This window comes from Azospirillum aestuarii (assembly GCF_016632405.1).
In the GTDB taxonomy this organism is placed as follows: Bacteria; Pseudomonadota; Alphaproteobacteria; order Azospirillales; family Azospirillaceae; genus Azospirillum; species Azospirillum aestuarii.
Genome location: NZ_JAEPIV010000002.1, coordinates 224,723 through 279,849 on the forward strand (window position 1 = coordinate 224,723; position 55,127 = coordinate 279,849).

53 protein-coding genes and 1 tRNA gene (2 of these 54 running past the window's edge) are annotated in these 55,127 nt (G+C 69.3%); 32 read left to right on the forward strand and 22 right to left on the reverse strand.

The window, feature by feature from the left end; translation table 11 throughout:
• On the forward strand, positions 1-1,734 hold the 3' portion of the coding sequence (locus JJL56_RS05705; RefSeq protein WP_200484502.1) for a response regulator. Its footprint begins 159 nt before the window's first position; 1,734 of the gene's 1,893 nt are visible here — the last part of the coding sequence; its start codon lies off the left edge, out of view; the stop codon is at positions 1,732-1,734.
• On the opposite strand, the gene JJL56_RS05710 is transcribed toward JJL56_RS05705, so the two are convergent.
• Positions 1,731-2,294: a GNAT family N-acetyltransferase gene (locus JJL56_RS05710; RefSeq protein ID WP_145622645.1), complete on the reverse strand. Its 564-nt coding sequence runs from the start codon at positions 2,292-2,294 to the stop codon at positions 1,731-1,733. The two genes, JJL56_RS05705 and JJL56_RS05710, sit on opposite strands and share 4 nt — an antisense overlap.
• Before the next feature lie 172 nt (positions 2,295-2,466).
• Between JJL56_RS05710 and JJL56_RS05715 the strand changes: the two genes are divergently transcribed.
• The 3 genes from JJL56_RS05715 to JJL56_RS05725 all read left to right on the forward strand — a co-directional run bounded on the left by JJL56_RS05715 (position 2,467) and on the right by JJL56_RS05725 (position 6,772).
• Positions 2,467-4,551, forward strand: coding sequence for a 4Fe-4S binding protein (locus JJL56_RS05715; RefSeq protein ID WP_200484504.1), 2,085 nt, complete (start codon positions 2,467-2,469; stop codon positions 4,549-4,551).
• A 196-nt stretch (positions 4,552-4,747) separates the two neighbouring features.
• A complete protein-coding gene (gene moaA, locus JJL56_RS05720) occupies positions 4,748-5,773 on the forward strand; it encodes a GTP 3',8-cyclase MoaA (RefSeq protein WP_145622648.1) in 1,026 nt (341 codons plus the stop codon).
• 144 nt (positions 5,774-5,917) lie between these two features.
• Entirely contained in the window at positions 5,918-6,772 is an 855-nt protein-coding gene (locus JJL56_RS05725) for an NAD kinase (protein ID WP_145622651.1), read from the forward strand.
• Between the two features lie 21 nt (positions 6,773-6,793).
• Here JJL56_RS05725 and JJL56_RS05730 read toward each other — a convergent pair whose 3' ends face one another.
• The gene (locus JJL56_RS05730; RefSeq protein WP_200484506.1) at positions 6,794-7,660 is read right to left on the reverse strand and encodes an N-formylglutamate amidohydrolase; all 867 of its coding nucleotides are present in this window, start codon (positions 7,658-7,660) and stop codon (positions 6,794-6,796) included.
• A gap of 268 nt (positions 7,661-7,928) precedes the next feature.
• Between JJL56_RS05730 and JJL56_RS05735 the strand changes: the two genes are divergently transcribed.
• Positions 7,929-8,879 carry a M14 family metallopeptidase gene (locus JJL56_RS05735; RefSeq protein WP_247890959.1) on the forward strand — a complete coding sequence of 317 codons (951 nt, stop codon included), beginning with the start codon at positions 7,929-7,931 and terminating at the stop codon, positions 8,877-8,879.
• A 19-nt stretch (positions 8,880-8,898) separates the two neighbouring features.
• Positions 8,899-9,960 (forward strand): AbrB family transcriptional regulator, encoded by a 1,062-nt coding sequence (locus tag JJL56_RS05740; RefSeq protein WP_200484508.1) that lies wholly within the window; start codon positions 8,899-8,901, stop codon positions 9,958-9,960.
• Positions 9,961-10,267: 307 nt separating this feature from the next.
• On the opposite strand, the gene JJL56_RS05745 is transcribed toward JJL56_RS05740, so the two are convergent.
• On the reverse strand, positions 10,268-10,801 hold the full coding sequence (locus tag JJL56_RS05745) for a CreA family protein (RefSeq protein ID WP_145622660.1): 534 nt from the start codon (positions 10,799-10,801) through the stop codon (positions 10,268-10,270).
• A gap of 127 nt (positions 10,802-10,928) precedes the next feature.
• Between JJL56_RS05745 and JJL56_RS05750 the strand changes: the two genes are divergently transcribed.
• The 3 genes from JJL56_RS05750 (at position 10,929) to JJL56_RS05760 (ending at position 13,635) form a co-directional block, all read left to right on the forward strand.
• Positions 10,929-12,041, forward strand: coding sequence for an AI-2E family transporter (locus JJL56_RS05750; RefSeq protein ID WP_200484510.1), 1,113 nt, complete (start codon positions 10,929-10,931; stop codon positions 12,039-12,041).
• 84 nt (positions 12,042-12,125) lie between these two features.
• Positions 12,126-13,175 (forward strand): SPFH domain-containing protein, encoded by a 1,050-nt coding sequence (locus JJL56_RS05755; protein ID WP_247890960.1) that lies wholly within the window; start codon positions 12,126-12,128, stop codon positions 13,173-13,175.
• Between the two features lie 31 nt (positions 13,176-13,206).
• Positions 13,207-13,635: an NfeD family protein gene (locus JJL56_RS05760; RefSeq protein ID WP_145622666.1), complete on the forward strand. Its 429-nt coding sequence runs from the start codon at positions 13,207-13,209 to the stop codon at positions 13,633-13,635.
• 365 nt (positions 13,636-14,000) lie between these two features.
• On the opposite strand, the gene JJL56_RS05765 is transcribed toward JJL56_RS05760, so the two are convergent.
• Complete coding sequence (locus JJL56_RS05765) at positions 14,001-14,417, reverse strand: HRDC domain-containing protein (RefSeq protein WP_145622668.1); 417 nt, start codon at positions 14,415-14,417, stop codon at positions 14,001-14,003.
• Positions 14,418-14,632: 215 nt separating this feature from the next.
• Between JJL56_RS05765 and JJL56_RS05770 the strand changes: the two genes are divergently transcribed.
• From JJL56_RS05770 to JJL56_RS05785, 4 genes are all read left to right on the forward strand, one after another.
• Positions 14,633-15,619 carry a hypothetical protein gene (locus tag JJL56_RS05770; RefSeq protein ID WP_200484513.1) on the forward strand — a complete coding sequence of 329 codons (987 nt, stop codon included), beginning with the start codon at positions 14,633-14,635 and terminating at the stop codon, positions 15,617-15,619.
• 146 nt (positions 15,620-15,765) lie between these two features.
• Positions 15,766-16,083, forward strand: coding sequence for an STAS domain-containing protein (locus JJL56_RS05775; RefSeq protein ID WP_236778167.1), 318 nt, complete (start codon positions 15,766-15,768; stop codon positions 16,081-16,083).
• Between the two features lie 19 nt (positions 16,084-16,102).
• Positions 16,103-17,365, forward strand: coding sequence for a PP2C family protein-serine/threonine phosphatase (locus JJL56_RS05780; RefSeq protein ID WP_145622672.1), 1,263 nt, complete (start codon positions 16,103-16,105; stop codon positions 17,363-17,365).
• A 93-nt stretch (positions 17,366-17,458) separates the two neighbouring features.
• The gene (locus JJL56_RS05785) at positions 17,459-17,671 is read left to right on the forward strand and encodes a hypothetical protein (RefSeq protein WP_145622675.1); all 213 of its coding nucleotides are present in this window, start codon (positions 17,459-17,461) and stop codon (positions 17,669-17,671) included.
• Positions 17,672-17,729: 58 nt separating this feature from the next.
• On the opposite strand, the gene JJL56_RS05790 is transcribed toward JJL56_RS05785, so the two are convergent.
• Positions 17,730-18,200 (reverse strand): ferritin-like domain-containing protein, encoded by a 471-nt coding sequence (locus JJL56_RS05790; RefSeq protein ID WP_145622676.1) that lies wholly within the window; start codon positions 18,198-18,200, stop codon positions 17,730-17,732.
• A 603-nt stretch (positions 18,201-18,803) separates the two neighbouring features.
• Here JJL56_RS05790 and JJL56_RS05795 point away from each other — a divergent pair.
• The 5 genes from JJL56_RS05795 to JJL56_RS05815 all read left to right on the forward strand — a co-directional run bounded on the left by JJL56_RS05795 (position 18,804) and on the right by JJL56_RS05815 (position 26,338).
• Positions 18,804-20,570, forward strand: a complete 1,767-nt coding sequence (locus tag JJL56_RS05795; protein WP_200484515.1) for an ABC transporter permease — start codon at positions 18,804-18,806, stop codon at positions 20,568-20,570.
• 13 nt (positions 20,571-20,583) lie between these two features.
• Complete coding sequence (locus JJL56_RS05800) at positions 20,584-21,888, forward strand: ABC transporter ATP-binding protein (protein WP_345772549.1); 1,305 nt, start codon at positions 20,584-20,586, stop codon at positions 21,886-21,888.
• 88 nt (positions 21,889-21,976) lie between these two features.
• Positions 21,977-24,517: an ATP-dependent helicase HrpB gene (gene hrpB, locus JJL56_RS05805; RefSeq protein WP_200484517.1), complete on the forward strand. Its 2,541-nt coding sequence runs from the start codon at positions 21,977-21,979 to the stop codon at positions 24,515-24,517.
• Between the two features lie 17 nt (positions 24,518-24,534).
• Complete coding sequence (locus JJL56_RS05810) at positions 24,535-25,062, forward strand: SLOG cluster 4 domain-containing protein (RefSeq protein WP_200484519.1); 528 nt, start codon at positions 24,535-24,537, stop codon at positions 25,060-25,062.
• Between the two features lie 43 nt (positions 25,063-25,105).
• Positions 25,106-26,338, forward strand: coding sequence for an adenylate/guanylate cyclase domain-containing protein (locus JJL56_RS05815; RefSeq protein ID WP_200484521.1), 1,233 nt, complete (start codon positions 25,106-25,108; stop codon positions 26,336-26,338).
• 65 nt (positions 26,339-26,403) lie between these two features.
• On the opposite strand, the gene JJL56_RS05820 is transcribed toward JJL56_RS05815, so the two are convergent.
• From JJL56_RS05820 to JJL56_RS05835, 4 genes are all read right to left on the reverse strand, one after another.
• Entirely contained in the window at positions 26,404-27,960 is a 1,557-nt protein-coding gene (locus tag JJL56_RS05820; RefSeq protein WP_145622686.1) for a SpoVR family protein, read from the reverse strand.
• 120 nt (positions 27,961-28,080) lie between these two features.
• Positions 28,081-29,373 (reverse strand): YeaH/YhbH family protein, encoded by a 1,293-nt coding sequence (locus JJL56_RS05825; protein WP_200484969.1) that lies wholly within the window; start codon positions 29,371-29,373, stop codon positions 28,081-28,083.
• A 50-nt stretch (positions 29,374-29,423) separates the two neighbouring features.
• The gene (locus JJL56_RS05830; protein WP_145622688.1) at positions 29,424-31,370 is read right to left on the reverse strand and encodes a PrkA family serine protein kinase; all 1,947 of its coding nucleotides are present in this window, start codon (positions 31,368-31,370) and stop codon (positions 29,424-29,426) included.
• 815 nt (positions 31,371-32,185) lie between these two features.
• Positions 32,186-32,575 (reverse strand): response regulator, encoded by a 390-nt coding sequence (locus tag JJL56_RS05835; protein ID WP_145622690.1) that lies wholly within the window; start codon positions 32,573-32,575, stop codon positions 32,186-32,188.
• 147 nt (positions 32,576-32,722) lie between these two features.
• On the opposite strand from JJL56_RS05835, the gene JJL56_RS05840 reads away from it, so the two are divergent.
• On the forward strand, positions 32,723-33,571 hold the full coding sequence (locus tag JJL56_RS05840; protein ID WP_145622692.1) for a DUF4743 domain-containing protein: 849 nt from the start codon (positions 32,723-32,725) through the stop codon (positions 33,569-33,571).
• 34 nt (positions 33,572-33,605) lie between these two features.
• Here JJL56_RS05840 and JJL56_RS05845 read toward each other — a convergent pair whose 3' ends face one another.
• The 3 genes from JJL56_RS05845 to JJL56_RS05855 form a co-directional block, all read right to left on the reverse strand.
• Positions 33,606-35,168 (reverse strand): hybrid sensor histidine kinase/response regulator, encoded by a 1,563-nt coding sequence (locus JJL56_RS05845; protein WP_200484523.1) that lies wholly within the window; start codon positions 35,166-35,168, stop codon positions 33,606-33,608.
• A gap of 168 nt (positions 35,169-35,336) precedes the next feature.
• The gene (gluQRS, locus tag JJL56_RS05850) at positions 35,337-36,188 is read right to left on the reverse strand and encodes a tRNA glutamyl-Q(34) synthetase GluQRS (RefSeq protein ID WP_200484525.1); all 852 of its coding nucleotides are present in this window, start codon (positions 36,186-36,188) and stop codon (positions 35,337-35,339) included.
• Between the two features lie 70 nt (positions 36,189-36,258).
• Entirely contained in the window at positions 36,259-36,426 is a 168-nt protein-coding gene (locus JJL56_RS05855) for a hypothetical protein (protein WP_014241314.1), read from the reverse strand.
• Positions 36,427-36,759: 333 nt separating this feature from the next.
• Between JJL56_RS05855 and JJL56_RS05860 the strand changes: the two genes are divergently transcribed.
• Together JJL56_RS05860 and JJL56_RS05865 are read left to right on the forward strand one after the other, a co-directional pair.
• Positions 36,760-37,323, forward strand: a complete 564-nt coding sequence (locus JJL56_RS05860) for an HNH endonuclease (protein ID WP_145622699.1) — start codon at positions 36,760-36,762, stop codon at positions 37,321-37,323.
• Between the two features lie 42 nt (positions 37,324-37,365).
• Positions 37,366-37,530, forward strand: coding sequence for a DUF1289 domain-containing protein (locus tag JJL56_RS05865; protein WP_145622701.1), 165 nt, complete (start codon positions 37,366-37,368; stop codon positions 37,528-37,530).
• 51 nt (positions 37,531-37,581) lie between these two features.
• On the opposite strand, the gene JJL56_RS05870 is transcribed toward JJL56_RS05865, so the two are convergent.
• Both JJL56_RS05870 and JJL56_RS05875 read right to left on the reverse strand, forming a co-directional pair.
• Positions 37,582-38,196 (reverse strand): demethoxyubiquinone hydroxylase family protein, encoded by a 615-nt coding sequence (locus JJL56_RS05870; RefSeq protein ID WP_145622704.1) that lies wholly within the window; start codon positions 38,194-38,196, stop codon positions 37,582-37,584.
• Positions 38,193-38,720, reverse strand: coding sequence for a disulfide bond formation protein B (locus JJL56_RS05875; RefSeq protein ID WP_145622706.1), 528 nt, complete (start codon positions 38,718-38,720; stop codon positions 38,193-38,195). Before JJL56_RS05875 ends, JJL56_RS05870 begins: the two co-directional genes overlap by 4 nt.
• 137 nt (positions 38,721-38,857) lie before the next feature.
• On the opposite strand from JJL56_RS05875, the gene JJL56_RS05880 reads away from it, so the two are divergent.
• From JJL56_RS05880 to JJL56_RS05890, 3 genes are all read left to right on the forward strand, one after another.
• A tRNA-Leu gene (locus JJL56_RS05880) sits at positions 38,858-38,944 on the forward strand.
• Positions 38,945-39,053: 109 nt separating this feature from the next.
• On the forward strand, positions 39,054-39,449 hold the full coding sequence (locus JJL56_RS05885) for a (R)-mandelonitrile lyase (RefSeq protein WP_145622708.1): 396 nt from the start codon (positions 39,054-39,056) through the stop codon (positions 39,447-39,449).
• Between the two features lie 152 nt (positions 39,450-39,601).
• Entirely contained in the window at positions 39,602-39,994 is a 393-nt protein-coding gene (locus JJL56_RS05890; protein WP_145622710.1) for a c-type cytochrome, read from the forward strand.
• 15 nt (positions 39,995-40,009) lie between these two features.
• Here the strand turns inward: JJL56_RS05890 and JJL56_RS05895 are convergent, their stop codons facing one another.
• Positions 40,010-40,597: a rhodanese-like domain-containing protein gene (locus tag JJL56_RS05895; protein ID WP_145622712.1), complete on the reverse strand. Its 588-nt coding sequence runs from the start codon at positions 40,595-40,597 to the stop codon at positions 40,010-40,012.
• A gap of 412 nt (positions 40,598-41,009) precedes the next feature.
• Here JJL56_RS05895 and JJL56_RS05900 point away from each other — a divergent pair, with 412 nt between their 5' ends.
• The 4 genes from JJL56_RS05900 (at position 41,010) to JJL56_RS05915 (ending at position 43,979) form a co-directional block, all read left to right on the forward strand.
• Complete coding sequence (locus JJL56_RS05900) at positions 41,010-41,996, forward strand: ABC transporter substrate-binding protein (RefSeq protein ID WP_200484527.1); 987 nt, start codon at positions 41,010-41,012, stop codon at positions 41,994-41,996.
• Positions 41,996-42,754 (forward strand): ABC transporter permease, encoded by a 759-nt coding sequence (locus tag JJL56_RS05905; RefSeq protein WP_200484528.1) that lies wholly within the window; start codon positions 41,996-41,998, stop codon positions 42,752-42,754. Before JJL56_RS05900 ends, JJL56_RS05905 begins: the two co-directional genes overlap by 1 nt.
• Positions 42,645-43,454 carry an ABC transporter ATP-binding protein gene (locus JJL56_RS05910; RefSeq protein WP_145622716.1) on the forward strand — a complete coding sequence of 270 codons (810 nt, stop codon included), beginning with the start codon at positions 42,645-42,647 and terminating at the stop codon, positions 43,452-43,454. Before JJL56_RS05905 ends, JJL56_RS05910 begins: the two co-directional genes overlap by 110 nt.
• Positions 43,455-43,544: 90 nt before the next feature.
• A complete protein-coding gene (locus JJL56_RS05915) occupies positions 43,545-43,979 on the forward strand; it encodes a hypothetical protein (RefSeq protein ID WP_145622719.1) in 435 nt (144 codons plus the stop codon).
• 20 nt (positions 43,980-43,999) lie between these two features.
• Here JJL56_RS05915 and JJL56_RS05920 read toward each other — a convergent pair whose 3' ends face one another.
• From JJL56_RS05920 to pedF, 6 genes are all read right to left on the reverse strand, one after another.
• Positions 44,000-44,665, reverse strand: a complete 666-nt coding sequence (locus JJL56_RS05920; protein WP_145622721.1) for a response regulator — start codon at positions 44,663-44,665, stop codon at positions 44,000-44,002.
• A 225-nt stretch (positions 44,666-44,890) separates the two neighbouring features.
• Positions 44,891-46,642, reverse strand: coding sequence for a methanol/ethanol family PQQ-dependent dehydrogenase (locus tag JJL56_RS05925; protein WP_145622723.1), 1,752 nt, complete (start codon positions 46,640-46,642; stop codon positions 44,891-44,893).
• A 290-nt stretch (positions 46,643-46,932) separates the two neighbouring features.
• Positions 46,933-47,862, reverse strand: a complete 930-nt coding sequence (locus tag JJL56_RS05930; protein ID WP_200484530.1) for a quinoprotein relay system zinc metallohydrolase 1 — start codon at positions 47,860-47,862, stop codon at positions 46,933-46,935.
• A complete protein-coding gene (locus JJL56_RS05935; protein ID WP_145622727.1) occupies positions 47,859-48,659 on the reverse strand; it encodes a quinoprotein dehydrogenase-associated SoxYZ-like carrier in 801 nt (266 codons plus the stop codon). The genes JJL56_RS05930 and JJL56_RS05935 overlap by 4 nt, the downstream gene beginning before the upstream one ends.
• A gap of 138 nt (positions 48,660-48,797) precedes the next feature.
• A complete protein-coding gene (locus JJL56_RS05940) occupies positions 48,798-49,658 on the reverse strand; it encodes a transporter substrate-binding domain-containing protein (protein WP_200484532.1) in 861 nt (286 codons plus the stop codon).
• Positions 49,655-50,098: a cytochrome c-550 PedF gene (pedF, locus tag JJL56_RS05945; RefSeq protein WP_145622731.1), complete on the reverse strand. Its 444-nt coding sequence runs from the start codon at positions 50,096-50,098 to the stop codon at positions 49,655-49,657. The genes JJL56_RS05940 and pedF overlap by 4 nt, the downstream gene beginning before the upstream one ends.
• 264 nt (positions 50,099-50,362) lie before the next feature.
• Here pedF and JJL56_RS05950 point away from each other — a divergent pair, with 264 nt between their 5' ends.
• From JJL56_RS05950 to JJL56_RS05965, 4 genes are read left to right on the forward strand one after another with little or no spacing between them, the layout of a single operon-like run.
• Positions 50,363-51,535: an ABC transporter substrate-binding protein gene (locus tag JJL56_RS05950; protein ID WP_200484534.1), complete on the forward strand. Its 1,173-nt coding sequence runs from the start codon at positions 50,363-50,365 to the stop codon at positions 51,533-51,535.
• A gap of 52 nt (positions 51,536-51,587) precedes the next feature.
• On the forward strand, positions 51,588-52,556 hold the full coding sequence (locus JJL56_RS05955) for a YVTN family beta-propeller repeat protein (RefSeq protein ID WP_200484536.1): 969 nt from the start codon (positions 51,588-51,590) through the stop codon (positions 52,554-52,556).
• Positions 52,557-52,576: 20 nt separating this feature from the next.
• Entirely contained in the window at positions 52,577-53,317 is a 741-nt protein-coding gene (locus tag JJL56_RS05960; RefSeq protein ID WP_200484538.1) for an ABC transporter ATP-binding protein, read from the forward strand.
• Positions 53,314-54,138 (forward strand): ABC transporter permease, encoded by an 825-nt coding sequence (locus tag JJL56_RS05965; RefSeq protein WP_200484540.1) that lies wholly within the window; start codon positions 53,314-53,316, stop codon positions 54,136-54,138. Before JJL56_RS05960 ends, JJL56_RS05965 begins: the two co-directional genes overlap by 4 nt.
• Before the next feature lie 34 nt (positions 54,139-54,172).
• Here JJL56_RS05965 and JJL56_RS32930 read toward each other — a convergent pair whose 3' ends face one another.
• Positions 54,173-55,127: the final stretch of a NahK/ErcS family hybrid sensor histidine kinase/response regulator gene (locus JJL56_RS32930; protein ID WP_247890961.1), read on the reverse strand. Its footprint extends 1,775 nt past the window's final position; only the last 955 of its 2,730 coding nucleotides appear in the window; its start codon lies off the right edge, out of view; its stop codon occupies positions 54,173-54,175.

Consider the following 55,127-nt stretch of genomic DNA (forward strand, 5'->3'; position numbering starts at 1 on the left):
GGCTCCACATGGCTCGCCCTCGCCGAGATGGACGCCCGCGCCCGCGCCCAGACCGTCCGCAGCCTGGATGAGGCGCTAGACCTCATGCGCGTCGCGGAGCTGGCCGCCGGGTTGGCCGCCGACTCGGCGGAGCTGGAATGGGCGGGCACCGCACAGCGCCGGCTGACCACCCACAACGCATTGCGTCAGAAGACGCACCAGCTCTCCGACATGCTGGAGGCTCTGCCACGGGATTGGCGCGCGGAACTGCGGTTCGCCGCCTTGGCCATCCGCGCGGCGGCGGACGAGCTGAACGCCACCGTGGAGCGCCGTCTGGCAGCCCAGCGCGGCCTTCAGGACATCACCGAACAGGTGGCGGGCCGCAGCGAGGCGCTGGCGGAGGCGCTGGCCGCCGCGCGCATGCCGTCACCGGGCGACGAAACGATGCGCCGGATCGATGGCTCACGGCAGGCGGTGGCTCTCCGGCTGCTCGCCGCCGGGACGGCGCCGGCCTCGGCCACCTCGACGCGGGCCGAGTTCCGCAAGGCGGCGAGGACGCTGCTCGACGCTCTGTACGATCTGCCGATCGACGCCGCCAGCCCCCGCCGCGCCGACGCCGCGCGCCGGCTCGTCGCGCTGGGATTGGACGAGCAGAACGTCTTCGACCTGCGGCAGGAGCAGGAGGCGCTGACCGCCAAGGCGGCGGGGATCGCCACGCTGCTGCGCGGCACCGCCACCGACCTCGCCCACCGGGCCGGCCGCGGCGCGCTGGTCCTGCGGGACGGTCTGCGGGAAGGGCGGGATGCTCCGAACACCCCGCGGGCGGGGGCGGAATTGTCCGCCGTCGCCACCGCCGGGGTCGGGCTGCTCACCGGTCTGGCGGTCTTCGCGGTCGGGCTGGGCATCGCTCGGACGTGCGCCCAGCGCACCGCGCAGCCCGATCCCGACGAGACGGAGCGGACCGGCGCGACGCATGAACGGCCTTCGCTGCGCATCCTGCTGGCGGAGGACGAGCCGGTCAGCCAGCAGGCCGCGGCCGCGCTGCTGCGCCGCGCCGGTCACGAGGTGACGGCGGTGGGCGACGGCCGGGCCGCCCTGGCGGCGGTGGCGCGGGAGCGCTACGACCTCGTCCTGATGGACATGCAGATGCCGGATATGGACGGGGTCGAGGCGACCCGCCGCATCCGCGCCCTGCCCCGTGGCGCCGGAAGCGCGGCGGCGGGGCTGCGCATCGTGGCGCTGACCGCCTCCGCCGTGCCCGGCGCGGCGGAGCGCTGCCGGGCGGCGGGGGCCGACGCCGTCCTGGAAAAGCCGCTGCGCCTGTCCGCGCTGGACGCCCTGCTGGACCGCCTGCCGTCCGGCGCCGCCTCCGCCGTGGCGGGCATGCCCCCTCCACTGGACGGCGAGCCCGCCCTTCCCGTGTTCGAGGAGGACGCCATCCGCCAGATGCGCGAGCATCTGCCGGCGGAGCGTGTGGCCGTCCTGGTGACCAACACCCTCGTCACGCTGCGCGGCTACCACGCCGCGCTGGAGCAGGCCTGGAACGCCGGGGACCGGGCAACCACCGGAGCCATGGCGCACAAGATCGCCGGGGTGGCGGGCATCTACGGCTGCATGGCGCTGCGGGGCGCGGCGCAGGCTCTGGAACGCGCCCTGGACACCGGCGAGGGCGATCCCGACGCCCTGTGCCGTGCGCTGGACGCCGCCGTTCCGCCCGCGCTCGCCGCCCTGGACCGGTGGAGCGACGGCGCCTAACGCACCGCCACCGGCTGGCTCGGCCCCGCACCTTGCGGAATGTCCGACCGCCCCGCCCCCAGGTCCTTCTGCATCATGACCACGTCCAGCCAGCGCCCGAACTTCAGCCCGACGGCCTCGACCACGCCGCAGGTGCGGAAGCCGAGCGCGCTGTGCAGCCCGATGGAGCCGGCGTTCTCCGACCCGCCGACCAGCGCCACCATCTGGCGGTAGCCCTGCTCCACGCAGCGGTCGATCAGCGCCTGGAGCAGCAGGCGCCCGAGGCCCCGGCCGCGCGCCTCCTCGGCGATGTAGACGGAGTCCTGGATGGTGAAGCGGTAGGCGGAGCGGACGTGGTAGGCGCTGCCGTAGGCGTAACCCAGGACCACGCCGTCGCGCTCGGCGACCAGCCAGGGCAGCCCGGCGCCGGTGATGGCGCGGAAGCGCCCCTCCAGCTCCGCCACGTCGGGCGGTTCCTCCTCGAAGGTGCCGACGCCGTGCCGGACATGGTGCTCGTAGATCCGCTGGAAGGCGGGGACATCCTCGATGCGGGCGTCGCGGACGGTGGGGGTGCTGGTCATGGCCGGTCGAATCCGAAGGATGGGCGGGTCCACCATCCTGCCGCACGCATTTTGCTGTCGCAACCGTGCCACCCAGCCGATATGTACAGAACTGGAACGCGCTGTGCCCAACTGGGCTTCTCAAGGCAGGGCTTTTCAGGGCAGGGCTTTTCAGGGCAAGGGGTTGGAAGCGATGAAGATCAACGGCCGGACGGTGCTCGTCTGCGATTGCGCCCACAGCATGGCGCTCGACGGCAAGGCGTTGGCCAGGGCCTGCGGCGCCGCGGCTGGGGCCGAGGGCGACCTGTCCGTCGCAACCCAGCTCTGCCGCACCCAACTCGACCGGTTCGAGGCGCGCGTGGCGGATGGCGCTCCCCTGCTCGTCGCCTGCACCCAGGAGGCCCCGCTGTTCGCGGAGATCGCGGCCCAGGATAATCCTGACGCCGACAATCCGGACATCTCCCTCGCCTTCACCAACATCCGCGAGCGCGCCGGCTGGTCGGACGAGGGCGCGCTGGCCGGGCCGAAGATCGCCGCGCTGCTGGCCGAGGCGGCGATGGACATCCCGCCGACCGGCACCATCACCCTGGCGTCGGAAGGCACCGCGCTGGTCTACGGCACCGACGAGCGCGCCATCGAGGTGGCCCGGCAGCTGTCCGGCAGCCTGAACGTCACCGTGCTGCTGAAGTCCCCGAAGGACGTCGCCCCGCCGCGCGTCATGGACGTGCCGGTGTTCAAGGGCACCATCCGCGCCGCCAAGGGCTGGCTCGGCAATTTCGAGATCGTGGTCGACGACTACGCCCCGGCCATCCCGGCCTCGCGCGCCGTCCTCGGCTTCGAGCCGCCGCGGCAGGGCGCCGCCTCGCGCTGCGACGTCATCGTGGACCTGACCGGCGGGGCGCCGCTGTTCCCGGCGCACGGGAAGCGCGACGGCTACCTGCGCCCGGACCCGGACAGCCCGGCCGCCGTCGCCAAGGCGGTGTTCGAGGCCGCCGATCTGGTCGGCGAGTTCGAGAAGCCGCGCTACATCGATTTCAAGCCCGACCTCTGCGCCCATTCGCGCAGCCGCAAGACCGGCTGCACCCGCTGCCTGGACGTCTGCCCGACCGGCGCCATCACGCCGAACGGCGACCATGTGGCGATCGACCCGCACATCTGCGCCGGCTGCGGTTCCTGCGCCTCGGTCTGCCCGACGGGGGCCAGCACCTACGCCCTGCCGCCGCTCCAGACCGTCTACGAGCGGCTGCGTACGCTTCTGTCCTCCTACGCCAAGGCCGGCGGGACGGAGCCAGTGCTGCTCGTCCACGACCCGCGGCACGGCGACGAGATGATCTCGCTGATCGCGCGGTACGGGCGCGGCCTGCCGGCCCGCGTGCTGCCCTTTGCGGTGAACGAGGTGACGCAGCTCGGCTTCGACGTGTTCGCGGCGGCGCTCGCCTATGGCGCGGCGCGGGTGCGCGTTCTGGTCGGGCCGGGCAACGTGGGCGAGACGGCGGGGCTGGCCAGCCAGATCGGTCTGGCCGAGACGGCGATGGCCGGCCTGGGCTACGGCTCCGGCCGGGTGTCGATCATCGACGCCCAGGACCCCGACGCGGTCGCCGCCGAGCTGTGGAGCCTGCCCCGCGGGGATGCCCCCGCCCCCGGCTCGTTCCTGCCGATGGGCGGCAAGCGCACCGTCACCATGCTGGCGCTGCGCCACCTGCACAAGGTCGCGCCGGAGCCGGTGGAGGTCCTGCCGCTGCCGCCGGGCGCGCCCTTCGGCCGGGTGCAGGTGACGGTGGAAGGCTGCACGCTCTGCCTGTCCTGCGTTGGCGCCTGCCCGACCGGGGCGTTGCTCGACAACGCCGACAAGCCGATGCTGTCCTTCTCGCAGGACGCCTGCGTGCAGTGCGGCCTGTGCAAGACCACCTGTCCGGAGAAGGTCATCGCTTTGGTCCCGGAGATCGATTTCCGCGACAGCGCCCGCGGCGCCAGGGTGCTGAAGGAGGAGGAGCCCTTCTGCTGCGTCAAGTGCGGCAAGCCCTTCGCCACCAAGTCCTCCATCGACAAGATCGTCGCGGTGCTGGCCGGGCGGCACGCCATGTTCGCCACGCCGGAAGCCGCCGACCGCATGCGCATGTGCGGCGATTGTCGCGTCGTGGACCAGTTCGAGCGGGGCGACTCGCCCTTCGCGCTCGGCGCCCCGCGTACGCCGCGCACGACCGAAGACTATCTGCGCGAGCGGGAACTGGCCCAAAACGGCAAGGACGGTGGCCCGGACGGCGGCAGCATCCACTGAGCGCCGCCGCCGGAACGCGCACGGTGTCGGGATTTGATCCCCGTCAAGTCCCGGCGCCGCGCTCCGTGGTCTGCTGCGCCTGAAATTCCAGGTGGCGAAAAATCCGCAACTCGGACCTATATATCAGGATCGGGTTCGGGGTCATAATCGCCGCCCGGACTGCACGATACGGACCCCCTTGGGGAGAAGCCTGACGATGACGACCGTTCCGCCGACCGCCGCCGCCCCGCTCGTCGATCCTTTCGGGCGGACCGTCAGCTATCTGCGCGTGTCCGTCACCGACCGCTGCGACCTCCGCTGCGTCTACTGCATGGCGGAGGACATGAGCTTCCTGCCCAAGGCGGAGGTGCTGACTCTGGAGGAGATCGACCGTGTCTGCTCCGCCTTCGTCAAGCTGGGCACCCGCAAGCTGCGCCTGACCGGCGGCGAGCCGCTGGTCCGCAAGGGCATCCACGAGCTGATCCACAGCTTGGGCCGCCATGTGAAGGCCGGCGACCTCGACGAGCTGACGCTGACCACCAACGGCACGATGCTGTTCAAGTATGCCGGCGATCTGGTGGAGGCCGGGGTGCGCCGGATCAACGTGTCGCTGGACACGCTCGACCCCCACAAGTTCCAGGCGATCACCCGCTGGGGCCGGCTGGACAAGGTGCTCGGCGGGCTCCAGGCCGCCAAGGAGGCGGGGCTCCAGGTCAAGATCAACACGGTCGCGCTGAAGGGCGTGAACGACGACGAGTTCCACCGGCTGGTCGGCTGGTGCGGCGAGCAGGGCTTCGACCTGACCTTCATCGAGGTCATGCCGATGGGCGAGATCGGCGACGAGGCGCGGCTCGACCAGTATCTGCCGCTCAGCCTCGTGCGGGCGGAGCTGGCCAAGCGCTGGACGCTGGACGAGATCGACTACCGCACCGGCGGCCCGGCCCGTTATGTGCGGGTGGCGGAGACCGGCGGGCGCATCGGCTTCATCACGCCGCTGACCCACAATTTCTGCGAAAGCTGCAACCGCGTGCGGCTGACCTGCACCGGCACCCTCTTCATGTGCCTAGGCCAGGAGGACGCCGCCGACCTGCGAACCCCGCTGCGCCTCAGCGACGACGACGGGCTGCTGGTCCAGGCGGTGCGCGACGCCATCGCCCGCAAGCCCAAGGGCCACGACTTCATCATCGACCGCCGCCACAAGGGGCCGGCGGTGCCCCGGCACATGAGCGTGACCGGCGGATGATCCGCCCGCAACCGAGCGCCCTCGCGCCTCAGGCGCGGGGAGGGTGAGCGGGTTGCGTGTGGCCGTGCGTCCGAAAACGGCGCGCCCCTCCTCGACCGCAGCGGCCTTCTGCAACCGGGCATCCTGCGCTATGGTCCTCCGGACATGACCGAAACCGCCGCCAAGCTGCCCGCCGATCCGACCCTGGACCCGCTGGCACCCGATTCCTCGGCCCGCAAGCCCGCCGACCTCCGCATCGCCTTCTGCGGGGCGAACACGGAAGAGGCGATGCGCGCGCGCACCCGGCTGGTCCACCGCTACGGCAACGCGCCGATGGAGGATGCCGACGTCATCGTCGCGCTGGGCGGCGACGGTTTCCTGCTGGAAACGCTGCACCGCGCGCTGAAGCGCGACGGGCAGAACCCGCCGCCGGTCTACGGCATGAACCGGGGATCGGTCGGCTTCCTGCTGAACGTCTTCCGCGAGGACGAGCTGGCCGAGCGGCTGGCCAGCGCCCAGAGCGTCAAGCTGCACCCCCTGCGCATGAGGGCCACCCGCTGCAACGGCGAGCAGATTGAGGCGCTGGGCATCAACGAGGTGTCGATGCTGCGCGAGACGCGGCAGGCCTCGAAGCTGCGCATCACCGTGGACGGGGTGGTCCGCCTGCCGGAGCTGATCTGCGACGGCGTGCTGGTCGCCACCCCCGCCGGCAGCACCGCCTACAACCTGTCGGCCCACGGCCCGATCATCCCGCTGGGCGCCGGGGTGCTGGCGCTGACGCCGATCAGCTCCTTCCGGCCGCGGCGGTGGCGCGGCGCGCTGCTGCCCCACAGCTCCAAGATCACTGTGGATATCCTTGAGGAGGTCAAGCGCCCGGTCAGCGCCGTGGCCGACTCGACCGAGGTGCGCGAGGTCATCCGCGTCGACGTGGAGGAGGCCCGCGACGTCACGCTGACCCTGCTGTTCGACCCGGAGCTGAACTTCGAGGAGCGGATTCTGAAGGAGCAGTTCTCGCCGTAATGCCCTTCTCCGGCTTGGCCCTTACTCGGCGGCGCGGCGCGCGGTGCTGGCCTGCGCATGGGCGCAGATGCGGCGGGTCAAAGTGGTCAGGTCGGCCTGGAGCCGGGCGAAACCCTCGTTCCGCTCCAGCGTTTCCTCGTTCATGTAGAGCCGGCGGTTGATCTCGAGCTGGAGGGAATGGCGGCCCCGCGCCGGGTTGGAATGGCGGGACACCAGCTCGACCCCCTTGAAGGGATGGTTCCGCGTGACCTTGTAGCCGAGCCCGGTCAGCACCTGCTCGACCAGGGCGGTAAAGCCCGGTTCGCAGCTGGTGCCGTCGCGGTCGCCCAGCACGAAATCCATGCCCAGCCTGTGCGCCGCCCCCGGCCCGACCGCGGAGGGCATCGAATGGCAGTCGACGTGCCAGACGGCGCCGAACCGCGCGGCCAGATCGTCCATCACGCTGGCGACCTGGAAATGATAGGGCCGGTAGTAACGGTTGATGCGCTCCGCCACCTCGGCCACCGACAGCCGCCCGTCGTAGAGCGGCATCCCCGGACGGCACAGCGTGCGGATCAGCCCCATGCCGGCGGCGCTCTTCTCCGTCGGGCGCAGCGGTTCCGGCCAGCGCCCGTCGAGAAGCGCCGGGTCGATGTCGTCGATGGCCCGGTTCGCGTCGATGTAGGTGCGCGGGAACAGGGCGCAGAGCAGCGTCGCGCCATGCTCCGGTGCGTGGGCGAACAGCTCGTCCACATGGGTGTCCTCGGCCTGCCGCAAGGTCGACAGCGGGCAGACGAAGGCGAAGTCGCGCGGGTAGACGGTGCCGCTGTGCGGTGAATCGAAGAACACCGGCAGGCGCGGGACGATCGGATCGTTGCGGACGAGCACGTCCTCGATCACGAAACTCATGGCTGACCCCGGTGTACCAACTGCGCCGACGCACCACGGCACCTGCCCGGAGGGCATAGCATGGCGCTGCGGCGGATGGATTCGGGTATAGACGATGGCCGGGTGTCCGTCGACCAAAAACCGTCATACACCGGTAGGGCACCGGCAAGGCTAAGGACAGGATGGTCGAGCGGACATGGCGGGGCTGGCGCACCGCCGGACTCTCCGCCATACTGACCATTCGGCGAAAGCGCCCGGCATCGGCCAGACCCGCAGAGGCGAGATCCGCTTGACCGAATCCCTGCCACCGATCGAATTGACGCCGCCGGACATCGGCCCCTACCGTCGTGGAAACACCGGCATCGACCATGTCACGACGCTGGAGTCCGGGCGACCCGGCCCGCAAGCGGTCATTGTCTCGCTGATTCACGGCAACGAGATCGGCGGCGCGGTGGCGATGGACCGGCTGTTCCGTATGGGCGTCAAGCCAACACGCGGACGGCTGACGCTGGTCTTCGCCAACACCGCCGCCTATCGCGGTTTCGACGCCGAGCGGCCCTACGCCTCACGCTTCGTCGACGAGGACATGAACCGCGTCTGGTCGCCGGAGGTCCTGGACGGCCCGCGCGACAGTGTGGAACTGCGCCGCGCCCGGCAGCTCCGCCCCGTGTTCGACGCGGCGGACGTCATACTCGATCTGCATTCCATGACGGCGGACACACCGCCCCTGACGCTGTGCGGACGGACGGAGCGTGCCCGCGCACTGGCCCGCCGGCTCGGTTACCCGGCCTGGGTCGTCGCGGACGAGGGGCACGCGGCGGGGCGGCGGGTGATCGACTACGCGGATTTCGCCGCGGCGGACGGGCGGCGCACCGCCATCCTGGTCGAATGCGGGCAGCACTGGCGGGTTGAGACGGCGCTGGTCGCCCTGGAAAGCGCCATGCGTTTCCTGCTCGCCCAGGAGATGATCGACCCGTCGCTGGCCGACCGCCACATCCGCCGCCACCCCGATCCGCAACGAACCGTCGAGGTGACCGAGGCGGTGACCGCGGAAACCGACGAGTTCTTCTTCGACCAGCCCTATGTGGGGATGGAGGTCATTCCCCGCGCCGGGACGGTTCTGGGCCATGACGGCAACCGCCCGATCGTGACGCCCTACGACGACTGCGTGCTCATCATGCCGGCGCGGCGTCCCAAATCCGGGCAGACCGCCGTCCGGCTGGGGCGGATCGTCCCGTGACGGCGGGATCACGGACGGCATGACCATCGGACCGGGGCTTCGGCCCTTCGCGCTCGCCCTCGCTCTGGGGACGGCGGGGGGCGCGCTGTTCAGCTTTTTCCATCTGCCGCTGGCCTGGATGATCGGCGCCATGACCGCCACCACCGTCGCCGCCATGGCCGGTGTCGCGCTGCATGTGCCGAAGCCGCTGCGCAACGCCATGATCATGATCCTCGGCGTGATGCTGGGCAGCGGCTTCACCCCGGACATCCTGGGGCGGCTCGGCGAATGGAGCCTGTCTCTGGGGGCGCTGGCCGTCTATCTCGTGCTGGCGACCACGCTCGGGGTGCAGTATCTGCGCCGCGCCGCCCGGCTGGACCCGCCGACCGCCTTCTTCACCGCCACGCCCGGCGGGCTGAACGAGATGGTGATGGTCGGCACCCAGATGGGCGGCGACAGCCGGACCATGGCGCTGTCCCACGCGCTGCGGGTGATGCTGGTGGTGCTGGTCATCCCCTTCGCCTTCCAGGCGCTGGGGCTGTACGACCCGGCGCGGCGCGGCGCGCTCGGCCCGCCCCTGCTGTCGCTCGCCCCGCTGGACGTGGCGCTGCTGTCCGCCTGCGCGCTGGGCTATCCCCTGGCGAAGCTGCTGCGCATCCCCGCCGCCCAGATCGTCGGGCCGATGCTGCTGTCCGCCGCGATCCACCTCGCCGGGCTGACCGAGGGCAAGCCGCCGGGCGTGCTGGTCGCCGCCGCCCAGGTGGTGATCGGCGCATCGCTGGGCTGCCGCTTCACCGGGCTGAACATTCGCCGCATCGGGCGCGACGGGCTGACCGCGCTGGGGCTCACCGGGCTGATGCTGCTGGTCACCATGGCGGCGGCCTGGATGGTGGACGAGGCGACGGGGCTGGGGCTGGCCGCGCTGATTCTCGCCTTCGCGCCGGGCGGGCTGGCGGAGATGACGCTGGTCGCGCTGGCGCTGAACATCGACGTGGCGCTGGTCGCCACCCACCACATGGTGCGCATCATCCTGATCGTGACGCTGGCGCCCGGCTTTTACCTGCTGTGGCGCAAGTGGCGGTCCCGCCGCGGCAAGACCTGACGAATCGCCAGGGGCTCGGCCGGCCAATCCGCCGCACACGCATCTGTGGAGTTTCCGTTGCGCCCGTCCCGCACACCGTGCGAGGTGGAGGCGCGGACGGGTGATGGGTGGCCATCACCCCGCCGCTCAACAAGGAGGCTCGGAGGATGAAGGAAATCCTCGGTCTCCTGATCCTGCTGCTTCAGATCGTCAAGGCAATCCTTGATCTTCTGAACCGGCAGTGATCGGGCCGGGAGGCGGGGGATTCCGGCCCCGGCCTCCCAAGCCTGATGATGGCGCCGCGTCCGCCCGATTGCAAGCCATCCGATCATTTCACGGCAGGCTTACCCTTTTCCCATTGAGGGTTCGTATCGATCAGCGGCACGCTAGAGATGGACATCTTCGCCGAGGCGTCCTTCACCTGCCGGCTGTAGACCACATAAATCAGCGTGTCGTTCACCCGGTCGTAGATGCGGCGGATGGCGATGGACTTGAAGATCAGGCTCTTTCGCTCGGAGAAGACCTCCTCGCCTTTCTGCGACAGTTCGATGTCGCCGATCACCAGCGGCCCGGTGCGCCGGCAGGCGATGGAGGCGTTGGACGGGTCCTCGAACCAGTTCCCCTTGGTCAGCCGGTCGAGCACGCTGCGGTCGAAATCCACCAGATGGCAGGTGATGCCCTTCACCTTCGGGTCCTCGACCGCCTGCACCTGAAGCCCGTTGCCGGTCCAGTCGTTGGAGAAGCGCCCAACGACGAGGTCCTCGGCCAAAGCAGCGGTGGAGGCGGCCATCGGTGGCAGCACGGATAGCGCCAGGACCATCAGGCCGCGGCGGATGTTTATCGAAGGGAACGGGCTGCGCATCTCGTGGAACTCCGGTCATCGCGAAGCGGGGCCGCGTGGGCGCGGTCCTGGAATACCCCTAAATCGGGCGGGGGTCCGGCGCCGTCAAGCGCCCCCCGGCCCGCTACTCCCGGAGTGCCTGCCCCCGATGAGCGACCGCACGATCGATCCGCCCCTGACCCCGCCGCCGGAGCCGGTGACCGAGCCCCTGCCGCCGGCCCGGAATCCCCGCGACCCCGCGCGGGTGGCGGTGGTGGGGCTGTTCGTCATCGCGCTGCTGTTCACGCTGTATTTCGGGCGTGACGTGCTTCTGCCGATCATGCTGGCGCTGATCATGAGCCTTCTGCTGCGGCCCTGCGTGCGCGGCCTCTACCGGCTTGGCCTGCCGGAGGCGCTGGGCGCGGCGGTGGTGGTGATCACGGTGTTCGGCGCCGGGCTCGGGGCCATCTACACGCTGGCGACCCCGGCCACCGAATGGGTCAACCGGATGCCCCGCGTGGTCCATGAGCTGGAGTTCAAGCTGGGCGACATCCGCGAGGGCATCGAGCGCGCCCGCGAAGCCTCCCGCCAGATCGAGCAGATGGCCTCCGACCGCAACGGCACGGCGCGGGAGGTGGTGGTGCGCGGCCCGTCGCTGGCCGAACAGGTGCTGCACCAGGCCGAGGCGGTGATCGCCAACGTGGTGATCCTTCAGGTGCTGCTCTATTTCTTCCTGGCCCGCGGGCGGCAGAGCCTGGAGGCGCTGATCGGCACGATGAGCGACGTCGACGACCGCGTGCATTACGCCATGGTCGCCGCCACGGTGCAGCAGAACATCGCCGCCTATCTGGCGACCATCACGGTCATCAACATCGGCCTCGGCCTTGCGACGACGCTGGCGATGTGGCTGTGGGGGGTGCCCAACGCGGCGCTGTGGGGAACGCTCGCCGGGCTCATCAACTACGTCCCCTTCATCGGGCCGGCGGTGATGACGGCGGTTCTGTTCCTGGTGTCGGCGCTCACCTTCGACGGGGGCGCGCACATCCTCGGGCCGCCGCTGACCTTCGTGGCGCTGACGATGATGGAGGGCAACTTCATGACCCCGATGATCGTCGGGCGGCGGCTGGCGCTGAATCCCATCGCGGTGTTCGTGTCCATCCTGTTCTGGGGCTGGATGTGGGGCATCCCCGGCGCCCTGCTTGCGGTGCCGATCCTGGCGATCCTGAAGATCCTGTTCGACGCGCACGAGCCGCTGAAGCCGATCGGCGCCCTGCTGGGCTGATGCTGTAGCCGCTGTAGCTCTGGCCGGGGCGGCCCCGCCGTGGCATGGTCCGAGGGAGGAAACGACCGGATGGGAGGTGGGGTGATGGTGGTCAGCGGCTTGACGCTCTTCGTCATCGCGCTCCTGATCTTCGCACTCGCGCTGGTTCTGCTGGGCGTGCGGACGGTGGCGCAGGGTCAGGAATGGACGGTGGAGCGGTTCGGGCGCTACACCCGCACGCTTCAGCCGGGCCTGCATCTGATACTGCCGCTGGTCGACCGGATCGGGCGCAAGCAGAGCATGATGGAGACGGTGCTCGACGTGCCCTCGCAGGAGGTCATCACCCGCGACAACGCCATGGTCACGGCGGACGGCGTGGTCTTCTTCCAGGTGATCGACGCCGCCAAGGCCTCGTACGAGGTCAACAACCTGGAGTTGGCGATCCTGAACCTGACCATGACCAACACCCGCACGGTCATGGGCTCGATGGACCTGGACGAACTGCTGTCGCAACGCGACCAGATCAACGCCCGTCTGCTGGGCGTGGTGGACGAGGCGACCAGCCCCTGGGGCGTCAAGGTGACGCGCATCGAGATCCGCGACATCCAGCCGCCGCGCGACCTCGTGGACAGCATGGCCCGCCAGATGAAGGCGGAGCGCGACCGCCGCGCCTCCATCCTGGAGGCGGAGGGTCAGCGCCAAGCGGCCATCCTGCGGGCGGAGGGCGCCAAGCAGGCGGCCATCCTCCAGGCCGAGGGCCGGCGCGAGGCGGCCTTCCGCGACGCCGAGGCGCGCGAGCGCTCCGCCCAGGCGGAGGCCGAGGCCACCCGGCTGGTGTCCGACGCCATCGCCGGGGGCAGCGTCCAGGCCATCAATTACTTCGTCGCCCAGCGCTATATGGACGCCCTGACCGCGGTGGCCGCGGCGCCGAACCAGAAGGTGCTGTTCATGCCGCTGGAGGCCGCCAACGTGATCGGCGCCATCGGCGGCATCGCGGAGATCGCCCGCGAAGCCTTCCCGAACCGGCCGCCGAGTTCCGGAACACCCTCCGTTCCGCCGCAGGTGCCGCGCCCACCGGCGACCGACGCGCCGCGCGGACCCTGGAATCGCGAGGAACCGAACAGGAGCGATGCACCAACGCCGCCGGGGTCGTAAGATCAGGCGAAACTCCGAAGGCGGACCCGCGATGATCGAATTCTGGCACTGGTGGGTTCTGGCCGTGCTGCTGGGCGCGCTGGAGACGGTGGCGCCGGGAGCCGCCTTTCTCTGGCTGGGCGGCGCCGCGGCACTGGTCGGGCTGGTGCTCCTGGTCTGGCCGTCCTTGCCGTGGGAGCATCAGGGGCTGTTGTTCGCCCTGCTCGCCATCGCCGCGCTGGCCGGAACGCGGTTCCTGTCCCGCGGATCAGCGCATACGACGCACACGCCGCATCTGAACCGCCGGACGGCGCAATACATCGGGACGCTGCACACGCTGGACGGGCCCATCGTCAACGGCCGGGGCCGGGCGCAGATCGGCGACGGGCTTTGGACCGTCGAAGGACCCGACCTCCCCGCCGGCACCCGCGTCCGCATCGTCGGCGCCGAGGGCACTCTGCTGAAGGTGGAGAAGGCCTAGGCGCCAGCCGAACCGGCGCGTCGGGGCTTCGGCCAGATCGTGCCGGATCTGTTCGGCGTGGCGTCCGAGCCGCTGCGCCAGGTCGTCCATGCTGCCGTCGCCGGTGGCCGCCGCGCGCTCCGCCGCCTGACGGCTGAACGCCTCCAGTTCCCGCGCCATGGCGCGGTAGTCAGGAGCGCCGCTTCTCGATCCGGATGTTCCGTCCATGGCCCCCGCCATGCTGCATTGCCGCAAATTACGAGGGTATGCTGGCACAGCGTGGACGTGTCTGGAATCGGGCTTACGGCGGGTCCGGCTTCTCTTTTCGGCACAGTGGACATGGCCGCTTGGCCCTTCAGCCTATGCCATTCCGGAAAGCGGCCGGATCAGTCGATCAGTTCGTCCAGGGTCGCGCGGACGACCTGCACGATCTCCCCCCCGAAGTGACCGACGCCGAGGTCGCGGGCGCCGACGATGATGGACAACTCGCGCTCCGTCGTGGGGGCGAATCGAGCGATTTCCGGCACCAGCTCGTCCGGCAGCACGGCGTCGCGCGACAGCCCTTCGCGAGCCGCCGCGCGGTCCCGCCAACCGTTGAGGGCGGCGTTGATCGCGGCCTCGATCTGGAGGGATTCCTCCTTGCGCTTCAGGTCCTTGTAGAGCACGAGAATGCGCCAAGCGCCGTCGGCGTAGGCGGTCTCGATGCGTTGCACCTCGACCGCGCGCAGGAAGGAGGAGAGTTGCCCTTGGGCCTCGTCCGCGCTCGCGTCGGGGATCATGAAGGTGCGGATTTCGGTGCTCATCCTGTTCCTCGATGCGTGCCTCGCCTTTCGTGCAAGACTACACGAAAGCGCCCGCACCCGGCTACTCCGGCACGATCCGAACGGATGCCCCCTTCGTCATAGGAAAACATGGCGGCGCACGGGACCCTGCTCCCTCCCGGAGTGTTTGAGTCATCGGACACCGCGCATCGCTTGGGCGCGTCGCCGGGCGCACCGCTGGGAGGAGCAGAGGGACCATGACCGGGCCTGTTGAACCGCGAAAGCACCGGAAGGACCGGACCGGGCCGCAAGCGAAGCCGCGGCGTTTGTGGATCATCCTGCTGGCGGTGATCCCCGCCCTGTTCGCGGCCGGGACGGCGGGGGCCTTCTGGACCGGCTACAGCCTCCACGACCGGCCCTTCGCCTGGTACAACAGCAACCGCATCGCCGCCACGGCGGAGCGGGCGGCGCGGGACCTGTCCCCCGTCGTGGTGGTGGCGCTGGGCGACTCGGCGCTGCGCCACGCCACCCTGGACGAGCCGGGCATGGCCGCGCTGGCGACCGAGCACGGGGTTGAGAGCCTGCATTTCCTGCGCATCGTCCACGATCACGCCCGGATCGAGGACTTCGAGCCGCTGCTGAGCGAGGTGCTGAAGCTGAAGCCGGCGCTGGTCCTCCTGGACGTGGATCTGCTGTTCGCGGAGCGCAGCGATCTCGACGGCTTGCGCCGCTACGGCTCGCACCTGACCGACGTGGCGATGCTGGGCCGCCCCTACCTGCCCGACCAGAGCGCCCTGCAATACGCCAAGCCGTGCCGCGCCGTCGGTCCGCAGGGCTGGACCGACGACGCCGCCAAACGCCGGGCCGACCGCTGGGTGGAGACCCGCAACGCCGCGGTCCGGATGAACGACGACGCGCCGGCCTTCGAGCGGGTGCGCCGCTTCGCCGATCAGGCGCGCGCCGCCGGGGCCGGGATCGCCCTGCTGCTTCCGCCCCGCCCAGCGGCGGTGGAGGAGCGGCTGTACGGCGCGGGGAACGGCTACCGGCCGGCGGCGCTCGACCGCTTGAGCAGGCAGGCGGACCTCCCGTTGTGGCGTTTTCCCGACTCGGCGCGCAAAACGACGACCTTCTGCCGCAGCGGCATGCTGGGACCGGAGGGCCGCGATGCCTATTCGGCATGGCTGGCCGGCGGAATCGCCGAACGCCTGTCGCGTCCAAGGGTGGAAGAGGCCGCGCTGCAATAAAGTCCGCCAATCCCCACCGGATAACGCGGTGCCGACACGGCAACGTCATCAAAGTGCAATTCCCGGCGCCCTAGAATGCGCCGGCGTCCCCACCGGGTCCGGCCGGTGGAAGGATGCGCCTCTCTTCGGCCACGGGTGAACCACAGATGAGCGCCGCCATGGATTTCTCCGTCCGCGAGGCCCCGGCCAGCACCGAGATCGTGCTGAGCGGGCGCATGACCTTTGCCGACCACGACACCTTCCGCGACGTCATCGCCACCTTCGAGCGGCCGGCGGGGCACCGGGTGGTGTTCGACCTGTCCCGGCTCGACTTCGTCGACTCCTCCGGCCTCGGCATGTTCATCATCGCCCGCGACACCGCGCAGCGGCGCAACCTTGACTTCGCGATCCGCGGCGCCCGCGACGAGGTGCGGCGCCTGATCACGATCGCCAAGTTCCACACCATGTTCAACATCGCCGACTGAGGCGGCGGGTACGGACGCGATGGGCCACCTACGCGCCATGGCGGTGCCGCCCGGAACGGAGGGCGACGACGCCCCGCCCCGCCCCGCCCGTCCCGGTGCCGGCGCGTCGGTCTACGGGATGGAACTGGGCATCCCGCTCGGCGGCTGCCGGGTGCTGATCGCCGACGACAGCGCCTTCAACCGCAGGACGCTGACCCGCTTCCTGCAATGGGCCGGCATCACCCAGGTCGCCTTCGCCTCCTCCGCGGAGGAGGTGATGGAGCGGCTGGAGAGCTTCGCCCCCGACCTGCTGCTGCTCGACGCGGCGATGCCGCGGATGGACGGCATCGGCGTGTGCCGCAGCCTGCGCGGCGACCCGCGCTGGCGCGACCTGCCGATCCTCATGCAAAGCGCGCTGCATTCCGACCAGATGAGAACGGTCTGCTTCAGCGCCGGGGCGACCGATCTGATCGCCAAGCCGATCAACCCCGGCGAATGCATCGCCCGCGTGCGCTACCACCTGGAACGCCGGTCGATGGTGCAGGAGCTGCGCGCCTTCCACGAGCGGGTGGAGCGCGACCTGCGGCAGGCCCGCGCCATGCAGCTCGCCCTGGTCCCGGAAGCGGCGGAGCTGGCCGCCCTCGCCGAGCGGAACGGGCTGACGGTGGATTCGGTCTTCCGCGCGTCGGACGAGATCGGCGGCGACTTCTGGACGGCCTTCGCGATCGACGGGACCCGCGTCGGGGTCTTCGCCGCCGACCTGTCGGGCCACGGCATCGCCGCGGCGATCAACGCCTTCCGCCTGCACACGCTGCTCACCCGCACCCCGCCGGAGGAGGTGCGCGACCCCGCCCGCCTGTTGCGCCAGCTGAACCTGCGGCTGTGCGAGATCCTGCCGCTGGGCCAGTTCGCCACCGCCTTCTATGGGGTGATCGACCGCGCCGCCGACACGCTGCTCTACGCCGCCGCCGCCGCGCCCAGCCCTCTCCTGGCGACCAACTTCGGCTTCCAGCCGCTGGACGCCTCCGGCCCGCTTCTCGGCGCCTTCCCGGACTCGGCCTACACGAATCACCGCGTTCCGCTGCGGCGCGGCGACAGCCTGTTCCTCTATTCCGACGGGCTGAGCGAGGCCAGGGACGCCAAGGGCGCCATGCTGGGCGAGGACGGTCTGCTCCGTCTGGCCGAGCGCGCGGCGGCGGACGCCCCCGACCGCCCCCTGCCCACCCTGATGGCCCGCCACGCCGCGATCCATGGCGAACACTTGAACGACGACGTGACCGCGCTCTGGATCACCCGCCGCTGACGCGCCGCAGCAATTTATCCATTGGCCCCATACCCTTATTCGAGTTATGGATATTGCTGCGTCGGGCGACGTGTAACAGGAGACGGAACGGATATGGCTTCGATCATGATCAAGAAGGCCGGCGAGGGCCTGATTTCCCAGGCTCACCGCAACGCCGACGTTGGCCCGACCAGCGGCAGCTCGGTCGTGTACGAAATTCTCAACGTGCCGGCGGGCGTGTCGGTGGACGACGTCATCGCCTCCTTCAAGACCTTCAAGCCGGCGGACACGAAGTACGAGTACGACTACGCCGAACTGACCAAGTAAGGCGCGCGCCCGTCCTTCCCGCGGTTCCCGCAAGGGCGGAAACCGCGGGAAACGGCCCTTACACTTTCTTGGGGAAGCGCTCGATCCAGCGCTCCAGTTCCGCCACATGCTCCGCCTCTTCGGAGGCGAATTCCTCGGCCATCATGCGGACCTCCGGGTCCGTGGTGGAGGCCGCCACGTCGGCGTAGAAGGCGTGCCCGCGCTTCTCGCTGTCGAGCGCCAGATCCAGCGCGTAATCCACCGTCATCAGATAGTGCGAGCCTTCCATGGAGGCCGCTTCCGGGCTTTCGTCGTCCGGCCATTGGAAATCGTCCGGGGCGAGCGCCGGCACGTCGCGGAAGGCGGAGCGCTTGCGGGCGTCCGCCAGATGCAGGCGCGAGAACTCGGCCATCTTGGCGAAGAAGGCCGCGACGTCCGCGTTGCCGTAGGTCTTCATGGCCTCCGACAGGTCGGCGAAACGGTTGGCGGCGTCCTCCTCCAGCGCGCAGGCGTGGGCGAGGAACAGGGCGGGGTCGTGAATGTTGGCCATGGGGTCCCGAGATCGTTAAGTCACAAATGGATTGTGGTTATTTGAACCATAACGCCTTGTTGCGAAAGGATCTCGGCATCGCTGGCCGGTTGCGGGCTTCTGCGACACTTTGACACGCCCTCGGGGGCCTGCGCCGGGCGGCGCGCCCCTGCTCCAACGGCGATGGCGGGAAACATGAAACCTCTGCCATGATCGCCGGGAAACGCCGCCGTGCGCTTGACCGGTTCCAGCCGCAGGAGTAGATGAGCGACAACGTCACCGCATGATTGGCGGGCGTCCGGATGCGTGGTCCGGCCCCACGCCGAGAAAGCAAGAGATGGACAGCTCCAGTCGTCGACCCCGAACAACCTTCGGTTCTCCGCCGATCCTGGGCTGACCCTTTCGCAGGTTCGCCATGGCCGGCCGCGATGCCGACAGCCGCACAGGTGAACCATGGTGAATCCTTTCATCACCATTCCGATGCCGTTCCGCGCGCCCGCATCGGGCTGACCGCCATCCACCTTTGACGCCCTCTCGCCGCCGCATGGCGCAGGGTGCCTGCACACGCCGATTGCGCATGCCGAACGCGGCCGGACGCCAGCCCGGCCGCAGGATGGAGGGGCCATGGTCTGGACCCAGACAAGCGTTTCCGTGAAGGCGACGACCGCCACGCCCAACCGCTGGGATCTCGTGGCCCTGCCGCTGGTCGTCGGCCTTCTCGCGCTGGCCGCCGCCGGCGGTCACCAGATGACCGCCCCACTGACCAGCCTCGACACGCCGGCCGTCTCGCTCGACCCCTGGAACCTTCCGGACTACGCGCTGCGCTCGACGATGCGCATGCTGGCGGCGATGGCGGCCTCGCTGCTGTTCACCTTCACCTACGCCACCCTGGCGGCCAAGAGCCGCCGGGCCGGCATGGTGCTGATCCCCGTGCTGGACGTGCTCCAGTCGGTGCCGGTGCTCGGCTACATCTCCTTCACGGTGGTCTTCTTCCTGTCGCTGTTTCCCGGCAGCGTGCTGGGCGCCGAATGCGCGGCGATCTTCGCCATCTTCACCAGCCAAGCCTGGAACATGACCTTCAGCCTCTACCAGTCGCTGCGGTCGGTGCCGCGCGATCTGGACGAGGCGGCCACCAGCTTCCGCTTCTCCGGCTGGCAGCGCTTCTGGCGGCTGGAGGCGCCCTTCGCCATGCCGGGGCTGGTCTGGAACATGATGATGTCGATGTCCGGCGGCTGGTTCTTCGTCGTCGCGTCGGAGGCGATTACGGTCGGCGACCGGACCGTCACGCTGCCCGGCATCGGCTCCTATCTGGCCGAGGCCATCGCGCAGAAGAATCTCGGCGCCGTCGGCTGGGCGGTGCTGGCGATGCTGGCGGTCATCCTGCTCTACGACCAGTTCCTGTTCCGCCCGCTGGTCGCCTGGGCCGACAAGTTCCGCTTCGAGCAGACTGGCGCGCAGGAGGCGCCCGAGTCCTGGGTGCTGCGGCTGTTCCAGCGCACCCGCTTCTGCCGGGCGATGCTGGCGCCGGTCGAGTCCCTGCTCGACCGGGTGGCGTGGCTGCGCCTGTCGCCCCTCTCCTCTCTCGCCGCCGCCCTGCCCCCGGCCCTGAAGCGCCGGGTCGCCGCCCCACTCTCCCCCGCGTTCGACCGGGCGCTTGATCGGGGGTGGTACGCGGTCGTCGCAGCGGCGGCGCTCGCCCTGGGCTCGACCCTGGTGACCTTCATCGCCGGCGGGGCCGGCTGGGGCGACGTCGGCACCGTGCTGCTGCTCGGGGCGGCGACGCTGCTGCGCGTCGTGGTGCTGATCGCCATCGCCTCGCTCGTCTGGGTGCCGCTCGGCGTGCTGATCGGGCTGCGCCCGCGCCTCGCCGAGACGGTCCAGCCGATGGCGCAGTTCCTGGCGGCCTTCCCGGCCAACCTTCTGTTCCCGGTCGCCGTCGTCACCATCCTGCGCTTCGACCTGAACCCGGACGTCTGGCTCAGCCCGCTGATGATCCTGGGCACGCAGTGGTACATCCTGTTCAACGTCATCGCCGGAACCTCCGCCTTCCCCAGCGACCTCAAGGAGGCGGCCTCCAGCTTCCGCATTCGCGGCTGGCAGTGGTGGCGCGACGTCATGCTGCCCGGCGTCTTCCCCTATTACCTGACCGGTGCGGTGACCGCGGCGGGCGGCTCGTGGAACGCCAGCATCGTCGCCGAGGCGGTGCGCTGGGGCGACGCCGAGGTCACCGCGCACGGGCTGGGCAGCTACATCGCCCAGGCGACCGCCACGGGCGACTACCCGCGCATCGTGCTCGGCATCGCCGTGATGTCCCTGTTCGTCACCCTGCTCAACCGGCTGCTCTGGCGTCCGCTGTACGGCTACGCCGAACGCCGCCTGCGCCTTGCCTGACGGAGGCCGTATCGTGACGCAGAATCCGACTCTCTTCGAACTCCGCGGCGTCCGGCAGGCCTACCGCAAGCCGTCCGGCCAGCAGTATGTCGTGCTCGACGGCGTGGACCTGACGCTGCGCGACGGCGAGATCGTCGGGCTGCTCGGCCGCTCCGGCTCGGGCAAGTCCACGCTGCTGCGCATCGTCGCCGGGCTGGCGCGGCCGACCTCCGGCGAGGTTCTGCATCACGGCGCGGCGGTGGCCGGGCCGACCGACGGGGTGGCGATGGTGTTCCAGTCCTTTGCGCTGTTCCCCTGGCTGACCGTCGAGGAGAATGTGCTGGCCGGGCTGAAGGCGCTGCGCGTTCCCGGAAAGGAAGCGGCGGCGCGCGCCGGGGAGGCCATCGACCTGATCGGGCTGTCGGGCTTCGAGAACGCCTACCCCAAGGAGCTGTCCGGCGGGATGCGCCAGCGCGTCGGCTTCGCCCGCGCGCTGGTGGTCCAGCCGGAGATCCTGCTGATGGACGAGCCCTTCTCGGCGCTCGACGTGCTGACGGCGGAGACGCTGCGCACCGACCTGCTCGACCTGTGGATGGAGCGCAAGCTGCCGACCCGGTCGATCCTGATGGTCACCCACAACATCGAGGAGGCGGTGCTGATGTGCGACCGCATCCTGGTCTTCGCCTCCAATCCGGGCCGCGTGGCGGCGGAGATCCGGGTGGACATCCCGCACCCGCGCAACCGGCTGGCCCAGGACTTCCGCGATCTGGTCGACGACATCTACGGCCGGATGACCGCGCGCAAGCCGCCGGCCGCCGCGGCGGCGGCAACCGGGCGCCCGCGGCCGGTTTACGCCGAGGCGCTCCAGCCCGTCTCGACCAACCGGCTGTCCGGCCTACTGGAGACGCTGGCCGCCCCGCCCTACCACGGCAAGGCGGACCTGCCGCACCTCGCGGCGGCGCTGCGGCACGAGATCGACGACCTCTTCCCCATCGCCGAGACGCTCCAGATGCTCGGCTTCGCCGAGGTGGCGGAGGGCGACATCCGGCTGACCGAGCCGGGCCGCCTGTTCGCCGAGGCCGGGATGGGCGACCGCAAGGCCCTGTTCGCCGAGCATCTGGTCCATTTCGTGCCGCTCGCCGCGCACATCCACGCCGCCCTGTCGGAACGCCCCGACCACCGCGTTCCCTACGCCCCGTTCGCCCGCGAACTGGAGGCCTTCATGAGCGAGGATTATGCGGAGGCGACGCTGAACGCCGTGACCGGCTGGGCCCGCTACGCCGAGCTGTTCACCTACGACGGCGAGGCCGGAGTCTTCTGCAAGGAGGAGGCCGAATAGCCGGGGCGTCCCGGCGGAAGGCTTGACCGGGGCGCCCGCCGCTGCCAGGAACACGGGCAGCGCCCTTCGCCACCGGTTCACAGAATTCATGAGCATCCCGCCCCTTCCCATCGACCCCGTGCTTCCCGAGCTGCTGGCCGCGCTGGACGGGCGCGGCGTGGCGGTGCTCCAGGCGCCACCGGGGGCCGGCAAGACGACCCGCGTGCCGCTGGCCCTGCTCGACCGCCCTTGGCTGGCCGGGCGCAAGGTGATCGTGCTGGAGCCGCGGCGGCTGGCCGCCCGCGCCGCCGCCCGCCGCATGGCCGCGATGCTGGGGGAAGGCGTCGGCGAGACGGTCGGCTACCGCGTGCGGCTGGACACGAAGGTCGGTCCGAAGACCCGGATCGAGGTGGTGACCGACGGCCTGTTCCTGCGCCAGCTTCAGGAGGACCCCGAGCTGCCGACGGTGGGCGCCGTGCTGTTCGACGAGTTCCACGAGCGCGGCATCGACAGCGATCTGGCCCTGGCGCTGGTGCAGGAGGCGCGCGGCGCGCTGCGCGACGACCTGCGGCTGGTGGTGATGTCAGCGACGCTGGACGGCGCCCCCGTCGCCGCCCTGCTGGGCGACGCCCCGATGGTGACCAGCGAGGGCCGCGCCTTCCCGGTTGAGACCCGCTACCTCGAGTCTCCGGCTACCGGCACCCGCGTCGAGGACGCCGTGGCCGCCGCCGTCCGCCGCGCGGTGCGGGAGGAAAGCGGCAACGCGCTGGTCTTCCTGCCCGGCGCCGGGGAGATCCGGCGGGTGCAGAGCCTTCTGGAGTCGGCGGACCTCGGCCCCGGCACGGTGATCGCCCCGCTCTACGGCGACCTGACGGCGGACGCCCAGGACCGCGCCATCGCCCCCAGCCCGCCGGGCACGCGCAAGATCGTGCTCGCCACCCCCATCGCCGAGACCAGCCTGACCATCGAGGGCATCCGCATCGTGGTGGACGGCGGGCTGATGCGCGTCCCCCGCTTCGACCCGCGCAGCGGCATGACGCGGCTGGTCACCGCCAAGGTCTCCCAGGCCTCGGCGGAGCAGCGGCGGGGCCGCGCCGGCCGCCTGGAGCCCGGCGTCTGCTACCGCCTGTGGCCGGAGCCGTCGCACAAGGCGCTGGCCGCCTTCACCCCGCCGGAGATCATGGACGCCGACCTCGCCCCGCTGGCGCTGGAGCTGGCGGTGTGGGGCGTGTCCGACCCGTCGTCGCTCGCCTGGCTCGACCCGCCGCCCGCCGCCGCCATGGCCCAGGCGCGGGAACTGCTGCGCGAGCTGGGGGCGTTGGACGCCGATGGCGGCATCACCGCCCACGGCCGCCGCATGGCCGGCTTCGGCGTGCATCCCCGGCTGGCCCACATGATGCTGAAGGGCAAGGCGATGGGGCTGGGTGCGCTGGCCTGCGAGGTTGCCGCCCTGCTCGGCGAGCGTGACATCGTCCGCGCCCAGCCCGGCTTCCGCGACGCCGACCTGCGGCTGCGCGTGGAACTGCTGCGCGGGCTGGACGATGAAGGCCGGGTGCGCGGCGCCGGGCGCGGCCTGACGGTGGAGCGCGGCGGCGCCCAGCAGGCGTTGAAGCAGGCCCGCAACTGGAAGCGCCAGCTGGGCGTGAAGGGGAATGGCGGCGATCTCGGCGCCACTGGCCTGCTGGTCGCCCTGGCCTACCCCGACCGCATCGGCCAACGCCGCCCCGGAGGAAGCGCGGGCGGGGCCGCCGCGCAATACCGGCTGTCCAACGGGCGGGGCGCCTATTTCCAAGACGCCGAGCCGCTGAGCGCCGAGGACTGGCTGGCCGTCGCCGACCTGGACGGGGCGGCCCGCGAGTCGCGCATCTTCCTCGCCGCCCCGCTCTCCCTGGCGGAACTGGAGGAGGCCTTCGCCGAGCACATCCGCGGCGAGACGCTGGTCGCCTGGGACGGGCGGGAGCAGACGGTGCTGGCCCGCCGCCGCCGCATGCTGTTCGCCCTGGCGCTGGAGGACAAGCGCCTGCCCAACCCGCCCGCCGAGGCCATCGCCGCCGCCATGCTGGAGGGAATCCGGGAAATGGGGCTGACCGCCCTGCCCTGGTCCGACGAGCTGCGCAAGTGGCAGACGCGCGTGCTGTTCCTGCGCCGCCGCGAGGGGGAGGAATGGCCGGACGTCTCCGACGCCGCCCTGCTGGAGACGATGGAGGAGTGGCTGGCGCCCTTCCTGAACGGCGCGTCGCGCCGCGCCCATCTGGACCGGGTGGAGCTGGGCAACGCGCTGCGCGGGCTGCTGCCCTGGGCGATGCAGCAGCGGCTGGACAAGGAGGCGCCGACCCATGTGGAGGTGCCCAGCGGTTCCCGCATCCCCATCGACTACAGCGGGGACGAGCCGGTGCTGGCCGTGCGGCTGCAGGAAATGTTCGGGCTGGCCGAGACGCCGCGCATCGCCGGCGGGCGGGTGCCGCTGCTGCTCCATCTGCTGTCCCCGGCCCGCCGCCCGGTGCAGGTGACGCGCGACCTCGCCAGCTTCTGGGCCAACGCCTACAAGGCGGTGAAAGCCGACCTCAAGGGGCAGTATCCCAAGCATTATTGGCCCGACAACCCGCTGGAGGCCGAACCCACGGCGCGGGCGAAACCACGCGGACGGTAACGGAAAGGCGGACGGTCATGGCGATCATCGGGGTTATGGGGTCGGGACAGGAGGAATGGGCGGACTACGCGGAGCCGCTCGGCGCGTGGATCGCCGGGGCCGGGCACGACCTGCTGACCGGCGGCGGCGGCGGGGTGATGCGGTCCGCCGCGCGGGCCTTCCACGGCACGCCGGGGCGCCGCGGCCGCTCCATCGGCATCCTGCCGTCCGAGCCCGACCCGATCCGCGGCCATGCGCCCCTGCCCGGCTACCCCAACCCCTACATCGACCTGCCCATCCTGACGCCCTTCGCGCGCAAGCCCGCTGGCGCGCCGCCGACGGAGCTGAGCCGCAACCACGTCAACATCCTGACCAGCGACGTGATCGTCGTCCTGCCGGGCCGCCACGGGACCTTGGACGAGGTTCGGCTCGCCCTGCGCTTCGGAAAGCCTATGATCGGTTTCGGACCGGAGCTTGACTTTCAGGCCATGCCCGCCGAATTGCGGACAACCGGCGACTTCGGAACGGTCACGGCCTTCATCGCGGACGCTGTGTCGCACCGCTGACCCTCCGTTCCCGGACAACGCGACCTGTGGCAGGATGGCGGGCATGGATGCGCAAGGGATTCTCGACCTCAGCCGCTGGATCGCGGAGGCCGGGCTGCAGGGGGTGCCGGAGACGGACCTCATCGGCGGCTTCTGCGAACGGTTGGTCGCGGCGGGTGTGCCGCTGACCCGAACCGTGGTCGGGGCGGACACGCTGCACCCGACCATCGCCGGCCATGTCGTCACCTGGGACAGCACCGGGCGCAACGCCGCCGAGGTGCGCCAGACCGAATATGGCGGCGACGGCAGCGACCCCGACATTGACGAGAAATGGCTGCGCAGCCCCTTCCACCAGCTCTACACCTCCGGCGAGACGATGCTGCGCCTGCGGCTAACCAACGGCATGGAGAACAGCGCGTTCCCGATCGTGGACGAGCTGCGGGCGCAGGGTGCCACCGACTACATGGCCATCGTCAACCGGCTCGGCCCCCGCGCCGCCATCGGGGAGCTGGACTGCATCTTCTCCTCCTGGGTGTCGCACCATCCCGACGGCTTCAGCGACGCCCAGCGCGACGCCCTGCTCACCCTCACCGGCAGCTTGGCGCTGGCGCTGCGCGGCCACGCCATGGCGCACATCGCCAACACGCTGGCGGAGACCTATCTGGGGCGGGACGCCGGCCACCGGGTGCTGCGCGGCCACATCCGCCGCGGCGTCGCGGAGGAGCTGGATGCCGTGCTGTGGTTCAGCGACCTCCAGGGCTTCACCCGCATCACCGACACGGCGGCCCCGGAAACCATCCTACCGCTGCTGAACGACTATGCGGAGCTGGTGGTGACGGCGATCCATCGGCACCGCGGGCAGGTGCTGAAATTCATCGGCGACGGCATCCTGGCCGTCTTCGACCGCTCCAGCGCCGGAGACGCCTGCCGCGCCGCGCTCGACGCCGCGGAGGAGGCCCGGGAGCGCTGCAAGGAACTGAACGCCCGCCGCTCCGCCGCCGGGCTGCCGGTGACGCGCTTCTATCTCGGGCTGCACCAGGGGAAGGTGTTCTACGGCAACATCGGCGGGGTGGACCGGCTGGACTTCACCGTGGTCGGCCCGGCGGTGAACGAGGCCAGCCGGATCGCCGCGATGTGCCGGTCGCTCGACCAGGACATCCTGCTGTCCTCCGCCTTCACGGAGTCCGCTCCGGACTGCCGGGAGCGGCTGATCTCGGTCGGGCGCTACCTGCTGCGTGGGGTGGGCCGCCCGCAGGAGCTGTACACGCTGGACCCGGAGGCGTCGCCCCCACCCTAACCCTCCCCCGCCCAGCGGGGGAGGGCCGGGGTGGGGGCAAACACGAAGCCCCACCCTGCCCCCCATCACCCTCCGATGCCGCTCGGCGCGGTGACCGCGTGCTCCTTCAGGATGGCGTCGGACAGGGCCGACACCTCGACGAGCTGGACCTCGTAGCCCCACAGGTTGGCGATGTGGCGCAGCACCGCCTTGGCGTCGCTCTCGTCCAGCAGCACGCCGTTGGTCACCCGGTGGTGCAGGATCAGCTTGCGGTCGCCCGCCAGATCGACGTCAACGATCTGGATGTCCGGTTCCAGGAAGCCCAGGTCGTACTGCCGTGCCAGCAGCTTGCGGATGCCGCGGTAGCCGCGCTCGTTGTGGATGTTCTCGACCAGCAGATAGGGGTCTTCCGCGTCGTCGCGCACGCTGAACATCTTGAACTTACGCATCAGGTGCGGGCTGAGATACTGGAGCACGAAGCTCTCGTCGCGGAAGTTGGCCCAGGCGTCGCGCAGCGCGCCCATGCCGTCGCCCCGCCCGGCGAGGTCGGGGAACCAGTAGCGGTCCTCGTCCGTCGGGGTCTCGGCGATGCGCTGGATGTCCTGCATCATCGCGAAGCCCAGCGCGTAGGGGTTGATGCCCGAGAAGCGCTGGTCGTCGAACTCCGGCTGGAACACCACCGAGGTGTGCGAATGCAGGAATTCCAGCATCGCGCCTTCGCTGATCATCCCCCGTTGGTGCATCTCATTCAGGATGGTGTAGTGGGTGTAGGTCGCACACCCCTCGTTCATCAGCTTGGTCTGCTTCTGCGGGTAGAAATACTGCGCCATATGGCGGACGATGCGCAGGATCTCGCGCTGCCAATGCTCCAGCCGCGGCGCCTTCTTCTCCAGGAAATAGAGCAGGTTCTCTTCCGGCAGGCCGAGCAGCTTCTTGCGCTCCGACACCGACTTGGACGGGCGGTTGCCGCCGACGGCGGCCTTCGGCACGGTGCGCCACAGGTCGTTGAAGGTCTGTTCCTGGTACTCCTGCCGCTCCCGCTCGCGCTTCTGCTCCAGCCGCAGGTCGAGGCTGCGCTTCTTCGGGTATTTGTGCACGCCCTGGTTCATCAGCGCGTGGGCGGCGTCGAGCACCCGTTCCACCGCGTGGTGGCCGTAGCGGTCCTCGCACTGGGCGATGTAGGACTTGGCGAACTCCAGATAGTCGAGAATGCCCTCGGCGTCGGTCCACTGCTGGAACAGCTGGTTGTTCTTGAAGAAGTGGTTGTGGCCGAAGGCGGCATGGGCGATCACCAGCGTCTGCATCGTCATGGTGTTCTCTTCCATGATGTAGCTGATGCAGGGGCTGGAATTGATGACGATCTCATAGGCGAGGCCGCGGTAGCCCTTGCGGTAGAGCATCTCGTCGCGGGCGAAATGCTTGCCGAAGGACCAGTGCTTGTACATCAGCGGCATGCCGATGGACGAATAGGCGTCGAGCATCTGCTCGGCGGTGATGACCTCGATCTGGTTGGGATAGACGTTGAGGCCCATGTCCTTCAGGGCGATGTTCTCGATGGCGTCGTAGACGCGCTTGATCTGGTCGTAATCCCAGTCCGCCCCGTCGTAGAGCAGGCTGTCGGGCTTGTCGATCACAGCGGTCATGCCTCACATCCTCTCAAAACTCTGCGGGGTGTTGGCCCCGATTCTTGATGCGGCCTCGCGGTGGCGGGCATTGCCCCCACCCCAACCCTCCCCCGCCTGCAGGGGAGGGGGCAAGGACGCCTATGCCCCCGCCTTTTCGCGGGCGAACAGGTCGCGGAAGACCGGGAAGATCTCCCGGCGGGAGCGGACGCGGCGCATGGCGATCGGCAGATCCGGCCCCTGGACCGTCTTGTAGGTCCGCCACAGCTCCGTCTCGCGGCCCAGCGCCGACAGGCCCATGTTGTGCTCCGCCGCCACCTCGATGTAGGCGAAGTACTGGCACAGCGGCAGGATGCCGTCCCGCAGCAGGCCCGCCGAGCGCGCGTTGTCCGACGACATGTTGTCGCCGTCCGACGCCTGGGCGGCGTAGATGTTCCACTCGTTCTCCGGGTAGCGCTCCTTGACGATGCGCTGCATCTCCTCCAGCGCCGTGGAGACCACGGTGCCGCCGGTTTCGGTAGAGTAGAAGAACGTGTCCTCGTCCACCTCCTTGGCCTCGTGGGTGTGGCGGATGAAGACGATGTCCACCGAGCGGTAGCGCCGCTTCAGGAACAGGAACAGCAGCATGAAGAAGCGCTTGGCGAGGTCCTTCATGTGCTCGGTCATCGAGCCGGACACGTCCATCAGGCAGAACATGACCGCCTGCGCGATGGGCTTCGGCACCGTCTCGAACCGGTTGTAGCGGACGTCGATCGGGTCGATGAAGGGGATGCGCTTGGAACGGAGATAGTGCCGCTCCAGCTGGTCGCGCATCTCCCGCAGCGTCTCCGGGTCGTCGCCGCGGTCCTCCGCCTCGCGCAGGAGCGCCTCCAGTTCCAGCATGTCCGCCGGCTTGGGGCGCTTCAGCGCGATGCGCCGGCTGAGGCTGTTCCGCATGGTGCGGACGAGATTCAGGTTGGCCGGAGAGCCGGTCACCGAATAGCCTGCCCGCGTCAGCGAATGGGACTCCGTCTGCTTGACCTTCTGCTTGACGAGATCGGGAAGTTCCAGGTCCTCCAGGAAGATGTCCAGGAACTCCTCGCGGGACAGGACGAAGCGGAAATCGTCGTCGCCCTCCCCGTCCGGACTGCCTTCGTTGCCGCCGCGACCGCCACCGCCCTCCGGCCGCGCGATGGTGTCTCCCTCCACATACTCCTTGTTGCCCGGCACGACGTAGTCGCGCACGCCGCCGGCGCCGGAGCGGTGGAAGGAGGGCTCCCGCACGCCGCCGGTCGAGATGGTCACCTTCTCGCCGTTTTCGATGTCCTGGATGCCGCGTTTGCCGGAGGCATCCCGCACCGCCTTCACCACCTGCTCCTTGGCACGGCGCAGGAAACGCTGGCGGTTGGCCAGGCTCTTGCCTTGCGGATTCAGGCGACGGTCGATGATGTTCATCAAGGGGGAGCCCCTCCTACCCGTTCACGCTCGTGTGGCGAAGCGGGCCGTCAGCCGGCCTGCTTCACGCGCATGTACCACTCGACCAACCGGCGGACCTGCCGCTCGGTGTAGCCGCGCGACATCATGCGCGACACGAACTCGTTGTGCTTCTTCTCGGTCTCGCCGTCCTTCTTGGACCCGAAGCTGATGACCGGAAGCAGATCCTCCACCTGGGAGAACATGCGTTTCTCGATCACCTCACGGATTTTCTCGTAGGACGTCCAGGAGGGGTTGCGCCCGGAGTTCGCCGCCCGTGCGCGCAGCGCGAACTTGACGACCTCGTTGCGGAAGTCCTTCGGGTTGGCGATCCCGGCGGGCTTCTCGATCTTGGTCAGCTCCTGGTTCAGAAGCTCGCGGTTCATCAGCTGGCCGGTGTCCGGGTCCTTGAAGTCCTGGTCCTCGATCCAGGCGTCGGCGTAATCCACATAGCGGTCGAACAGGTTCTGCCCATAGTCGCTGTAGGATTCCAGATACGCCTTCTGGATCTCGTTGCCGATGAACTCCGCGTAGCGCGGCGCCATCTCGGCCTTGATGAACTCGATGTACTTCTTCTCGGTGTCGTCGGGGAACTGCTCCCGCTTGATCGACTGCTCCAGGATGTACATCAGGTGGACGGGATCGGCCGAGATCTCGTTGGAGTCGTAGTTGAAGGTCGCGGCCAGAACCTTGAAGGCGAAGCGGGTGGAGATGCCGTCCATGCCCTCGTCCACGCCCGCCTGGTCGCGGTATTCCTGCATGGACTTGGCCTTGGGATCGGTCTCCTTCATGCTCTCGCCGTCATAGACGCGCATCTTGGAGTAGAGGCTGGAGTTCGGATGGTCGCGCATGCGCGACAGCACCGAGAACTTCGCCAGCATCTCCAGCGTCGACGGCGCGCAGGGCGCGGTCGCGAGGTCGGAGCCCTTGACCAGCTTGTCGTAGATCCGCTGCTCTTCCTGCACGCGCAGGCAGTAGGGGACCTTGATGACGCAGATGCGGTCGATGAAGGCTTCGTTGTTCTTGTTGTTCTTGAAGGACTGCCACTCCGCCTCGTTCGAGTGGGCGAGGATGATGCCCTGGAACGGGATGGCGCCGATGTTCTCCGAGCCGACGTAATTGCCCTCCTGGGTCGCCGTCAACAGCGGGTGGAGCATCTTGATGGGGGCCTTGAACATCTCGACGAATTCGAGCAGGCCCTGGCTGGCCCGGTTCAGGCCGCCGGAGAAGCTGTAGGCATCGGGATCGTTCTGGCTGTAGACCTCCAGCTTGCGGATGTCGACCTTGCCGACCAGCGAGGAGATGTCCTGGTTGTTCTCGTCGCCCGGCTCCGTCTTGGTGACGCAGATCTGGCGCAGCTTGCTGGGATGCAGCTTGACGACGCGGAAGCGGGAGATGTCGCCGCCGAACTCGTCCAGCCGCTTCACCGCCCACGGGCTCATCAGGCCGGTCAGGCGGCGGCGCGGGATGCCGTAGCGGTCCTCCAGCAGGTCGCCCATCTCGTCCGGGTTGAACAGGCCGAGCGGGCTTTCGAAGACCGGGCTGATCTCCTTGCCGGCCTTCAACACATAGACCGGGCATTTCTCCATCAGCGACTTCAGCCGCTCCGCCAGCGACGACTTGCCGCCGCCCACGGGGCCCAGCAGGTAGAGGATCTGCTTGCGCTCCTCCAACCCTTGCGCGGCGTGGCGGAAGAAGCCGACGATCCGCTCGATCGTCTCCTCCATGCCGTAGAAGTCGGCGAAGGCCGGATAGATCTTGATCGTCCGGTTCATGAAGATGCGGCCAAGGCGCGGGTCCTTGGCGGTGTCGACGATTTCCGGTTCGCCGATGGCGGCGAGGATGCGCTCCGGTGCGGAGGCATACATCATCGGGTCGTCGCGGCATTCCTGGAGGTATTCCGTGAGGCTCATCTCGATCTCACGGCGCCCCTCGTAGGACTGTGTGTAGCGCGTGAACAGTTCGTCGGCCGGGAACATTCCGCTCTCCGTGTCTCTTAGTCCGATGCGTCGGGGCTGCCGCCGGGGGACCCGGGCGGCGGGGGCGGCACCTGCCGCAGGTGCGAACTCTGGGGTGTCACGGACACAACGGTCCCGCAGCACCCCCGCTCACCGTCGAAAGCCAGACCTTTTATCCAGTTGCGGTTCAAATGAAGCGCCCCCTTTGGAGTGCTAAACTCGAATGCTTCAAAACTGAATGTAATGCTCGACCTAGAGCTTTCCAGGAGGAAAGCCTTGATAGTCTGAAAAGAGAGGCGGCCGGACACACCGGTCATTTGTAATAGACCACGCGGCCGGGTTGTCCGGAATGGCCGAGGTGCAAGCACCGGCGGAACGGGCGGCAAGAAAAACGAAGGTCGGCAGGGCTGAGACTTGCAAGCGGCTTCCGGAGCGCGGCCCGGATGCCGTTCGTCGGGGACTCGCTGGACCTTGCCGATCACCCATCGACCTCCAGTGCATCCACGCGCCTTAACCAACTAAGGCGCTACGGTTAACAGCAAGCGTGACGGATATTCCTTAACAACCCGCTTCCGCGCCCATCGCCGCCGCCTTGCCTCAGGATATTAACGCATGGGCGACGGGCGTGGTCCACACCTTCCAAAGAAGGATGGTGAGCCTCATCACAGCAGATCAACAAGGCAGAATTTGGGTGAGCCGCCTTTGCCATTGCGGCGCACAATCGTCAGGGATTCCGGAAGGCGGCTGAAATCAAGCACTTGGCCGCGTTTTTGCAGTCCTGCCACAGGTTGGGGAAAAAGTGTGACCGGCGGGGCCGCCCTTGCCGTCCCGCGTCCTCAGCCGAGCTTGGCGCCCAGCGTCCCCTTCAGCGACTCCGGCGTGGCCGGCTTGACGATGAAGGTGTCGGCGCCGAAGGCCGCAGCCTCGTCCATGCGGCTCTGGTCGGCGCGGTTCGTCATGAAGACCACCGGCAGCGCGCGGTGGCGGGCGTCGGGGCTGGCCCGCAGCGCCTTCAGGAACCCCAGCCCGTCCATCGGCTGCATCTCCACGTCGCAAACGACCAGATCGGGGTCGTGCGCCTGCACGGCGGCCAGCCCGGCCTCACCGTCGGCGGCCTGATGGACGGAGCGGAAACCCAGCGTGCCCAGCATCTTCGCCAGCACCATGCGGGTGAAGCTCTCGTCCTCGATCACAAGAACCGAAAAATCCCCGAACGCCGCCGGCATCGCCCTGTTCCCCCGAGTCCGATAGGCCGTGTGTGTACGCCGCAAGAACGTCCTTTGCAACCGGCTGGCTTCGCCTCCGGCCGGCTGGGAATCGTCTCGCGGAAGAACGGTTGCACGTCGGGGGGCGCTGGGGCTACACGGAGTCGCATGAGCTATCTCGACCACATCCGCGCGTGCAACGCGCACGACCTCTCCGGCTTCCGTCCGTTCGAGCTGGAAGGCCATCGCCTCGGCTGGGTCCGCCACGCGCTGGCCGAGCAGCTTCCCGGCGTCGATCCGGGCTTCGTCGTCACCGCCGACCGGGTGACGCTGGCGCCGGAGGTCCGGGACTTCGAGACGCGATCCTCGGTGCTGGCGCACGCCGCCCGGTTCCTCGTCGAGACGGGGGCGGTTTCCGCCCTGCGCGGCGAGTTCTACCCGGTCATGCCGGCCTGGGGGGCGGAACCGCTGATGCGCATCGACCGTGCGGTGGTGGCGCAGTTCGGCACCTCCGCCTATGGGCTGCACGTCAACGGCTTCGTCCGCCAGCCGGACGGCGGCCTGTCGCTGTGGATCGGCCGCCGCGCCAGCGACCGCGAGGTCGCTCCGGGCAAGCTGGACAACCTGATCGCCGGCGGTCAGCCCATCGGCCTGACGCTGGCCGAGAACCTCGTCAAGGAAGCGCAGGAGGAGGCGGGAATCGACGCCGCCCTGGCGTCCCGGGCGGTTCCCGTCGGCGCCGTCACCTACCGCATGGAGACGGAGGCCGGGCTGAAGCAGGACACGCTGTTCCTCTACGACCTCGAACTCGACGCGGATTTCGTCCCACGGAACACCGACGGCGAGGTCGAGCGGTTCGAGCTGTGGCCACTGGACCGCGTCGCGGAATCGGTGCGCGCGACGAAGGACTGGAAGTTCAACGTGAACCTCGTCGTCATCGACTTCCTCGTCCGTCACGGCTGGCTGACACCGGAGGAGCCGGACTATCTGGAGATCGTGAAGGGACTGCGGCGGTAAGGGCCGCCGCGGTTTCAACAGACACTCCCGACGGTCACTCCGCAGCCGCCCGCGCCCGCGCCTCCTCCAGGTGGGACGACAGCTCGGACAGGGTGACCGGCTTGTGCAGCAGGGTGAAACCGCTGCGCCTCGCCTCGCGGATGCGGTCGGGGCTGGTGTCGCCGGTCAGCAGGATCGCGGGGATGAGTTCCCCGACGAAGGCGTGGATGTCACGGATGGCGTCCACCCCCGTCCGTCCGTAGCGCAGGCGGTAATCGGCGATGATGACGTCGGGAAGCCGCTCCGCCCCGTCGAGCTGGCGCAGCGCCTCCTCCGCCGAGGCGGCGGCCAGCACATCCCACCCCCACTGCTCCAGCACCAGCCGCAGGCTTTGCAGGATCAGTTCCTCGTCGTCGATGATCAGGGCCAGGGCACCGGGCCGGTCCAGGGATGGCATCGCGTGTTCCGTCCCGTTGGGATTCCAGGAAGCGTGCAAGGGAACCTCCACCGTAAAGCATGTGCCCCGCCCCGGACGCGACCGCACGCGGACCGGCAGGCCGAGCAGATGTGAGAGCCGCTTCACCACCGCCAGCCCGAGGCCGAGGCCGCGGCTGCGATCGCGTTCGGCGTTGCCGAGTTGGACGAACTCGTCGAAAATCTCGTCGAGCTTGTCGGCGGGGATGCCGACGCCCGTGTCCGCCACCTCGATGCACAAAATCATGCCGCGCCGCCGGCACCCCAGAAGCACGCCGCCCGCCGCCGTGTAGCGCAGCGCGTTGTCGAGCAGGTTGCGCAGCAACCGTTCCAGCAGGGCGGCGTCGCTGCGGATCTGCGCCTTGAGCGGGCGCACCCGCAGCTTCAGCCCCTTGGCGGCCGCGCGCGGACCGTAATCGGCCTCCAGCCGCCCCAGCATCTCGGCCAAAGCGAAGGGCGCCATGTCGGGTGACACGATCCCTGAGTCGAGCCGGGCCACGTCCAGCAGCGCGTCGAGCAGGCCGCGCATCGCCTCGACCGCGCGGTTCATCGTCTGGACCAGCGGCAATTGCGGATGGCCGGCCAGCCGCTCCGCCAGAACCGCGCCGAACAGGGTCAGCGACTGGGCGGGCTGGCGCAGGTCGTGGCTGGCGGCGGCCAGGAAGCGCACCTTGGCCTGTGCGGCGCGCGCCACCTCGTCCTGCGCCGCGCGCAGGGACTCGCCCTGTCCGCGCAGCCGCGCCTCCACGGCCATGCGGCGGCTGGCGTCCACCGCGGTCATGACGACGCCCCCGGCCTCTCCGCCGGACTCCGCCGGCAGCGGCGTCAGCACGATGTCGAGCCAGTTTCCGTCGCCCGTCAGGGCCAGTTCCTGGGCCAGCCCACGGCCCGCGGCGGCCATCGCCTGGGCGAAGCGCTCCGCCGCGTCCTCCCGGCCGCCCCAGACGAACGCGCCGGCCATGGGTTGCCCGATCAGCAGATCTTGCGGGCATCCGATGGCACGCTGCATCGCCGCGTTGAGATCGGCAATGCGCCCTTGCCGATCAAGCAGGGCAATCGCCACGCCGATCGTGTCGAAGACCCGCCGCAGCCCGGCGGGGTCGGCGGGACGACGGTCGCTCCCCGCCACATCCTCCTCTCGCATCGCTTGCCCCCTTCGGATTGCAAGCCGGCCAACCGTTTGGCGCCACCCATTGGGCAGGACAAACAATCAGTCGAGATTCAAAAGATACGTGCAAGAGGAAGGAGATTCCAGGCGACCAGCCTCAAACGGATAGATTTCCCACCACTGTAATACACAATTGGTTGTAGATCATAACTCTTCCGGAAAGCCCGCCAAGGCGCGCACCGCCGCCGCTGTTTGCCCCAATTCCCGAAGAGATCGCAAGGTCTTGGCGTTGTCGCGCTTGGCTAGACGCTCGCCCCGCTCATTCACCAGCAAAGGGTGATGTTCATAATCGGGAGGACCGACTCGGAGGAGTTCCTGAAGCAACCGATGCACGTGAGTCGCGAAAAACAGATCCTCCCCGCGGGTCACCAGGGTCACGCCCTGGAGGTGATCGTCCACGGTGACCGCGAGATGGTAGCTCGTCGGCGCGTCCTTGCGGGCCAGGACGACATCGCCAAGGATGCCCGGCGTGGCGTCCTGCCAGCCGCGCCGTCGGTCATGCCAGCGCAGCGGCCCGGTCATCGCCATGGCCTTCTCCACATTCAGCCGCAGGGCGTAGGCCTCGCCCGCGGCGATGCGGTCCCGCCGCTCCAGGTCCGACAGGCCGCGGCAGGTGCCGGGATAGAGCGGACCGTCCGGCCCGTGCGGCGCATGACCGGCGCGGGCGATCTCGGCGGCGATGTCCTTGCGGGTGCAGAAGCAGGGATAGGCGGTGCCCAGACCGCCGAGCCGCGCCAGCGCGGCGCGGTAATCGTCCAGATGTTCCGACTGGCGCCGAACCGGTTCTTCCCAGGTCAGGCCCAGCCAGGCCAGATCCTCGCACAGGGCGCGGTCGAACTCCGGACGGCAGCGCTGCGGGTCGATGTCCTCGATGCGCAGAAGGAAGCGCCCTCCGGCCTTGCGGGCGGCGGTCCAGCCGAACAGAGCGGAATGGGCGTGCCCGAGGTGGAGATGGCCGGTCGGGCTCGGCGCGAAGCGGGTGACGACGTCGGTCATTCCCGCCTTATACCCCAACCGCGCCCGGCCTGCATTGGCTGCGGGCGCTACGGACGGGGGTGCAAAGGGCTCAGATGTAGGGATTGTCCTTGATCGGCTCGACCGGGATGTCCTCGCCTTCCAGATACATGGCGAGGCGGCGGCGCAGTTCGCGGTCGAAGGCGTCGATGCGGCGCTGGCGGTCGCGCTCCTCGCGCTCGGCGCGTTTCTCGGCAAGGTCGATGATCGTGGCGCTCATGGATGTTCCCTTTGAAAGCGTCCCCCGGAAGGCGCCGTCACCATCTCAGAGCATGGTTAACGCACAGTAACCACAGCGTAGGAAAATGCATGATCAAGGCACCACAACCAAATGTCACAGGCATCCCGTCGGCCGCCCGGAAACGCCGGAACCCCGCCCATCGAAAGGGTTACAGGATCGTGAAGAAATGACGCAGTGCGGCGCGACATATTGAGTTCGAAGCACAAATCAACTATGTATCTGGTGTTCCGGTCACCCGGCGGCGTGTCATCCCGCAAGGGGGAGCGGAACACCAGAAAGGTTCCAGACACGTCTCAGATAAGGGAGTGGCCATTGGCTCCACCACCCGATCACTGTCCGACCCTGGTGCTGAACGCCGACTTCCGGCCGCTCAGCTACTTCCCTCTGTCGCTCTGGTCCTGGCAGGAGGCGGTCAAGGCCGTCTTTCTGGACCGGGTGAACATCATCTCCGAATATGACCGCGTCGTCCGATCCCCCACGTTCGAGATCAAGCTGCCGAGCGTCATTTCGTTGAAGGAGTTCATCCCGGCGACGCGGCGGCCGGCCTTCACCCGATTCAACGTCTTCCTGCGCGACCGCTTCACCTGCCAGTATTGCGGCCACCACTTCCCCACGCAGGAACTGACTTTCGACCATGTCATCCCACGGTCGCGCGGCGGGCGCACCACCTGGGACAACGTCGTCACCTCCTGCTCCGCCTGCAATCTGGCGAAGGGAAACTGGCTTCCGCACAGTTGCGGCATGATCCCCCTCAGTCCCCCGTTCCAGCCGAGCGCCTACCAGCTTCAAGAGAACGGACGTGCATTCCCGCCAAACTTCCTTCACGAAAGTTGGCGGGATTTTCTTTATTGGGACACCGAACTCGATCCGATGTAGAAACGCCGCGATCGGGAAGGCTGGACCGGGGAAGATTTGGGTATGGACGACGAGAATCCCTGCGTGGGCATCTGCATCATCGGCGAGGATGGCTATTGCGAAGGCTGCGGGCGGAGCGAGGACGAGATCCACGGCACACCGCCCGCCCCGGCGCCCAGCCCGGCCCCCACTTCGGCAAAGACCGGAGCGGACGGTCAGGCCAACTGAGTCCGCTCCGCCGGCCACCGGTCACACCCGCGCCCGTCACACCCGCGCCCGTCACACCCGCTCTGCCACCCAGATGACCGCCTTGGTGCCGGCCTTGATGGCGGCGGACAGCACCGGATAGGCCGGGGCCTGCTCCGCGCCGTTGAGCAGGCCAATGTCGCGGTGCTCAACCTCCTCCGCCTGGAATTTGAGGATGGAGGTCTTCAGCTCCTCCTCCTCCGGGCCGAGGTGCTTCAACTGCGCCTCGTAATGGCCGTCGATGACCTGCTCGACGGCGACGGTGCAGGCCATGGCCGCCCGCTCGCCCATCACCGCGGTCCCGGCGCCGAGCAGGAAACCGGCCACGTGCCACAGCGGCTGCAGCACGGTCGGGCGGACCTGACGGGCGACGAGCTGCTTCTCGAAATACTGGAGATGCTCCAGCTCCTGGTCGGCCATGTGGCGCAGCGTCTTGGCGTGCCGCCCCCGGCCCATGACCGACAGCTGGCCTTCGTAGATGCGCTTGGCCCCATACTCGCCGGCATGGTCCACGCGCACGATCCGCGCCAGCCGCTGCTCCGGAGTCGGGTCGCCGGGCAGGCGCCCGCGCGGCCGGGGCCGCGGGGTGGGCGACTCGCCGGTGGACGGCGCGGAAGCGGCGGCGGCAGTGCTGTCGAGCGGGGTCATGCGAAGGTCCTGGAAACCGAGGTCCGGATGTAGGCGGCACGGGCCGCCGCGAAGGCGAAGGCGGACAGCGCCAGCGAAATCACGACATTGTAGCCCGCCATCGAAATCCCGAACAGCGACCACGCGACTTCGTCGCAGCGGGTGACCGGCGCGGCGAGCACCTGGGCGCGCAATTCCTCCAGGGTCTGGGGCGCGCGTCCGCCGGCGCCGCAGGCCGAGGTGCCGGCCCACCAATGCTGCTCCACCCCGACATGGTAGGCGGCGATCCCCGCGCCGGCCAGCAGGGCCAGCCCGCTCGCCACCAGCAGCGCGTCGCCCAGCCCACGCCACTGGCGGAACAGCAGGGTGACGATGCCGAAGGCCATCACCGCGCCGTAGGGCACGCGCTGCCACAGGCACAGGACGCAGGGCTGATAGCCCAGCGCGAACTGGAAAAACAGCGCGGCGGCCAGCACGCCGGCGCTGGCGATGGCCAACAGCCCGGCGGTGTAGCGCGGATCGTCGATGGGGAGGCGGTTCATCATGCGGGTGAGATTAGCGCGCCCCACAGGCTTAGGCCAGACACGCCGACGCTTCCGCACAAAACACTTTGTTCCAGGGCCATTTCCCCTCTATATAGCGGGCACCGGTCGCCGCGAGCACCGGGTCCGGCAGGCACCGTGCGGGCGTGGCGGAATTGGTAGACGCAGCGGACTCAAAATCCGCCGTCCTCACGGATATGTCGGTTCGAGTCCGACCGCCCGCACCACCCCCTCCCCTCTGCCTGCTCCACGGATCGCCGCAAGGCCACATCTCCCCTCCCCGCCTGTTTCTGACGGACGGCCCCGGATTTGGGGCAACGAGCGGAGGATTCGATCATGAAAATCACGCGGGTCGGCACGCAGCCGTCCATCACCGGACCGGCCGACTGGTTCACCGGCACGGTCCGCATCGACCCCATCGTTCAGGCCGACGCCCCGGCCCGCACGGCGGCGGCCAGCGTCACCTTCGAGCCCGGCGCCCGCACGGCGTGGCACACCCATCCTCTGGGTCAAACCCTGATCGTTACCGCCGGCGTCGGCCGGGTCCAGCGCGACGGCGGCCCCATCGAGGAGATCCGCCCCGGCGACGTCGTGTGGTTTCCACCGGGCGAGAAGCACTGGCACGGCGCGTCGCCGACCATGTTCATGACCCACATCGCCATCCAGGAGCAGCTTGACGGCAAGGCCGTCGATTGGATGGAAAAGGTCACCGACGAGCAGTACGGGGCGTGAGGCGACCGGCCCTTTCCACACCCAAAACCTCACGGCGTTTGCGGGCTTGTTCCAAAGTCCAATTCGGCGGCCCGCCCCAGCCACCTAAAATGCGCGGCATCGACCGCCGCCGCGACCGGCGCCGCGGAGTTCTGGCTGGGGAGCCATCTCACATGACCGTTTCCAGATTCGTCATCGCCGCCGCCCTTCTGCTCGTCGCCGGCACGGCCAACGCCGAAAGCGGACCGCAGCCCAAGACGGCCGAGGAGGCCGCCGGCAAGCAGATCTTCCATCAGTGCGCGGCCTGCCACTCGCTGGATTCCAGCAAGAACGCCTTCGGCCCGAGCCTTTACAACGTCGTCGGGCGCAAGGCCGGCTCGATCCCGCGCTTCGACTATTCGAACGCGCTGAAGGCGTCCAACATCACCTGGACCGAAGACAACCTGCGCCACTGGATCGCCGGCAACGACAATTTCGTCCCCGGCACCCGCATGCGGCACGTCGCCATCACCGACCCGGCGGAGCAGGACTATCTGATCGCCTTCCTGAAGTCGCTGAAGCAGTAAACGCCGGCAAGCCGGTTACGGTACGGCGACCGGAACCGGCTTTCCCTCCTCGGTCGGCAGGCCCGCCTCGGCCCAGCCATCCGCCCCGTCGCGGTACCAGAGGACGCGGCGGTAGCCCATCTCCAGGGCGCGCTTGCCCGCGTTCCACGACATCCAGCAATCCGCCAGACAGTAGAACAGCAGGCCGCGCCCGCGGTCGCCGCCGGACAGCCCCTCCAGGCTGGACCGGAAATAACCGTCCAGCTCCGGCGTCAGAGTCCCAAGCCCGACGTTGGGAAGCCAGACGCTGCCGGGGATCTGCGGAAAGGGCTTCGGCACCAGCCAGGGGCCGCCGGGCAGCGTGCTGCGGTCCAGCTTCATCACATTGATGGGAAGAGCGGCACCCGACTCCACCAGCGCGCGGGCCTGCGCCGTGTTCACCGTCTCCGCCCCGGGCAGCGACGCCGGGGTCGGCGACCGGTATTCGGTCATCCGGTAGCCGTCGGGCACCGGAACCGCATCCGCTGCGGCGCCTCCCGCCGGCCCGGCCAGCAAGAGCGCCAGCCCGGCGGCGCCCAGCCATCCTGCGCGCACCACGTTCCCTCCCCGATTGTTCTGCGGCATCCACGAAATCCCCCCGTGCCCGGCAGGGTCAAGTTGCCCGATAGTCGAATACCGGGAACCGGCGGACAGGGCCTAAGCTCAGCGTTCGCCATCGTGGGATTCCCGCGTTCCGCTGCGCCACCGCACCGCAGAGGCCTGCCTTGCAAACGACCGCAGGACGCATCACCATCAGGCTAGGAAGACAGGGGTCTAGCCACCCCTGCCTCCCAGCCCGATCCTTAGCGGTTCAGGAGATCAAGGATATCCTTGATCTCCTGAAGCAGCAGGATCAGGAGAGTGAGGATCTTTTCCATCCTCGACACCTCCGTGTGATGGGACACGGGCGGTGGCCAATCCGCCGCCCGGTCCGCCGCGCAACCATGACGCGGCCCACCCTCCATACACATACAATTTTTGACGCAGGGGCGGTGCCATGCGCCTGATGTCCCTCGTCCGGCTGATCCTGCTCCTGGCGCTGGTCTGCGTCGCCACGGTGGCGCATGCGGCGGACCGGCCCGCGGTGACCATCGGGGTGCTGAAGTTCGGCACGGTCAGTTGGGAGCTGGACGTCATCCGCCACCACCGGCTGGACGAGGCCGCCGGCTTCGAGCTGAAGCTGATGGAGCTGGCGAGCGGTCAAGCCGCCCAGATCGCCCTGCAGGGCGGCGCGGTGGACATGATCGCCAGCGACTGGCTGTGGGTGGCCCGCCAGCGCGCGGCGGGGGCCGACCTGACCTTCATCCCGCATTCCGCGGCGGTCGGCGCGCTGATGGTGCCGGCGGCCTCGCCCATCGCCTCCGTCGCCGACCTGAAGGGCAAGCGCATCGGCGTCGCCGGAACCCCCATCGACAAGAGCTGGCTGCTGCTGAAGGCGCTGGCCCGCGACCGCTACGCGCTCGACCTCGACGCCGCGGCGACGCCGGTCTTCGCCGCCCCGCCCCTGCTCAACCAGAAGGCCACAACGGGGGAGCTGGACGCGGTGCTGAATTTCTGGCCCTACGCCGCCCGGCTCCAGGCGGCGGGAATGCGGACGGTCATCGGGGTGGACGGGATGATGCGGGATCTCGGCCTGTCGGCCAGCGTGCCGGCGGTCGGCTTCGTCTTCCATGAGGGCTGGGCCAAGGCCAACCCGGCGGCGCTCGACGCCTTCGTCGCCGCCTCGCGCAAGGCCAAGGCGATCATGGCCCGATCCGACGCGGAATGGGACCGGCTGCGCCCGCTGATGAAGGCGGAGGACGAGGCCACCTGGGTGGCGCTGCGCGACCAGTTCCGCGCCGGCATCCCCGACCGCTGGACGGAGGAGGAGCGGGAGGCCGCGGCCAAACTCTACGGTCTGATGGCCAAGCTTGGCGGGCGGGAGCTGGTGGGCAACGCGATGGCCCTGCCGGACGGCACCTTCTGGCCGGGGGTCCGCTTCTGATGCGGTGGCGGCGGCTGGCCCCGGTCCTGTCGCTGGCTCTGCTGGTCGGGCTGTGGGCCGCCGCCGCCGAGCTGGCGGCCAGCCGCAGCCTGCCCGGCCCCGCCGCCGTGCTGTCCGTCCTCATCCAGGAGGCGGCGGACGGCGCGCTGTTCCATCACCTGGGGATCACGCTGGCGCGGATGGCCGCGGCCTTCGTCATTGCCATGTCCATCGGGTCGGCGCTGGGCATCCTGCTGGGCCGCTCGGCCACGGCGGACCGGCTGTTCGGGCTGTGGCTGACCGTGTTCTTGAACATCCCGGCGCTGGTCGTGATCGTGCTCGCCTATGTCTGGTTCGGCCTGACCGAGGCGGCGGCCGTCGGCGCGGTCGCCGTCAACAAGATCCCCAACGTCGTGGTCGTTCTGCGCGAAGGAACGCGCGCCATCGACGAGCAGTATGTCGAGATGGCGCGGACCTTCCGCATGGCGCGGTCCGACGTGCTGCGCCATGTGCTGCTGCCCCAACTCACCCCCTACTTCGCCGCGGCGGCGCGGTCCGGCCTTGCGCTGATCTGGAAGATCGTGCTGGTGGTTGAGCTTCTGGGCCGCAGCGACGGGGTGGGATTCCAGATCCACCTCTACTTCCAGATGTTCGATGTGGCCGGCATTCTTGCGTACACCGTCGCCTTCGTGGCCGTCGTCCAACTTCTCGAGCTCTGCGTCCTGCAACCCGTCGAGCAGCGGCTCACCCGCTGGCGGCCGGTGCGCGCTGAGGCTTGAGATCCGCTCCAAGCGCTTCGCCGGGCGGGAGGTCATCCGCGGCCTGTCGCTGACGGCCGCGCCTGGCGAGTTCCTGGCGCTGGTCGGCCCGTCCGGCTGCGGCAAAACGACCGCGCTGGCCATCGCCGCCGGGCTGGACCGTGATTTCGATGGAACGCTCGACTTCGGCGGGCCTGAGCCGGTGCTCGGCTGCGTGTTCCAGACGCCCCGCCTGCTGCCCTGGCGCACGGTGCGGCAGAATGTGGCGCTGGTGCTGCCCAAGGCGCGGCGGAGCGACGGCACGGCGGAACGCTGGCTGGCCGCCATGGGGCTGGAGGCGGTGGCCGACGAATACCCGGCCCGGCTGTCCGGCGGCATGGCGCGGCGGGTGGCACTGGCCCGCGCCTTCGCAGTGGAACCCGGCCTGCTGCTGATGGACGAGCCCTTCGTCTCGCTGGACGAGCCGACGGCGCAGCGGATGCGCGCCCTCCTCGCGACGATGCTGGAGCGGTCCCCGGCCACGGTGCTGTTCGTCACCCACAATCTGCGCGAGGCGATCCAACTGGCCGACCGCATCCTGGTCATGGCCCCCTGCCCGACGCGGGTGGCGGCGGAGGTGCCGCTGGAAACGCCGCGCGCCTTGCGCGACGACGCGCTGGTCGAGCGCGTGCGGGCGGACCTGCTGGCCCGGCCCGATCCGGCTTTCCGGCTGCTGGCCTGACTCTTTCGCCGAAACTGTGAAGCGGCTCACACCCGCCGCCGTCCGCCGGGCGCAGTCTGTCCCGCTGCGACGAAACCGGCGGAGACGACGATGCGCACCCTGTTCCTGCCCCTGTTCCTGCTGGGCGCCGGCCTGGCGCTCCCGTCCGGCGCGGCGCGCGCCGGGGAGATCGTGATTTTGCAATCCGGCGCCCATGGCCCCAACCACGCCGACCGGTCGCGCGATCTGGCGATCATCGGCGATCCGGTCACCGGGTCCTCCATCGTCATCATCGAACGGACGACGCGCGACGAGCAGCTCGGGCGGCGCGACCCTGGCCTGGAGGCCCGGCGCGCCGTGCGCAAGGCGGAGGCGAAGCGGCGCAGCAAGGACAAGGATTGGTCGGATTGGACGGAGTTCGACGGCCACGCGCTGGACGGCTTCGGATGGCTCGACGGCCCGGTGCCGCTCGGCTTCGGGCGGGGCGATCCGGGACAGGAGGCGGCGCGCGCCGCCGCGGACGCGCGGCGGATGCGGAACCGCTGAACGGAAAAAGGCCCGCCCGGTCAGATGCCGAAGCGGGCCTTTTCCAGTTGCAGGCGATTGGCGAAGACCACGGCCTGGGTGCGGCTGTAGACCTTCAGCTTTTGCAGGATCGCCGAGACATGGGCCTTCACGGTGGTTTCCGTGATGCTCAGCTCATAGGCGATTTCCTTGTTCAGCTTGCCGGTGCCCAGCATCTCCAGCACGCGGAGCTGCTGTGCGGTCAGGGTGGACAGGCGGCGGGCGATCTCCGCCGTTTCCTCGTCCTCCGCCGCGGCCCCCTCCTCGACCGAGGCGGGCAGATAGACCTCCCCGGCCAGGATCTGGCGCAGCGCGCCGGCGATGGCGTCCCGCGGCGTCGATTTGGGGATGAAGCCGGCGGCGCCGCAGCGCACCGCCTCCAGCATCACCTTGCGGTCCTCGTGCGCCGAGACGACGGCGACGGGGATGGCCGGGAAGCGGCGGCGCAGGGCGATCAGCCCGGTCAGCCCGTTCATGCCCGGCATGTTGAGGTCGAGCAGGACGAGGTCCGGCTCCCCCTTGCCGCTATGCATGGAGTCGAGAATGGAGATGGTTTCGTCCAGGCAACCGGCCTCGTGAATCTCCTGCGCCTGGCAGGAATAGAGGACGGCGCTGCGCAGGGCGTCGCGCACCAGCGGATGATCGTCCGCAATCAGAATTCGGCTCATGGCGTGGTTTCCACGCTCATCGTTTCGGGGCGTTTCCGATGGCGATCATGCCGGACCGTTCAAGAATGCGCAAGGACTGGAACGGGTATTCCCCAATTCAGCCGATCGTAGGCAATTCCGTTTCAAATCCCGCTCCAAATCCCGTTGCAAGCGATTCGCAAGAAAAGACGGCCCGAACCCTTCGGACCGCCCTTTCCTGCTCCGGTCACGGCACCAGGAGGCTCGTCAGGCCTTCGGCAGCTTGAAGACCCAGAGGGAGCCGCCCTGGTTGATGTCCTTGACCAGCTTGGCGACGTCGCCGCCCCACAGCGGCACCGCCCCGCCCCAGCCGGAGACCACGGCCACATACTGCTCGCCGTCCTGTTCCCAGGTGACCGGGGAGCCGACGACGCCGGAGCCGGTGTTGAACTTCCAGGCTTCCTTGCCGGTCTTGGCGTCGAACGCCTTCAGATAGCCCTCCGGCGTGCCGGTGAAGACGAGGTTGCCGCCGGTGGTCAGCACGCCGCCCCACAGCGGCGCCGGGTTCTTGTATTCCCAGACGATCTTGCCGGTCTTCGGGTCGATGGCGCGCAGCGCGCCGATGTAGTCGTCATACAGCGGCTTGATGGTGAAGCCGGCGCCCAGATAGGCGGCACCCTTCTTGTAGGTGATCGGCTCGTTCCAGATGTCCATGCCCCATTCGTTGGCCGGGACGTAGAACAGCTCCGTCGCCGGGCTGTAGGCCATGGGCATCCAGTTCTTGGCGCCGAGGAAGGCCGGTGCGGCGAAGACCGACTTGCCCTTCTCCGCACCGACCGGGGTGCCCGGACGGTTGTCGTCGTTGTAGACCGGCCGCCCGGTCTTCACGTCGATCTCCTTGGCCCAGGTGATCTTGGTGACGAAGGGCGAGGCGCTGAGCAGCTTCCCGTTGGTGCGGTCCAGCACGTAGAAGAAGCCGTTGCGGTCGGCCTTGGCGCCGGCCTTGATGGTCTGGCCGTCCTTCTTCAGGTCGAAGGACACCAGCTCGTTCACACCGTCGAAGTCCCAGCCGTCGTGCGGCGTGGTCTGATAGTGCCACTTGATGTCGCCGTTGGCCGGGTCGATGGCCAGGGTCGAGGAGGTGTAGAGGTTGTCGCCCGGACGCAGGTGCGAGTTCCAGGGCGCCGGGTTGCCGGTGCCGAAGAACAGCGTCTTGGTCTCGGGGTCGTAGGTGCCGCCCAGCCAGGTGGCGCCGCCGCCGGTCTTGTAGAGATCGCCCGACCAGCTGGCGTTCATCACGCCGGTCATCGTCGATTCCTTGCCGTTGAGGGTGCCCATGTTGCCCTCGATGGTCGGGCGCTGCCAGACCAGCTCGCCCGTCTCGGCGTCGCGCGCCTCGACCATGCCGATGATGCCGAACTCGCCGCCGGAATTGCCGGTGATGACCTTGCCGTCGACGATCAGCGGGGCGGCGGTCGCCGAATAGCCGGCCTTGTAGTCCTCGATCTTCTTCGACCAGACGACCTTGCCGGTGTCCTTGTTGAGCGCAACCAGACGGGCGTCGAGCGTCGCGAAGTAGATCTTGTCCTTGTAGAGCGCGGCACCGCGGTTCACGACGTCGCAGCAGGGCATGATGCCTTCGGGCAGACGGTGGTCGTACTGCCACTTCTTCTGCCCGGTCTTCACGTCCACCGCGTAGAGGCGGGAGTAGGAGCCGGTCACGTAGATCGTGCCGTCATGGATGATCGGCTGCGACTCCTGCCCGCGCTGCTTCTCGCCGCCGAAGGAGAAGGACCACACCGGCACCAGCCCCTTGACCGTGTCCGGGTTCAGCTTGTCGAGCGGGCTGAAGCGCTGCGCCTGATGGCCCATGCCGTAGGTCAGGACGTCGCCCGTCGACGTGGCGTCGTTCAGCAGGTCGTCGTTGTTTGGCCCATCGGCGGCCAAAGCGGGGCCGCTCAGGCCTAGGCCGGCGGCCATGGCGCTCGCAAGAAGACAGGTGCGGAAGAGACGCTTCATGGTGCGGATACCTCCCAGGGGAATGGACAGCCGGAGGCGCGGGCAGAGATCATGCGTAGACAAATGATCATGCGCAGACGAATTGGCGGAATCCGTCTGCTTCGTCCGCCCGTTCTCGGCTTCTTTTCGGAACAATCAGGGGTTCGACGCAGGGGCGACGCGGCATCGCGAAGCCCCTATCCTTCTGACAGTAAAGCAGTTTACCGGCGCCCCGATTGGGGTCCATTGGCAAATAGTAGGAGGGCGGAGCGTTCTGCTGGACGCCGGAAACCGTTTCATTACGAACGGCTTCAATTCACCCGCGGCAGAACGGCCGTCTCGATCCGCGGCCAGAGGTGGGAGACGGAGCGCCGGTACTCCTCGCGCAGCACGCCCATCCCGGCGAAGCGCTCGGGAATCGGCGCGTCGAGCAGCTCGGCCATGTCGGCCCCGGCCTCCGCCCGCTCGCGCAGCGTACGGTCCAGCCAGCTCAGCCAGTCGCGGGTCTGGGCGATGGCCGCCTTGTCGGAGCGGATGCGCCCGTGGTTCGGCACCAGAACCGTCACGTCCAGCGCGTCCAGGGCATCCAGCGCCGCCAGCCATTGGCCGATGTCGGCGTGGGGCGTCGTCGGCGTCCGGTCGGAGAAGACGACTCCGCCGGCGAACAGCACGCCCGTCGTCTCGTCCAGGATGGCGAGGTCGGCGGCGGTGTGGCCCTCCAGCGGAATCAGCCGCAGCCGGTGCGCGCCGAAGACGACGGTGGAGCCGTAGACCGTCTCGGTCGGGACCAGCGGCTCGGTGCCGCGCATCCAGTCGCCGACGAGGCGGTACATGTTCTCGGTCATCCCCAGACCCTCGGCCTTGATGCCCTCGATGGTGCCGGGCAGCGCGGCGATGGGCACGTCGGCGAAGGCGCGGTTGCCCAGCCAATAGTCGGGATGCAGGTTGCTGACGAAGACCTTGCGGATCGGCTTGTCGGTGACCGTGGCGATGGCCGCGCGCATCTCCTCGCCGAAGCGGCGCGACGGGCCGGTCTGGATCACGATCACCCCGTCGTCGGTCACGATGAAGCCGGGGTTCAGGATGTTGCCCCCGTTGCTGCGGGTGAAATGCTCCCGCGTGCCCTCGAAGACCCAGGTGTCAGGCGCGATGGCGACGGGCTTCAGATTGTAAGTCAGCGGGCCGGCGGCCCAGCCGGGCGCGGCGGACAGAAGCAGAAACAGGCAGAGGATGAATCTCATGGCAGCGCTCCCTGCACCCAGGGCAGCGGGATGGCCGCCTTGACCTCGCCGCCCTGGTTGTCGCGCCCGTCGAGCGTCAGGCTGCGCGCGCCCGCTGCGGGCTGCACCTCCAACGTGAAGACGGGGTTCTCGGACAGCGGCTCCGCCGTCTGGAGCCGGGCCAGCGCCCGCCCGTCGGCGTCGCGCAGAGTCAGCGCCTCGATGAAGTAGGCGGGGATGCCGGCGACCAGACCGGTGTCCATCGGGTGGCGGACAAGGAAGCGCACGCGCGTCGCCTTGTCCTCTCCGCTCGGCGCCCAGGCGCGGCCTTGCACCTCGCCCACATGGTCGGCCCAGTCGGCGGCGGCGTAGGTGGCCGGCGGCGCGGTGCAGCCGCCGCCCGCCGCGTCGAGCAGCTTGCCGCCGATGTGCCAGACGCCGTCCGGCGTGCGGGCGGCGGCGCGCAGCGGTGTCGCCTGCTGCACCTTGAAGCGCGTGGCGATCACCGGCTTCGCCGCCAGCGGCTGGAAGCGCAGGATGACCGGGAAGGGGTTGAGGTCGGCGAACAGCACCATCTCCTCCACCGTGCCCAGCGCCGTGGCGTCGGCCATCACCGGGACGGCGGCGGCGTTCTCGGCGTTGTCGGGGGCGGTGACGGTCACCCGATCGTCGAATTGCACGGGGGCCGTTCCGAACAGCTCCGGCCGGAGCACGTCCCACATGACGGAGGCCAGCGGGTCGGCGGGGTCCGGCGGGCCGGCATAAGCCGGATTGGAGAGCGCGGCCAGGAGCGCCGCGGCGGCGAGATGGCGGTTCATGGCGGTTTCCCCCTCCCTTGCGTCGTTGCTTCTGTGTGGGTGCTTGCCCCCCTCCCAACCTCCCCCCGCTTCGCAGGGGAGGGAATCAAGCCCCTCCCCCTGCGAAGCGGGGGGAGGTTGGGAGGGGGGCAAGCACCGTCACTCCACCGGAATCGCGTTGTGCGTCACCCCATGCCTGCGGAAGATCGCCGGCAGCGTCCCGTCCTCCAGCATCGCGGTCACGGCGTCGCCCACCGCGTAGGCGAGATCGCGGGAGTTCTCCTTCACAGCCATGCCGATGTCCCAGCTCGACGCCATCATCCCGGGGAAGGTCACCGGGGTGATCGGGAAGCCGGCGGCGCGGTCGCCCAGCGCCGCTTCCACTTGGCTCTGCGTCGCGACGACGGCGGCGACGTCACCCTTGACCAGAGCCTCGACCGCTTCAGGAATCGTCATGTAATGGACCAGCCGCTCGCGCAGGCGTCCGCCGAAGGCCCCCAGCAGGTAGAAGTCGGGGATGCTGTCGATCTCCACCCCCACCGGCTCGTCGGGCAGGGAAGCCAGCATCGGCTGGGTCATGCGCATCGGGTTGCGGGCCAGCGCGAAGCCCTCCCGCTGGTAGGGGCCGAACAGCACGGCCTCCGGGTTGCGCAGCCCGAACTCCTTCTGATAGGGCACATGCATCATCACGTCGGCCACGCCGCCCCCGACGACCGGGCCGCGCCACACCGCGTTGCGCAGGTCGTCCGACACGGCCTCACCGGCGGTCAGCTCCATGAACTCGACGCCGACGCCCAGCCGCCCGGCGATGGCGCGGGCAATGTCCACGTCCACACCGACCAGGGCGCCGCCCTTGCGGTAGGAGAAGGGCGGGTTGTCGCGATAGACCGCGACCATCAGCCGCCCGGCGGCCACCACATCGTCCAACGGGCGCGCGCCGGCGCGCCGGGGGAGGACCCCGGCGGCCAGCGCGGCGGCGGCGAAGGACAGCAGGTGGCGCCGCGTCGGAAGCGCCGTCATTCCTCGTGCACCGTCTCCAGCCACGAGCGGATGGCCCACAGCGCCTCCTGGCCCAGCGCCTCGCCGAAGCGCGGCATGTAGGTGACCCCGTTGCGGATCGAACCGTTGATCACCCGCTCCTTGAACCACTCGTCGCCGATGTCGCCCTTGTCCAGAAAGCGCAGGTCCGGGGCGATGCCGCCCGACACCGCGCCCAGCCCGTGGCAGCGCGCGCAGTTCTGGTTGAAGGCGGAGGACCCGATCTCGATCGCCCGCGGGTTGCCGCGGTAGGGATTCGCGTCGCGCCAGTCCTCGCCCAGCTTGTCGAGGCCGGTGGTGTCCACCGCCTGGGGGGTCACGTCGCCATGGGCGAAGGCCGCCGTGGGGACAACCGTGGAGGCGACGGCGGCCGCGCCGGTCAGGAAACCGGCCATCGCAAGCCGGAGAAGCCGTGCGTTCATAAGGGGCGTCCTCATTCAGAGAAGATGCGAAGGGAGCGTTGTCCGTTGCCCCGGAGCATAGCGGGCGGTCCGTGCCGCCAATAATTGGACTTTGGTAGCAACCGTGCGTGGAGTCGGTCGGGATCGGACCGAACCGCAATTTTCCGACCGCGCAATCGTACCAAAGTTGCATTCCGGGACGCCGCCCGGCGGGGATACCCTGGTCTCCCGAAACCAGGCGAGTGCAAACCCGCGATGCGTTTCAGCCTTTGGTTACCCTCCTTGATGCAGATCGCCTTGCTGGCCGGCGGGCTTTGCGCCTCGCCGGCCGCCTTTTCGCAGGAGGCGGCGCCCGCGGACAACTCCACCGTCCGCATCGCCTACCTGACGCAGGAGGTCGAGCATCCCCCTGCCCTGTCCAACCTGGACGAACCACCCGCCGACGACGGATTGGCCGGCGCCACCCTCGCCGTGGCGGACAACAACAGCACGGGCCGCTTCCTCAAGCAGCGGTTCGCGCTGGAGGCGGTGACCGTCCCCATCGACGGCGACCCGGCGCAGGCGCTGCGCGACCTCGCCGCCGCCGGGCACCGCATCGTCGTGCTGGACCTGCCCGGCGAAGCGCCCGGCGCTCTGGCCCGCCTGCCGGAGGCGGCGGACCTGCTGCTGTTCAACGCCGGCTCGACCGACGACAGCCTGCGCAACGCGCTGTGCGCGCCCAACCTGCTGCACACAGCACCCGACCGCGCCATGCTGGCCGACGCGCTGGCCCAGTATCTGGCGGTGAAGCGCTGGACGAAATGGCAGCTGATCGTCGGCACCCGGCCCGAGGACCGGCTCTACGCCGCCGCGGTGAAGCGGGCGGCCAAGCGCTTCGGCGCCGAGGTGGTCGAGGAGAAGACCTGGAGCGAGGACCACGACGCCCGCCGCACCGCCCAGGCCGAAATGCCGGTCTTCACCCAGGGCAAGCGCCACGACGTGGTGATCGTCGCCGACGAGATCGGCGACTTCGGCGACTATGTGCTGTACCGCACCTGGGAGCCGCGCCCGGTCGCCGGAACGCAGGGCCTCGTCCCCACCAACTGGCACCGCGCCCACGAGGCCTGGGGGGCGGCGCAGCTCCAGTCCCGCTTCAAGGCCGCCGCCCAGCGCATCATGTCGCCCCGCGACCACGCGGTCTGGGCCGCCATCCGCGCGGTGGGCGAGGCGGCGACCCGCACCCGCTCCACCGATCCCGCGGCGCTGGCCACCTACATCCGCGGGCCGGACTTCACTTTGGCCGCCTTCAAGGGCGTGCCGCTGTCCTTCCGCAGCTGGGACGGGCAGCTCCGCCAGCCGGTGCTTCTGGCCGCCGACCGCTCGCTGGTGTCCGTCTCGCCGCAGGACGGCTTCCTGCACCCGAAGACCGAACTCGACACGCTGGGCCACGACCAGCCCGAAACCGGCTGCCGACGTTGATGGGCCGACGCTGATTCTTCTCAATCATTTCCGCCAAAAGGACACCGCCCCGATGACCACCGCCCGCTCCCTTCTCCTCGCCGCGCTGCTGATCGGCTGCGCTGTCCCCGCCCTGGCGGAGACCGTCTATGTCTCGAACGAGAAGGACAACACCCTGTCCATCATCGACGGCGCGACCCTGACGGTGACGGAGACGGTGAAAGTCGGACGGCGCCCCCGCGGCATCACGCTGAGCGCGGACGGCAAGCACCTCTACATCTGCGCCAGCGACGACGACACGGTGCAGGTGATGGACCTCGCGACGAGGAAGATCCTGCACGACCTGCCCTCGGGCGAGGACCCGGAGCTGTTCGCCCTGCACCCGGACGGCAAGCAGCTCTTCATCGCCAACGAGGAAAGCAACGTCGTCACGGTGGTGGACGTGCCCAGCCGCAAGGTCGCCTATCAGGTGGACGTCGGTGTGGAGCCGGAGGGCATGGCGGTCAGCCCCGACGGCAAATGGGCGGTGAACACGTCGGAGACGACGAACATGGTCCATTGGATCGACACGGAGAAGCGCTCCGTCGTGGACCATACGCTGGTGGACGCCCGCCCGCGCTACGCCCAGTTCAGCAAGGACGGCAGCCGCCTGTGGGTGTCGGCGGAGATCGGCGGCACCCTGTCGGTGATCGACACGGCCAGCCGCAAGGTGGCGCAGACCATCCGCTTCAAGATCAAGGGCGTGCCCCAGGACCGCATCCAGCCGGTGGGCGTCAAGCTGACCGACGACGGGCGCTATGCCTTCGTGGCGCTCGGCCCGGCCAACCATGTCGCGGTGGTGGACGCCCAGACCTTCGCGGTGAAGGAGTATCTGCTGGTCGGCCGCCGTGTCTGGCAACTCGACCTGTCGCCCGACCAGAAGCGGCTCTACGCCACCAACGGCGTGTCGGGCGACGTGTCGGTGATCGACGTGGAGAGCCTGAAGGTGGTGAAGTCCATCAAGACCGGGCGCTACCCCTGGGGCGTCGCGGTGAAGGGCTAAGCTGTTGAAAGGGTAAGGGCATGGCGGAACCGGCGCTGTCGGTCGAAGGGCTGAGCTACGCCTACGGGCGCGGGGCCTTCGCGCTGAAGGACGTGTCGCTGGCGGTCGGGGCGGGGTGCTTCACCGCCCTGCTCGGCCCCAACGGGGCGGGCAAGACGACGCTGTTCGCGCTGGTCACCCGCCTGTTCGAATCGCCGGGCGGCACCATCCGCATCGGCGGAGTCGATCTGCGGCGGGAGCCGGCCAAGGCGCTGGGCCGCATGGGGGTGGTGTTCCAGCAGCCGACGCTCGACCTCGACCTGACGGTGCGGCAGAACCTGCTCTACTTCGCGGCCCTGCACGGCATCCCCCGCCGCACCGCCGAGGCCCGCGCGCGGGTGTCGCTGGAGCGGCTCGGTATGGCGGAGCGCATCGGCGAGACGGTACGGGCGCTGAACGGCGGGCACCGTCGCCGGGTGGAGCTGGCCCGCGCCCTGCTGCACGAGCCGGCCCTGCTGGTGCTGGACGAGCCAACCGTCGGGCTGGACGTCCCGGCGCGGCGCGCCATCGTCGAGCATGTCCACGCGCTGTGCCGGGAGCGCGGCATCGCCGTGCTCTGGGCCACCCATCTGATCGACGAGATCGGCGAGGGCGACCGCGTCGTGGTGATCCACCGCGGTCGGGTCCGCGCCGCCGGGCCGGTGGCGGAGGTGAACCGCGCGACCGGGGCGGACACGCTGACCGAGAGCTTCACCCGGCTGACCGCGAAGGAGGCGGCGTGACGGCTTTTGTCCATAATGCCCCCGCCCATTACGCGCGCGCGCTCGGCGGGATCGTCGGGCGCGAGGTGCTGCGCTTTGTCCACCAGCGGGAGCGCTTCCTGTCGGCCCTGGTTCGTCCGCTGCTCTGGCTGTTCGTCTTCGCGGCGGGCTTCCGCGCGGCGCTGGGAATCGCCATCACCCCGCCCTACGAGACCTACATTCCCTACGAGGTCTACATCGTCCCCGGCCTTGCCGGGATGGTCCAGCTGTTCAACGGAATGCAGAGTTCGCTGTCGATGGTCTACGACCGCGAGATGGGCAGCATGCGGATGCTTCTGGTCAGCCCCCTGCCCCGCTGGTTCCTGCTGACGGCGAAGCTGCTGGCCGGGACGGCGGTGTCGATCCTCCAGGTCTATGCTTTCCTCGCCGTCGCCTGGGTCTACGGGGTGCAGGCGCCGCCGCTCGGCTATGTGACGGTGCTGCCGGCGCTGGTGGTCAGCGGGCTGATGCTGGGGGCGCTGGGGATGCTGCTGTCCTCGGCCATCCGCCAGCTGGAGAATTTCGCGGGCGTGATGAACTTCGTCATCTTCCCGACCTTCTTCCTGTCCACCGCGCTCTATCCCCTGTGGAAGATGCAGGAGGCGGGCGAACTGCTGTACGTCCTGTGCACCGTCAACCCCTTCAGCCAGGCGGTCGAGCTGATCCGCTTCGCGCTGTATCTGGACGTGAACCTGCCGGCGCTGGGCTGGACGGTGCTGGCGCTGGCGGTGTTCCTGGGCGGGGCGGTCTACGGCTACAACCCGGCGCGGGGATTCCTGGCGCGCAAGGCGGGTGGGGAGTAGGAGGGGGGCCCGTCGCCACCACTCCCTAGGAAAGCTACCCCAGCAACCCCGTCATCACCGCCCGCAGCTGCGCCGGCCGCACCGGCTTGTTCAGCACGTGGCAGCCCTTGGCCTGCGCCTCCTCCACCACCTCGGCGGTGCGGTTGGCGGTGATCAGGACCGACGGCAGATCCGCCCCGCAGCGCTCGCGCACCCGCGCGATCTCGGTGAAGCCGATCACCCCGTCGTCCAGGTGGTAGTCCGCGAACAGCACATCCGGCGCCACCGCCCCCAGCCCGGCCAGCGCCTCGTCGCCCGACGCCGCCGTGGCGACGCTGCACCCCCAGCCTTCCAGCAGGGCGCGCATCCCGGCCAGCACCGCCGGCTCGTTGTCGATCACCAGCACCCGCGTGCCGGCCAGCCGGTTCGAGGCGGTCTGCACCGGCGCCTCCAGCGCGCGCACCGGCCGGGCGTAGCGCCCGAAGGGCACCGTCACCGCGAAGACCGATCCCCGCCCCGGCTGCGACCGCACGGTGATGGGATGATCGAGCATCCGCGCCACCCGCTCCACGATGGCGAGGCCGAGGCCCATGCCGCGCACCCGTTCATTGGCGCAGGGCGTGTCGAGGCGGCGGAATTCCTGGAAGATCTCGCCCAGCTTGTCGGCGGGCACGCCGGGGCCGGTGTCCCACACCTCGATCCGCAAGCCCTCGCGCGTCCGCCGGCAGCCGATCAGCACGCGCCCGCCCCCGCCCCACGCCCCCCTCTTCGCCGCCCTCTTCGCCTGGGTGTAGCGCAGGGCGTTGGACAGGAAGTTCTGCAGGATGCGGCGCAGCAGCCGGATGTCGCTGCGCACCACGGCGTGGCTGGGAACGACGCAGAGGTCCAACCCGCGCTCCTTCGCCACCGCCGCATACTCCGTGGCCAACGCGCCGAACAGGCTCTTGATCGGGAAATCGGCGATCTCCGGCCGCACCGCTCCGGCGTCCAGCTTGGAGATGTCCAGCAGC

Excerpts from the sequence above, each read along its gene's own strand:
- JJL56_RS05760 (WP_145622666.1), top strand. The coding sequence starts at position 13,207 with ATGATCGAATTCTGGCACTGGTGGGTTCTGGCCGTGCTGCTGGGCGCG.
- JJL56_RS05770 (WP_200484513.1), top strand. The coding sequence starts at position 14,633 with ATGACCGGGCCTGTTGAACCGCGAAAGCACCGGAAGGACCGGACCGGG.
- JJL56_RS05795 (WP_200484515.1), top strand. The coding sequence starts at position 18,804 with ATGGTCTGGACCCAGACAAGCGTTTCCGTGAAGGCGACGACCGCCACG.
- JJL56_RS05955 (WP_200484536.1), top strand. The coding sequence starts at position 51,588 with ATGACCACCGCCCGCTCCCTTCTCCTCGCCGCGCTGCTGATCGGCTGC.
- JJL56_RS05865 (WP_145622701.1), top strand. The coding sequence starts at position 37,366 with ATGGACGACGAGAATCCCTGCGTGGGCATCTGCATCATCGGCGAGGAT.
- moaA (WP_145622648.1), top strand. The coding sequence starts at position 4,748 with ATGACGACCGTTCCGCCGACCGCCGCCGCCCCGCTCGTCGATCCTTTC.
- JJL56_RS05960 (WP_200484538.1), top strand. The coding sequence starts at position 52,577 with ATGGCGGAACCGGCGCTGTCGGTCGAAGGGCTGAGCTACGCCTACGGG.
- JJL56_RS05755 (WP_247890960.1), top strand. The coding sequence starts at position 12,126 with ATGGTGGTCAGCGGCTTGACGCTCTTCGTCATCGCGCTCCTGATCTTC.
- JJL56_RS05775 (WP_236778167.1), top strand. The coding sequence starts at position 15,766 with ATGAGCGCCGCCATGGATTTCTCCGTCCGCGAGGCCCCGGCCAGCACC.
- JJL56_RS05810 (WP_200484519.1), top strand. The coding sequence starts at position 24,535 with ATGGCGATCATCGGGGTTATGGGGTCGGGACAGGAGGAATGGGCGGAC.
- JJL56_RS05740 (WP_200484508.1), top strand. The coding sequence starts at position 8,899 with ATGACCATCGGACCGGGGCTTCGGCCCTTCGCGCTCGCCCTCGCTCTG.
- JJL56_RS05710 (WP_145622645.1), bottom strand. The coding sequence starts at position 2,294 with ATGACCAGCACCCCCACCGTCCGCGACGCCCGCATCGAGGATGTCCCC.
- JJL56_RS05815 (WP_200484521.1), top strand. The coding sequence starts at position 25,106 with ATGGATGCGCAAGGGATTCTCGACCTCAGCCGCTGGATCGCGGAGGCC.
- JJL56_RS05715 (WP_200484504.1), top strand. The coding sequence starts at position 2,467 with ATGAAGATCAACGGCCGGACGGTGCTCGTCTGCGATTGCGCCCACAGC.
- JJL56_RS05870 (WP_145622704.1), bottom strand. The coding sequence starts at position 38,196 with ATGACCCCGCTCGACAGCACTGCCGCCGCCGCTTCCGCGCCGTCCACC.
- JJL56_RS05900 (WP_200484527.1), top strand. The coding sequence starts at position 41,010 with ATGCGCCTGATGTCCCTCGTCCGGCTGATCCTGCTCCTGGCGCTGGTC.
- pedF (WP_145622731.1), bottom strand. The coding sequence starts at position 50,098 with ATGAACGCACGGCTTCTCCGGCTTGCGATGGCCGGTTTCCTGACCGGC.
- JJL56_RS05785 (WP_145622675.1), top strand. The coding sequence starts at position 17,459 with ATGGCTTCGATCATGATCAAGAAGGCCGGCGAGGGCCTGATTTCCCAG.
- gluQRS (WP_200484525.1), bottom strand. The coding sequence starts at position 36,188 with ATGACCGACGTCGTCACCCGCTTCGCGCCGAGCCCGACCGGCCATCTC.
- JJL56_RS05925 (WP_145622723.1), bottom strand. The coding sequence starts at position 46,642 with ATGAAGCGTCTCTTCCGCACCTGTCTTCTTGCGAGCGCCATGGCCGCC.
- JJL56_RS05885 (WP_145622708.1), top strand. The coding sequence starts at position 39,054 with ATGAAAATCACGCGGGTCGGCACGCAGCCGTCCATCACCGGACCGGCC.
- JJL56_RS05920 (WP_145622721.1), bottom strand. The coding sequence starts at position 44,665 with ATGAGCCGAATTCTGATTGCGGACGATCATCCGCTGGTGCGCGACGCC.
- hrpB (WP_200484517.1), top strand. The coding sequence starts at position 21,977 with ATGAGCATCCCGCCCCTTCCCATCGACCCCGTGCTTCCCGAGCTGCTG.
- JJL56_RS05745 (WP_145622660.1), bottom strand. The coding sequence starts at position 10,801 with ATGCGCAGCCCGTTCCCTTCGATAAACATCCGCCGCGGCCTGATGGTC.
- JJL56_RS05820 (WP_145622686.1), bottom strand. The coding sequence starts at position 27,960 with ATGACCGCTGTGATCGACAAGCCCGACAGCCTGCTCTACGACGGGGCG.
- JJL56_RS05825 (WP_200484969.1), bottom strand. The coding sequence starts at position 29,373 with ATGAACATCATCGACCGTCGCCTGAATCCGCAAGGCAAGAGCCTGGCC.
- JJL56_RS05930 (WP_200484530.1), bottom strand. The coding sequence starts at position 47,862 with ATGAGATTCATCCTCTGCCTGTTTCTGCTTCTGTCCGCCGCGCCCGGC.
- JJL56_RS05730 (WP_200484506.1), bottom strand. The coding sequence starts at position 7,660 with ATGAGTTTCGTGATCGAGGACGTGCTCGTCCGCAACGATCCGATCGTC.
- JJL56_RS05725 (WP_145622651.1), top strand. The coding sequence starts at position 5,918 with ATGACCGAAACCGCCGCCAAGCTGCCCGCCGATCCGACCCTGGACCCG.
- JJL56_RS05950 (WP_200484534.1), top strand. The coding sequence starts at position 50,363 with ATGCAGATCGCCTTGCTGGCCGGCGGGCTTTGCGCCTCGCCGGCCGCC.
- JJL56_RS05905 (WP_200484528.1), top strand. The coding sequence starts at position 41,996 with ATGCGGTGGCGGCGGCTGGCCCCGGTCCTGTCGCTGGCTCTGCTGGTC.
- JJL56_RS05830 (WP_145622688.1), bottom strand. The coding sequence starts at position 31,370 with ATGTTCCCGGCCGACGAACTGTTCACGCGCTACACACAGTCCTACGAG.
- JJL56_RS05750 (WP_200484510.1), top strand. The coding sequence starts at position 10,929 with ATGAGCGACCGCACGATCGATCCGCCCCTGACCCCGCCGCCGGAGCCG.
- JJL56_RS05845 (WP_200484523.1), bottom strand. The coding sequence starts at position 35,168 with ATGCGAGAGGAGGATGTGGCGGGGAGCGACCGTCGTCCCGCCGACCCC.
- JJL56_RS05890 (WP_145622710.1), top strand. The coding sequence starts at position 39,602 with ATGACCGTTTCCAGATTCGTCATCGCCGCCGCCCTTCTGCTCGTCGCC.
- JJL56_RS05855 (WP_014241314.1), bottom strand. The coding sequence starts at position 36,426 with ATGAGCGCCACGATCATCGACCTTGCCGAGAAACGCGCCGAGCGCGAG.
- JJL56_RS05790 (WP_145622676.1), bottom strand. The coding sequence starts at position 18,200 with ATGGCCAACATTCACGACCCCGCCCTGTTCCTCGCCCACGCCTGCGCG.
- JJL56_RS05835 (WP_145622690.1), bottom strand. The coding sequence starts at position 32,575 with ATGCCGGCGGCGTTCGGGGATTTTTCGGTTCTTGTGATCGAGGACGAG.
- JJL56_RS05895 (WP_145622712.1), bottom strand. The coding sequence starts at position 40,597 with ATGCCGCAGAACAATCGGGGAGGGAACGTGGTGCGCGCAGGATGGCTG.
- JJL56_RS05935 (WP_145622727.1), bottom strand. The coding sequence starts at position 48,659 with ATGAACCGCCATCTCGCCGCCGCGGCGCTCCTGGCCGCGCTCTCCAAT.
- JJL56_RS05780 (WP_145622672.1), top strand. The coding sequence starts at position 16,103 with ATGGGCCACCTACGCGCCATGGCGGTGCCGCCCGGAACGGAGGGCGAC.
- JJL56_RS05765 (WP_145622668.1), bottom strand. The coding sequence starts at position 14,417 with ATGAGCACCGAAATCCGCACCTTCATGATCCCCGACGCGAGCGCGGAC.
- JJL56_RS05940 (WP_200484532.1), bottom strand. The coding sequence starts at position 49,658 with ATGACGGCGCTTCCGACGCGGCGCCACCTGCTGTCCTTCGCCGCCGCC.
- JJL56_RS05840 (WP_145622692.1), top strand. The coding sequence starts at position 32,723 with ATGAGCTATCTCGACCACATCCGCGCGTGCAACGCGCACGACCTCTCC.
- JJL56_RS05875 (WP_145622706.1), bottom strand. The coding sequence starts at position 38,720 with ATGATGAACCGCCTCCCCATCGACGATCCGCGCTACACCGCCGGGCTG.
- JJL56_RS05915 (WP_145622719.1), top strand. The coding sequence starts at position 43,545 with ATGCGCACCCTGTTCCTGCCCCTGTTCCTGCTGGGCGCCGGCCTGGCG.